We start from the raw sequence: 53315 nt of genomic DNA, 5'->3' as shown, positions 1-53315 counted from the left end.
CCCTCGGGCGTCTTCGCGCGGCCCTCGGCATGGGCGTACATGATCGCGAGCGCATGGGCCTCGATCGCGGTCGCGCCGTAGAGCGCCCATTGCTCCATGAGCGCGTTTTCGCGCGCGTCCGCGGGCGCGAGCGGCCCGCCGGCCTTGCGGGCGATGTAGAGGTTCATCGCGAGCGATTCCGAGAGGACGAAATCGCCGTCCTTCAGGACCGGAACCGCGCCAGCCGGGCTGATCGAGAGGAAACCCGGCGAGAGCGTGTTGAAGGGCGCGTCCTCCGCCTCGGGGTCGGGCAGCCGGTAGCCCTGGATCACCGGGACGTGCTCGAACTCCATGTCGAGCTCCTCCAGAAGCCAGAAGTTGCGCGAGGCGCGGCTGCGATAGACGCCGTAGATTGTCAGCATGGTTCCCTCCGCGATCGGTATCCCCCTATCGCTAACGCGAAGCGCGCGCGCGCGGTAGTCCCTTCCACAGCGGCGCCAAAGCCCGAACGGCGACTGATGCAGGCCGAATTTGATGCGAATCAAGGTCGGCGCACCGTTTTTCGGGCAGAATCCGGCCACCGGACATGGAGGAGGATAGAGCTATGGCAGATCGGTCTTCGGACGCGACGGAGTTGGCGGTGGAGACCGTGGATGAGGTGACGCCGGAAGTCACCGAGGCGGCCCTGGAGGCGGTGCTGCCCGGCCCGAAACCCGACGCTACGGAGGATGCCGGTGCCGCGCTCCCCGACGTGAAGCCGAACGGCGCGGAGGGTCCCGTAACCCGGCGCGGGCCGAGGATCTTCCCTGTCGTGGATGCCGATGCGATCCGCCAGGCCTTCGAGAGTGGCCGCTACCCCTATTCCCGCAGGATGGCCCGCAAGACCTACGAGGCCGAGAAGGCGCGGCTTCAGGCCGAACTGCTCAAGGTGCAGAAATGGGCGCAGGAAACCGGGCAGAAATTCGTGATCCTGTTCGAGGGCCGCGACGCGGCCGGCAAGGGCGGTACGATCAAGCGCTTCATGGAGCATCTCAATCCCCGCTTCGCACGGGTCGTGGCCCTCAACAAGCCCTCGGACAACGAGAAGGGCCAGTGGTTCTTCCAGCGTTACGTCGAGCATCTGCCGACCGCCGGCGAAATGGTCTTCTACGACCGCTCCTGGTACAACCGCGCCGGGGTCGAGCGGGTGATGGGGTTCTGCTCCCCGACCGAATATCTCGAATTCATGCGGCAGGCGCCGGAACTTGAGCGGATGCTCGTGCGCTCGGGGATCCGGCTCTACAAGTACTGGTTCTCGGTCACCCGGACCGAACAGCGCAACCGCTTCAAGAGCCGCGAGACCGATCCCCTGAAGCGCTGGAAGCTGTCGCCGATCGACATGGCGTCCTTGGGCAAATGGGACGACTATACCGAGGCGAAGGAGGCGATGTTCTTCTACACCGACACCGCCGACGCGCCCTGGACGATCGTGAAGTCGAACGACAAGAAACGGGCGCGGCTGAACTGCATGCGCCATTTCCTCGCCTCGCTCGATTATCCCGACAAGGATCCCGAAGTGGCCCAAGTGCCCGACCCGCTCATCGTCGGCCGCGCAAGCCATGTCGTGCGCGGTTCCGAGCACATTCTCGGCGCCGCGCTGCATCCGGACCTGCGCCGGACCGCGAACACGGCTGACCAGTCGTTGGGCGCGCCGCCGGACGCCTGAGGCACCGTCCCCGGCCGGGGCATGCCAGGGCCGCATGGCCGCTTTGACCGGGCTTGCGGAAAGTGGGTATTCCCATTTCCGGCCAGATGTCCCATCTTTATTCTGCGTTGCAGCATTGCATGCGCAGAAACGGATGTGACCGATGCCCGGACCCGCGTCATCCGGCCTTGTCCTGACCGTCAAACCGCCAGGTGATCCGGACTGGCGCGAGCGGCTTGCCGTTCATCTCCTGCGACTCGACCAGGAATCCCGGCTCCACAGGTTTCTCGCATGGTCGTCGGACGCGGCCGTGGCGCGGTATGCCGCGACTACCGGCCCCACGGTCATCGTCGACGCCGCCCGCGGCCACCAGCTTTGCGGCATCGCCGAGGTCCATATCCGCGCGGGCCGTCGGCCGGTTGCCGAGATCGCGCTCTCGGTCGAGGAGGAGAACCGCCGGGCCGGCATCGGGGCGGCGCTCTTTGAGAAGGCACTGAGGGAAAGCCGGCTGCGCGGGGTCTGGGAAATCTGGATCGTTTATCTCAAGACCAACGAGGCGATCCGCAGGATTTCCGAACGCGCCGGTTTCCGGCGGATTCCGGACCACGATCCGAGTGCTGTTCAGGCGCTTGTCGGCCGCCCCCCGGTTCCCGATGAGTTGTGCCTGCCGGGCGCGCCCGCGCGGATCTGACGGGGCGGGGCTGGACCTCGCCCGGCCGCGGGCGTAAGGCTCGCGGATGACTGGGCGGGGAACATTCGGCGCGCATGGGCGGGCGCTTATCGCGTTGGGGCTGCCGCTCGTCGGCTCGAACCTCGCGCAGATGGCGCTTCACGTCACCGACACGGTGATGATGGGCTGGTACGGCGTGACCGAGCTTGCCGCCGTCGTCCTCGGCGCGTCGTCCTTCTTCATCCTGTTCATCCTCGGCGCGGGTTTCGCGCAAGCGGTGATGCCGATGGTGGCGGCGGCGCTCGGGCGCGGCGACGAGACCCAGGTGCGCCGCGACACACGGATGGGGCTGTGGCTCTCGGCGCTCTTCGGCATCGCGGTCCTGCCGGTCATGTGGTGGTCGGGGCCGATCCTCAGGGCGCTGGGCCAGAACGACACCGTGGCGGCGCTGGCGCAGGATTACCTCCGGATCGCCGGCCTCGGCATGATCCCGGCGCTGCTCGTCGCCGCTCTGAGAAGCTTCCTGTCGGCGCTCGAACGGGCCGGAATCGTGCTCTGGGCGACGGTTGCGGGCGTGGTGCTCAACGCGGGCCTCAACTGGATGTTTATCTTCGGCAACTGGGGCGCGCCCGAACTCGGCATCCGCGGCGCGGCCATAGCCTCGGTGGGAACACAGACGCTCACGCTGGTGGTGATGGGCGTCTATGCGGCGGCCCATCCGGCAACGCGCCGGTTCCAGCTTTTGCAAAGGTTCTGGCGGCCCGACTGGCCGGCCTTCGTTCAGGTCTACCGGCTCGGCTGGCCGATCGGGCTGACCGGGCTCTTCGAGGGCGGGCTCTTCGTCGCGGCCTCGCTTATGATGGGCTGGATCGGCACGATGGAACTGGCCGCCCACGGGATCGCGCAGGAGATCGCGGCGGTCACCTTCATGGTCCATCTCGGCCTCTCGAACGCGGCGACGGTGCGTGCCGGGCGGGCGCTTGGTCGGGACGACGGGCCGGGGCTGAGGGACGGCGCGCTGGCCGCGATCGCGATGTCGCTGGTCTTTGCGTCGCTGGTGGTCGTGCTGTTCCTGGCGCTGCCGGAGCCGCTGATCCGGGCTTTCCTTGATCCCTCTGAGCCGCAGGCCGGGGCGATCGTCGCCTATGCCACGGCGCTTCTGGCGGTTGCCGCGCTCTTCCAGCTGGCGGACGCCGCGCAGGTCATGGCGCTCGGCCTTCTGCGCGGGGTGCAGGACACGCGGGTGCCGATGCTGATAGCCTCGGTCAGCTATTGGCTGATCGGCATTCCGGCGAGCTACGTTCTGGCCTTCCCGCTGGGGCTCGGCGGGGTCGGGCTCTGGCTCGGGCTTGTCGTCGGGCTCGCGGTCGCGGCGGCGCTCCTGATGGCGCGGTTCTGGCGCCGCTGGGGCGGCCGCCCGACGGCGGCCGCCTGACGGAGACGCCCTCAGCCGTCGTTTCGCGCCGGCCGCGCCTCGGCCTGCGCCAGCCGGTCCGACTTCTTGCGCACGAGGACCGAGCGCAGGTCGTGCATCGCGAGCAGGAGCGCGTCCGTCACCGCGTCGAGCTGGTCGGCGCTCGCCTTCGACTGCGCCCATTGCGCGGTGAGGTTGAGATGGTCGATCGCGCGGTGGATGTCGTCGATGTCGCGCCGGGCGAGAAGCTCCTGGCGCGACGCAAGCCAGTCGCGGATCGCCGCCATGTCGGTCTCGGAGAGCTTGCGATCGCCCTGCGGCTTGATCTCGCCGTTCTTGACGTTGACGACGGCGATCTGCTCCATCTCGATCCGCCGCTGGCGGTTTTCCTTGTCGACCCGGAACACCGCCGCGCCGTTGTCCTTGATGCGGAAGTAGAGGTCCGGCAGAACGCCCGGCATATCGGTTCCTCAGCGCAAGCCGGCGCAGAACGCCTGAATCCGGCGGCAGGCCTCTTCGAGCGCCGCGTCGGAGGTAGCGTAGCTGACGCGGAAGTTGGGCGAAAGACCGAAGGCCGCGCCGAAGACCACGGCGACGCCGGTTTCCTCCAGCAGTGCCGTGGCGAAGGCCTCGTCGTCGGTGATCGCGGCCCCTCCGGCCGAGGTCTTGCCGATGCAGCCCGAGATGTCGGGATAGACGTAGAAGGCGCCCTCGGGGCGCGGGCAGGTGACGCCCTTGGCCTGGTTCAGCATCGACACGACGAGATCGCGGCGGCGCTGGAAGGTGGTCTTGTTCTCGGCGAGGAAGTCCTGCGGCCCGTTCAGCGCCTCGACCGCGGCATATTGCGCGACCGAGCAGGGGTTCGAGGTCGATTGCGACTGGATCGTGCACATCGCCTTGATGAGTTCCACCGGTCCGGCCGCGTAGCCGATCCGCCAGCCGGTCATCGCATAGGCCTTCGAGACGCCGTTGCAGGTGAGCGTGCGGGCGTAGAGGCCCGGCTCGACCTCGGCCGGGGTGACGAAGCGGAAGTCGTCGAAGACGAGGTGTTCGTACATGTCGTCCGACATCACCCAGACATGGGGATGGCGCATCAGAACGTCGGTCAGGGCCTTGAGTTCGCTCTGCGAATAGCCCGCGCCGGTCGGGTTCGACGGCGAGTTGAAGATGAACCACTTGGTCCTGGGCGTGATCGCCGCTTCGAGTTTCTCGGGCGTGAGCTTGAAATTGCTCTCGATCCCGGCGGTCACCGTCACCGGCGTGCCGCCGGCGAGGAGAACCATGTCGGGATAGGAGACCCAGTAGGGCGCGGGGATGATCACCTCGTCGCCGGGATTGAGAGTGGCCACGAGCGCGTTGTAGAGCACCTGCTTGCCGCCGGTGCCGACCGTCACCTGCGCCGGCGTGTAGTCCAACCCGTTCTCGCGCTTGAACTTGGCGCAGATCGCCGCCTTCAGTTCGGGGATGCCGTCGACCGCGGTGTACTTGGTCTTGCCCTCGTCGATCGCCCGCTTGGCGGCGGCCTTGATGTTCTCGGGCGTGTCGAAATCGGGCTCCCCCGCACCGAGGCCGATCACGTCGCGTCCCTCGGCCTTCAGATCGCGCGCCTTGTTCGTCACCGCGATGGTGGGCGACGGTTTGACGCGGGCCAGGGTGTCGGAAATGAACGGCATGGGGGGACTCCGGTTTGTAATTGCCGGCTGCATGTCATAGATTGCGGCTCCGTTCACCACAAGCGACTTTAGAAGGACAGGCGATGACCACCGACACGCTCGAGAAATCCGCAGACGCCAACGGGAAATGGTTCAGCAACGACGCCGCCACCTTCGGCGACCGTCTTGCCGCCGCGCGCGAGGCCTCCGGCCTCAGCCAGGCCGACCTCGCCCAGCGGCTGGGCGTGAAGACCCGTGTCATCGAACACTGGGAGGCCGATGCCAAGGAGCCGCGCGCCAACCGGCTGCAGATGCTCGCCGGCATGCTCGGCGTGTCGCTGATGTGGCTCCTAACCGGCGAAGGCGACGGCGTCGAGGCGCCGGGAGAGGCGGAGACCGAGGCCGCCCAGGTCAAGGGCGTGCTGGCGGAGATCCGCGAGCTTCGTGCCGCGATGAGCGCCATGACCGGGCGGCTTGGTCGGCTTGAGAAGAAGCTGCGCCAGGGCGCGGCCGGAAAGGCCGCGTGAGCGAGACGCCCGAAGCCCGCCTGAAGCGCATGGCGATGCGCTCCTGGCGGCGTGGCACCAAGGAGATGGACCTGGTCCTCGGCCCCTATGCCGATGCCCATCTCGCGGCGATGCCCGACGGGCGACTGGCGCTCTACGACGCGCTCTTGGCCGAGAACGACCAGGACATCTACCCCTGGATCACCGGCGCCGCCCCGGCGCCGGAGCGGTTCGCGGGGCTGATCGCCGAGATCGCTGCCTTCGCCCGCGGTCCGCGGGTGCGGGGGTGAGGCGGGCCGTGAAGCCTTAACTGAAATTTTGCCGTTTCCGCTCAATCTGCCGCCAAGCGCAGACAACGGCGGAGATCAAGATGACGCTTCACGCGACGGTTGAAGATCGGCCCCGTCAGGGGCCGACCGCGGATTACCTGGAGACCCTCGGTCTCATCGAACGGCTGCACCGGCTGCTGCTCGACGTGATCAAGGACGAGTTCGAGCGCCTCGGCATCCTGGAGGTCAACGCGGTGCAGGCGCTCTTGCTGTTCAACATCGGTGAGCACGAGGTGACGGCGGGCGAGCTGAAGAGCCGCGGCTATTACCAGGGCTCGAATGTCAGCTACAACCTGAAGAAGCTGGTCGAGGCCGGCTACATGCACCACGAACGCTGCGAGATCGACCGCCGCTCGGTGCGGGTGCGCCTCACGGACAAGGGGCAGGCCGTGCGCGACGCGGTGGCCGGCCTCTTCGCGCGCCATGCGGAGCTGCTGGAGGCGCGCAGCGTGATGGGCATCAGGAGCGCCGAGGAGGTGAATGCGCTGCTGCGGCGGGTGGAGCGGTTCTGGATCGATCAGATCCGCTACATCTACTGACAGGGGCTTGGCCGGCGCTTGCGTCTGGTTGACGGGAGCCGTTGTGGCAGGTCGACGGCCGGGCTGCCCCGTCGGCGGGGTGTGGCGAGCGCTGGGCGCGGGCCTGCCGCGCGCCATGTGCCTGACGGTGAGCCGGTTCCGGGTTGCCGCCCCGTCGCCGCTTTCAACCTGAAAGCCGCGCCGTGCGCCGTCAGCCGAAGCGCCGCGGGCTTCGACCAGAGCGCCGCGCCGTCTGTCGTCGGTCGAGGCGCCGCCGGCCTTGACCAGAGTGCCACGCCGTCCGCCGTCCGTCGAACCGCTGCCTGCCGTCCGTCGAATCGCTGCCGGTCTCGGCTATAACGCGGTGCTGCCGGCCGTCATCGGCTTCGGGCGGAGCGCCGGGCGGCGTCGGCGGCGCCGATCCTGAGGCCCGAGAGTTCCTTCACGAGCTTGCGCTCCATCGCGGCCTGGAAGTCGTCGAAGCCGAGCGCGGTCTCGACGAAGGCATCCGGGCCGCGGATCACCTCCGTGGCGAACCAGGAGGTGAGCTCGGCAATGCCGGGCTCGCCGCCCTCGTCGGAATGGACCCCGATCACCAGCGCGTTGACGGTCGCCGGCGGCATCCGCTCCGGCAGGCGCAGGTCGCGCGGCTGCATCCCGGAATTGTTGAGCCCGTCGCCGGTCAGGTCGAGCACCGCCCGCCAGCAGTCCGGGCGCTGGGCGAGCAGGCGGTCGCCATAGGCCAGCGCCGCGCCGACGCCGGTGGCGGGGGAGCGCGGGACGCGGTTCGTCGCCGCGATCGTCGCCGCGACGGACTCCAGCGTGGCGGCATCGCGGATCTCGGTCCAGGGCAGGATCAACCGCTGGTCGGCGCTGCCCGACCAGTCGTAGACCGCAAGCGCGACCGGGGTTTCGGGGGCCTCGAGCAGAAGTGCCCGCACCGGCGCGGCACGGAGCGCGGCGGCGAGGCCGCGGACCTGGAGCAGGAATTCCCGCGCGTCGACCGAGCCCGAGACGTCGAGGCCGATCGCCAGCGCCTGGCGACATCCCGCCTCGGCCGCGGGCGGCGGGCTGCAGAGAAGGGCGAGGGCGAGCGCGCGGATCACCGGTCAGCCTCCGGCGTCCGGTCGCGGGTGGCCGAGCGTCATGGCGATCTCTGGCGCGCCAAGCTCGCGTTCGAGCTTGCGCCGCATCGCCGGCTCGAAGTCGTGAAAGTCGTCCGCGGCCTCGACGAAGGCACCGGGGCCATGCAGCACCTCGTCGCGGTAATACGCCACGATGTCGGGTTCGGCGCCGAGGATGGCGAGGCCGTTGACGGTGACGCCGTCGAACGGAAACTCGCGATAGGCGGTTCGGGGCGGGTAGCTGTGGTTGTTCCTGCCGTCGCCCGAGATGTCGAGCGTCTGGCGCGCGCAGTCCGGCGCGCGGCGCAGGAGGATCGAGCCGAAGCCGAGCGCCTGGCCGAGTGCCGTGGGATAAATCGTGTCGCCGTAGGGGGCGGTGACGATCCTGTCGGCGGCCCGCACGAGATCCGCGCGGGTCCGGGCCGGCGTCCAGTCGACGAGAACCCGCTCGGGGCGCCTCGCGCTCCATTCGTAGACGGCGATCGCCACCCAGTAGTCGCCGGAGGCGAAGAACAGGCGCTCGACCGAGGGCGAGAGCAGCGCCCGCGCCAGTCCCTCGCGCTGAAGCCGGTATTCGCCGGCGTCGATCGAGGCGGAAATGTCGAGGCCGAGCGCGAGGCCGAGCCGGCAGCCCGCGTCTGCCGGGACGGACGATCCGGCCAGCGCGAGCGCCGCGGCGATCGTTGCCTGTGCCTTCATCGCGGTCCTCCTTTCACGGCCATCCATGACGCGCGTTCATGGCGCTCCGGACCCGGCCATGCCGATCACCGGGCCCTCGAGTTCGCGCAGGAGCTTGAGCCGCATCGCACGTTCGAAGTCGGCGAAGTCATTCGCTTCGATCACGAAAGCGCCCGGCCCCCGGATCAGGTCGCGCCGATAGTAGTTCGCCATCTCGCGGTCGCTGCCGCCGATGGCGAGCCCGTTCACGGTGATCTGCTCGAACGGAAAGGCGTCGTAGGCGTTGTCCGGGGGGAAGCCCTCGTTGTTGCGGCCGTCGCCGGAGACGTCGATCTTCCGGCTGTCGCACTCCGGACCCTCGCGGAACAGGCCGGAGGCGAAGCCGAGCGCGTAGCCGAGCGCGGTCGGCATGTCGTTGCGGCCGCGCTCGCTGGTGCCGATGGCCGTTGCTGCCGCCGCGAGATCGCCGGGCGTCTCGATCAGCCGCCAATCCAGCAACATGTCCTGCTGGTAGCGCCCGCTCCATTCGAAGGCGGCGAGCGCCACCGGCCGTCCGGGAAAGGCGAGAAAGGCCGCCTCGATCTCGGGTAAGCGCAGTACCCGCGCCAGGCCCTGGCGCTGCAGCCCGTCCTCGATCATGTCGACCGATGCCGAGACATCGAGCGCGAGCACGAGCGCGAGCCGGCAGCCCGCCTCGGCGGGCGCGGCGGCCAGCGCGGCCAGCGCGGCCAGCGCGAAAAGGACCGCCGCCCTCACCAATGTCCGCTGTTGCCCATGCTCGCCCAGGGCTCCTCGGGCGGCAGGGCCTTTCCGGCCTGTAAAAGCTCGATCGAGACGTTGTCGGGAGAGCGCACGAAGGCCATGTGCCCGTCGCGTGGCGGCCGGTTAATCGTCACCCCGTTGGCCTGCAGATGGGCGCAGAGCGCGTAGATGTCGTCGGTCTCGTAGGCGAGATGGCCGAAATGCCGGCTGTCGGAGGGCAGCCCCTCGTCGCCGTCCCAGTTCCAGGTCAGTTCCACCGGGCAGTCGGGCTGGCCGGGCGGCGCCATGAACACAAGCGTGAAACGCCCGCCCTCGTTGTCCCAGCGTCGGGTCTCTTCGAGCCCGAGCAGTCGGTAGAATGCCATCGATGCCTCCAAATCCTTCACCCGCACCATTGTATGGAGATATTTCAATGCCATGGACCCCTCCCGGACTGTTGTTCCAACAGCCTAGCAGCGCCCCCGTTGCTGGCCAAGCGCCGCGCGCGGCGGGCGGGGTGTGGCGTGTTTTTCGGCTGGCGCCTCTATCGTGGTTACGTCCTGATTGGACCATAGATATAGTGGTCACGATTCGAATGCGGAGGAGAGCGCCATGACCCTGACCCCCGAACAGCAGGCCGAGATCGACGAGGCCCGCGCCACCCAGCGTCCGACCCTGCGGGCCGTCGCTCCGGGCATGGAGCAGCATCTCTACATGGCTCATCACGTCCTCGACCACGGCCATGTCCGGGTCATCGACTACATGGGCGACGACAGCGCGATCACCCAGGCCGCGCGGGTGAGCTACGGCAAGGGCACCAAGCATGTCACGAACGACGAGGGGCTGATCCGCTATCTGATGCGGCACTGGCACTCTACCCCGTTCGAAATGTGCGAGGTCAAGTTCCACGTCAAGCTGCCGGTCTTCGTCGCCCGCCAGTGGATCCGCCACCGCACCGCCAACGTGAACGAGTATTCGGCGCGCTACTCGATCCTCGACCGCGAGTTCTATATCCCCGCGCCGGAGCATCTTGCCGCGCAGTCCACGGTGAACAATCAGGGCCGCGGAGAGCTACTGGAGGGCGAGGAGGCGCGGCGCGTCCTTGACCTTTTGCGCGAGGACGCGATGCGCAGCTACGACCATTACGAGGCGATGCTGAGCCAGGACGGCCAGAAGGGCCTCGCGCGCGAGCTGGCGCGGATGAACCTGCCGGCCAACGTCTATACCCAGTGGTACTGGAAGACCGACCTGCACAACCTCTTCCACTTCCTCCGGCTCAGGGCGGACGCGCACGCGCAATACGAGATCCGCGCTTATGCCGAAGTGATGTGCGGCATCGTCAAGGACTGGGTGCCCCTGGCCTATGGCGCGTTCCGCGACTACCGGATGGGGGGCGCCAATCTCTCGGCGAAGGGGGTCGAGGTTCTGAAACGCCGGCTCCGGGGCGAGACGGTGACGCAGGGCGACTCCGGCATGTCCGCAGGGGAATGGCGCGAATTCGAGGCGATCTGGGGGTAAGGCGCGGTCGCGCCTTCGCCCCGCGGCATCAGCATTGGAACGATCCGCGGACGGCGCCGGTCTCGAATGACCGATCGCGACCGGGAAGAAGGCGCGGGCGCTTGCCGCTCACTCCGCCAGCGCGGACTCCGCGGCGGGTTCAGCCTCCAGCGGACCGTCCGGCCATTGGACCGAGACGACGAAGGCCGCCGGTCCGGCAGTGGCGGCCAGCTTTGCCAGCGTCGGCGGCGTGTCGAAGATCAGATCCTCGACCGCGCGTCCGTCATGCGTGACACGGACCCTGATGAGGCGCACGCTCATTCTGCCGCCAGCATCAGGCGGATGCGCTCCCTCAGAGGTTTCCGGCGCATCGAGATCGACACGATATAGGCGCCCCCCCCGACACGGGCGCTGATCTCGCCGATGCTTGGTGTGACGTCGAAGAACTCCTCGCGCATCGTGGTGCCGTCGGTGGTCACGGTCACGCAGCAGCGCGAGATCGAGTTGAGCGCCCGGCGCCGCCCGGCGCGAGCGCTTTCGTTGAGCCTTCGGCCTGCCTCGGTCGACAGCCTGTCGATCAGTTGATTGCTTACGGTCATCTGCCCCCCTTGCACAGCACCTTTATGGTGGTGCCGCGTCGATGCTCGTGGTTTTCAGCCTCAGGAACTCGCACTCCGCACACAGTGCCTTTTCTGCTAAATCTTTACCAAATGTTGCGCAATAGAGACACATCTTTCCAGATATGGGATGCCGGACTCTTGCCGACGATGCTCGGAAATCCGCCGATCGGGCGAGATGACGGAGCGGAATGAGGCGGATATTCGCTGATGGCTTGCCCCGGAGCGCCAGCCTGGACTAACCGAGACCCGAGACCGAGCGAATCCGGGAGGCCCGCACAGATGATCCTTTATGGAATTGCCAGCTGCGACAGCTGCCGCAAGGCGCGGCGGGCGCTCGAATCAGCCGGCCATGCAGTCGTGTTCCATGACATCCGCGCCGAGCCGCTGAGTCCGGCGGAACGGGAACGGTTCGTCGCGGCCTTCGGAGACCGCCTGGTCAACCGCGCCTCGACGACCTGGCGGGCGCTCGACGAGGCAACGCGCGCGGCTCAGGCGGCAGAGCTCATCGCGGCGCATCCGACCGTCATGAAGCGGCCGGTCATCGACGACGGCGCGACGCTGTACCTTGGCTGGGACAAGGACGCGCAGGCCGCGCTTCTTGCGTGAAAACGGCCCGCGTGGCGCGGGCCGCAGGTGTCACGGATGCCGTCTTTTCAGAGCAGCTTCAGGTCTGCCGCCGAAGCACGACCGTCGCGGCCCGCCTGCATCTCGTAGGCAACTTTCTGATTGTCCGCGAGGGTCTTCAGGCCCGCGCGCTCAACGGCGGAGATATGGACGAACACGTCCTTGCCGCCATCATCCGGGGCGATGAACCCGAACCCCTTGGTAGTATTGAACCATTTAACGGTGCCAGTGGCCATCCGTTCCTCCTCAGTCATTGTTCCCGGGCGCCATTGCCCAAGGCCGTGCAGCCAGGTCTTTCAAATCTTCCGGCTGCCCCGTGACGAGGGAGCGGTAGGAAAGTCTGCGGTCACGCCGAGGAAATGATGAGGTATTTCCACCAAAAATCAAGGCATTTGAGGAAGGTGCGGCTTCAACGGCGGTTGCGGGCCAGCAGGCGGTCGAGCGACAGCGGGCCGGCACCCATCAGGACCAATGGCAGGAGCAGTATGATCCAGAGCGCCCGCTGGTCGAGAATGAGCGCGTCCGGGGTCGCGTCGAACCAGCGGCCGAGATCGTCGCCGCCGACGCCGTGGCCGAGGATGTCGGTGAGGCTCTGGACGATGACGAAGCCGATCATTCCGAGGCTGGCGAGCCGAGTGAGGAGGCCGAGAACGATCAGGAGCGGCAGGAGCAGTTCGGCCCAGGTCCCGGCGAGCGTGACCGCCCAGTGAAAGGCGCCGAGCTGCGAGAAGTCGTAGCCCGCGGCCTCGACCGCCTTGGGAAAGATCTGGATATAGGCGCCGTCAGAGGGACTGAAGAGGCCGGCGAGCCCGTCGCCGAACTTGGTGCGGGCGGAGTTCCAATAATAGACGAGCAGGACGCCCGCGAAGACGAATCGCGCGAGCGTCGGCAGCATGGCCGGGGCAAGGCGGGACAGGGCGTTCGCGGTGCGGTCATAGGCTGCGATCATGCTGGCTCTCCTGTACCGATGGATACGATCGCCGATCCGCCGATCAGAAGGCCGAGCGTTGAGGTGAGGTCGAATTCACCGGCGGCGTCGAGCGCTTCGCCCACGCTCCGGCCCGCAATCAGCGCCTCGACGAAGGGGGCGGCGCCCGCGGGCAGGAGAAGCGGCTCGGGATCGAAATTGGGCCGGAGGATCACCACGTCCTCGGGCGTGGCCTGTTTCGGCGCGGCGCCGTCGCGGGCATTGGCGGCCCAGATTGCATGGATCGGCCAGCGCGAGCGGAGGGCCCGGACGGCCGGGGCGAGGCGGAGCCGGGCCGCGACGAAATCGTCCGGAGACAGTACCTGAAGCGCCTCGGCCGCGACCGGGGCGGCGTCGGCGGCGTGGTAGGACTGGCGGAGCGCGAGTTCGAGCCGGGCGATGTCGGGCAGGTAACCGAGATGGGCGACCGGCGGGAAGGTCTCGAGGAAGGCGGGCATCGCCGCGCCGTAGAACATCATCAGCGGCGAGGCCGGCGGATGGGCGCGCAGATGTTCGCGCGCCATCGCGGTGAAGAATTCCTCGCCGACGAGCTTGCGGATGACCGGGAAGGCCTGGCGCAGCGCCTCGGTCAGCGAGACGGTGACGTTGTTGCGGTATACGTCGAAGCGGCGCCCGGCGGGACGGCCGGCGGGGCCGGTGACGCCCTCCGGCGTGGGCCGGTCGGGATCCAGGAGGGCGGCGCGAAATTCCGATTGGCTCATGCCGGCACCCCGTCGAGGATGCGCGCGGCGCGGGCGGCTTCTTCGGCGAGCACCGGCCAGTCGGGGACGTCGTTGTCCCATTCGATCAGCGTCGGCTTCGCGCCACCCCTGGCGAGGGTCCGGGCATAGAGCTGCCAGACCGGGTCGACGACCTCGGAGCCATGCGCGTCGATGAGAAGCGGCGCACCGGCGTCGTCGGCATCCTCGTCATGGCCGCCGAGATGGATCTCGCCCACGAGGTCATGGGGAAAGCGGTCGATGTAGTCGCCGGGGTCGGTCTGCCGGTTGGTGCAGGAAACATAGACGTTGTTCACGTCGAGCAGCAGGCCGCAGCCCGTGCGCTTCGCGATCTCGGTCAGAAAGTCGATCTCGTCGAGATTGGTCTCGGTGAAATTCACATAGACCGAGGGGTTTTCGAGGAGCATCCGGCGGCCGACGTGATCCTGCACCTCGTCGATATGGGCGCAGACGCGGGCGAGCGTGGCCTCGGTATAGGGCAGCGGCAGGAGGTCGTTGAGGAATTCGGCGCCGTGGGTAGACCAGGCGAGATGTTCGGAGAAGCTCGCCGGGGCGAGCCAGCCGCAGAGCTGCTTCAGACGGGCGAGGTGGTCACGGTCGAGGGCGCCCTCGCCGCCGATCGAGAGGCCGACGCCGTGGACGGAAATCGGGAAGCGCTCGGCGAGGTGGCGGAGCTGCGCCAGGGGACGTCCACCGTCGCCCATGTAGTTTTCTGCATGGATTTCGAGCCATTCGACCGGGGTCGGGTTGGCGAGAATGTTGGAAAAGTGCTGGGGCTTGTAACCGACGCCGGGCCGGGCCGGAAGCCTGCGCTTGGCGGTTTGATCTAGCATGCCGTCCCCCGTTGGTCAGGACGGCATCCCCGGCCGGGCCGGGGATGCCGATCAGGATCGTCAGCCTTGCGGCAGGTCGCGGTCAAGCGCCTCGAGCGAGCCCATGCGGCCGTCGGGCAGTTCCATCGTGGCGCAGGTGCCGGCCGGGACGAGTTTCCAGGAGTTGCCCTGGTAGTCGACCTTCGAGGTGCCGGCGCAGGTCGTGCCCGGACCCGCGGCGCAGTCGTTCTGACCGGCGAGCGCCACGCCGAAACACTTCTCCTTGGCTTCCTGGGCCGCGGCCGGGGTGGCCATGTGCCCGGCGAGAGCGGCGGCGAGGCTGCCGGCGACGGCGAGGGTCTTCACGGAATGAGACATGGTTGTATCCCTTGTTGCGGTTGCTTGGATCGTCGTGTCGACAGGAGGGACCGTAGCCGCAGCTTCGGTCACAGACCACTCACGAAGGCGTGGCCCACAGGTGCGTGAAAAGCTGAAACATCAAGGCGCCCGGCCGGTTCGGCCGGAGCGCAGGCCCCGCCATTGTGGGCGGAGCCTGTCATAGGGCTTTTATTTCCGGGCGGGGCCATCGGGCGGCGTCGCGTCGCCGGCGAGGGCCGAGACGGCCTCGGCGAGGCTGGCGGTTTCGGTCCGGGTCTCGCCGAGACGGCGCATTGAAACAGTCCGCTCGGCGACTTCCTTCATGCCGACGGCGAGGATCACGGGAACCTTGCCGACCGAATGCTCGCGGACCTTGTAGTTGATCTTCTCGTTGCGGGTGTCGGCCTCGGCCCGAAGCCCGGCATCGCGGAGCGCAGCCACGACCTCGTGGACGTAGTCGTCGGCATCCGAGACGATCGAGGCGACGACGACCTGCCGGGGCGCGAGCCAGAACGGCAGCTTGCCGGCGTAGTTCTCGATCAGGATGCCGAGGAACCGCTCGAACGAGCCGAGGATCGCGCGGTGGAGCATGACCGGGCGATGCTTGGCGCCGTCCTCGCCGACATATTCCGCGCCGAGACGGACCGGCAGGTTGAAATCGGCCTGGAAGGTGCCGCACTGCCATTCCCGCCCGATCGCGTCGGTGAGCTTGAAGTCGAGCTTCGGCCCGTAGAAGGCGCCCTCGCCGGGATCGATGACATAGTCGTTGCGGACCTTCCGGACCGCGCTTTCTAGCGCCGCCTCGGCCTTGTCCCAGATCTCGTCACTGCCCACGCGGACCTCGGGCCTTGTCGAGAGCTTGATGTCGAACTTGGTGAAGCCGAGATCGGCGTAGACCGAGGACAGAAGGTCGATGAAGCCCGCGCATTCGGCCTCGATCTGGTCCTCGGTACAGAAGATGTGAGCGTCGTCCTGGACGAAGCCGCGCACCCGCATGAGGCCGTGCATCGAGCCCGAGCTCTCGTAGCGGTGGCAGGAGCCGAACTCGGCGAGGCGGAGCGGCAGGTCACGATAGGACTTGAGGCCCTGGTTGTAGACCTGGACGTGGCAGGGGCAGTTCATCGGCTTCAGCGCATTGATGCGCTTTTCCTTGGCGCCCTCCTCGTCGACCTCGACGATGAACATGTTCTCGCGGTAGGCCTCCCAGTGGCCCGAGCGTTCCCAGAGAACGCGGTCCACGACCTGCGGGGTCTTGATCTCCTTGTAGCCGGCGCGGTTGAGGCGGCGGCGCATGTAGTCCTGCAGCGCCGAGTAGACGGTCCAGCCGTTCGGGTGCCAGAACACCATGCCCGGCGCCTCTTCCTGCATGTGGAAGAGCTCCATCTCGCGCCCGAGCTTGCGGTGGTCGCGCTTGGCGGCCTCCTCGAGCATCGTCAGATGGGCCTTGAGGTCGTCGCGGTTCTTGAAGCCGACGCCGTAGATGCGCTGGAGCTGCTTCTTGGTGTGATCGCCGCGCCAGTAGGCGCCGGCGACGCTCATCAGCTTGAACGCGTCGGCCGGGAGCTGGCCGGTATGCTGGAGATGGGGGCCGCGGCAAAGGTCCTGCCAGTGGCCGTGCCAGTACATGCGCAGCGGCTCGTCGCCGGGGATCGCCTCGATCAGCTCGACCTTGAAGGGTTCGTTCTTGGCGACGTAGTGGGCGATGGCGCGGCTGCGCTCCCAGACCTCGGTCTTCACCGGGTCGCGTTCGGCGATGATGGCGCGCATTTCCTTCTCGATGGCGCCGAGATCCTCGGGCGTGAACGGCTCCTCGCGGTCGAAGTCGTAGTACCAGCCGTTCTCGACCACCGGGCCGATCGTGACCTTCACCTCGGGCCAGAGCTTCTGCACGGCGCGGGCCATGACATGGGCGAAGTCGTGGCGGATGAGTTCGAGCGCCTGGACGTCGTCCTTCATCGTGTGGATGGCGATCTGGCTGTCGGCCTCGATCGGCCACTGGAGATCCCAGTGCCGGCCGTCGACGCTTGCGGAGATCGCCGCCTTGGCGAGCGAGGGGGCGATCGACTGCGCCACTTCGGCGGCGGTCACGCCCTTCGCGTAATCGCGCTTGTTGCCATCGGGGAATGTCAGGGAAATCTGGGTCATCGGCCCATGCTCCTCGTCGGTTTGGCGCCCACGGAACGCCCGGTTGCGGGTTATGTGGCGCCTCTATTCCCAATCGGGGCGTGGAAGTCAACGGCCGGGGGTTCCACCCCCGGACCCCCGGGGGTATTTGAGGCAATGAAGAAGGAGGGGGTGTCCATGAGCGAGTTTCTGACGACACCGGAGGGGCGGAGGATCGCCTATGACCGGATCGGGGGCAGGGCGCCGGGCGTGGTGTTCCTCGGCGGGTTCAAGTCCGACAAGGAGGGCACCAAGGCGCTGGCGCTCGAGGCCTGGGCGAAGGCGGCGGGGCGGGCGTTTCTCCGGCTCGACTATTCCGGGCACGGGCAATCGTCGGGCGATTTCCTCGACGGCGCGATCGGCGACTGGTTCGAGGACGCGCGCGCGGCGATAACCGCCCTGACCGAGGGGCCGCAGGTGCTGGTCGGCTCGTCGATGGGGGGCTGGATCGCGCTTCTGATGGCGCGGGAGATGCCAGAGAAGGTCGCCGGCCTCGTGACAATCGCGGCGGCGCCGGACTTCACCGAGGACGGGATGTGGGGCGCGTTCAGCGAGGATCAGCGTCGCGAGCTGATGGAGACGGGCCGGGTCGCGCTGCCCTCGGACTATTCCGACGAGCCTTACATCATCACGAAGCGGCTGATCGAGGAGGGGCGCGGCCGGCTGGTGCTGCGGCGCCCGCTCGATCTGCCGTTCCCGGTCCGGATGTTGCAGGGGACGGAGGATGCCGACGTGCCGTTGGCGGTGGCGGTGCGGCTCGTCGAGCATGTGACGGGGCCGGATATCCGGCTTGTCGTGGTGAAGGGGGCGGACCACCGGTTCTCGACGCCCGACTGCCTGAAGCTGATCGAGCTGTCGGTTATGAAGGTGCTCGCGCGGCTGGAAGGCGGCGCCGGTTAGGCGCCGCCGGAAGGGTCAGACGGCGCGGATCTCCGCCTTGCCGGTGCGGCGCCGGCTCGGCAGGCCGGAGTTCTCGTCGAAGAAGTCGAGCACCAGCGGGCGGATGTTGTTGCGCCAGGACTTGCCGGCGAAGATGCCGTAATGGCCGGCGCCGGGTTCGATATGGAAGGCCTTCTTCGCATCGGGCAGGCCGGTACAGAGATCGAGCGCCGCGCGGCACTGGCCGGGGGCGGAGATGTCGTCCTCCTCGCCCTCGATCGTGTGGACCGCGACATCGGTGATTCGGCCGATGTCGACGCGCTGGCCGGCGACCGTGAAGATGTTCTGGGCGATCTCCCGCTTCTTGAAGACCCGCTCGACGGTGGAGAGATAGAACTCCGCCGTCATGTCCATGACCGAGAGATATTCGTCGTAGAAGCGGTTGTGGGCGTCGCGTTCCTTCGCCTCGCCCTTGGCGGCGCGCAGGATTTGGTCCGAGAAGGCCTTCGTGTGGCGGTCGAGATTCATCGAGATGAAGGAGGCGAGCTGCAGCAGGCCCGGATAGACCAGCCGCCCGGCGCCGGCATATTTGAAGCCGACGCGCTGGATCGCGAGGTGCTCGAGCTGGCCCATCGTCAGGCGGCGGCCGAAGTCGGTGACCTCGGTCGGGGCGGCGTCGGGGTCGATCGGGCCGCCGATCAGGGTGAGCGTGCGGGGCTGCGCCTTGGGCTCGGCCTCGGCGAGGTAGGCGGTCGCGGCAAGCGCGATCGGTGCCGGCTGGCAGACCGCGACGACATGGGTGTCTGGGCCGAGATGTCGCATGAAATCAACGAGGTAGAGGGTGTAGTCCTCGATGTCGAACTTGCCGGCGGAGACCGGGATGTCGCGCGCGTTGGTCCAGTCGGTGACGAAGACGTCGCAATCGGGCAGGAGGCTGAGAACGGTCGAGCGCAGGAGGGTCGCGTAGTGGCCCGACATCGGCGCCACGAGGAGCACGCGGCGCGGCATCGGGTCGCGGCCCATGACCTTGAACTGGATGAGGTCGCCGAAGGGACGGGAGACGACGGTATTGACCTCGACGAGATGGTCGCGGTCGTCGCTGCCGACCACGGTGCGGATGCCCCAGTCAGGCTTGATGACCATGCGCGCGAAGCTGCGCTCGGTGACGCGGCCCCAGGCGGAGAGCACTTTGAACATCGGATGCGGCACGAGCCCCCAGATCGGGTAGGAGGACATCGCTCGCGCGGAAGCGCCCAGCCACTCATTGGTGTTCCTGGTGCTTTCCATCAGGTCGTAAGAAAACATTCCCTTCATCGCGTCTCCTGTCCCGGTCATGCTGGCGATAACGCCGCTTTTCCTGCGCGCGCAGCAACGCTATGCTGCAGTGCAACAGAGTAGGGAGGAAAGGTTGACATGACAACTGAACTTGAGACCGCCCCTGAAAATCTTGAAAAACTCAGTGCAAATCTGGCACGGGTCGAGGAGCTGACGCAGCGCCTCATCCAGGCGATGGCGCAAAAGCGGATGCCCAATCCGGCGGTCGAGGCGCCCGGTCACAACCTTTTCGCCCATGCGGTGACGGCCTACTGGAAAGAGGCGCTGGAAAACCCCGGCAAGCTGATCGAGCAGCAGGCGTCGCTCTGGGGCAAGACGCTGAAGCACTATATAGACGCGCAAGCTGCGCTCGCCACCGGCAAGTTCACCGCGCCCGAGGATGCCGGGCCGACCGACCGGCGCTTCGCCAACCCGCTGTGGAAGACCCATCCCTATTTCAATTTCGTCAAGCAGCAGTATTTCCGCAACGTCGCGGCGATGGAGCAGGCGCTGGCGAATATCGACGATCTGGAGCCGCATGAGCGCAAGCGCGTCGAGCATTTCGCGCGCCAGATGATGGACATGATGGCGCCGACGAATTTTCTCGGCACCAATCCCGACGCGCTCGAACGCGCGGTGGAGACCGAGGGCGAGAGCCTGGTCAAGGGGCTCGAGAACCTCGTGCGCGATATCGAGGCGAACAAGGGCGATCTTCTGGTCCGGCTCGCCGACCCCGAGGCCTTCACGCTCGGCGAGAATGTCGCCGCGACCGAAGGCGCGGTGGTCTACCGCAACCGTATGATGGAGCTCATCCAGTACAAGGCGACGACCGAGACGGTCCACGCGACGCCGGTGGTGATCTTCCCACCCTGGATCAACAAGTTCTACATCATGGATCTCAAGCCCTCGAATTCGCTGATCAAGTATATCGTCGATCAGGGCTACACGCTCTTTGTCGTGAGCTGGAAGAACCCCGACACGAGTTATGCCGATGTCGGTCTCGACCAGTATGTCGAGGAGGGCTTCATCGCCGCGATCGAGGAAGCCAAGAAGATCACCGGCGAGAATCAGGTCAACGCGGTCGGCTACTGCATCGCCGGCACCACGCTGACCATGACCCAGGCGGTGCTCGCCAAGCGCGGCGACAAGTCGGTGAAGTCGGCCACCTTCTTCACGACGCTCACGGACTTCTCCGATCCGGGCGAGGTTTCGGTCTTCCTCGACGACGATTTCATCGACGGCATCGAGGGGCAGGTCGCAAAGGACGGCTATCTCGACAAGTATTTCATGTCGCGGACCTTCTCGTTCCTGCGCTCGAACGACCTCGTCTATGCGCCGGCGATCCGCAACTACATGATGGGTGAGGCGCCGCCCGCCTTCGACTTGCTCTACTGGAACGGCGACGGCACCAACCTGCCGGCGCGGATGGCGGTGGAGTACCTGCGCTGGATCTGTCAGCAGAATCAACTCGCCGACGGGACGATCAAGATCTGCGGCGAGAAGATCGGGCTCGCCGACGTCAAGATCCCGCTCTTTGCTGTCGCCTGCGAGACCGATCACATCGCGCCCTGGAAGGGGTCGTTCAACGGGATTCGCCAGTACGGGTCGAAGGATAAGACCTTCGTCGTCTCGCAGTCGGGCCATATCGCCGGGATCATCAACCCGCCCACCAAGGAAAAGTACGGCCACTACACCAACGAGGCAGAGATGGGCGAGGCCGACGCGTGGCTGAAAACGGCGACATTCCACAAGGGCAGCTGGTGGCCGCGCTGGGAAGGGTGGCTGAAGACGCGGTCGGGCAAGATGATCCCGGCACGCGATCTGGGCGATTCGAAGCATCCTGTTCTGGCTCCGGCCCCCGGAGCCTACGTGGCCGAGATCCCAACTGTCTGAAAGAAGGCCGTAAAAACTTTTTTTCTGCGCTGCAGCAAAAAATCTTGAAATGCTGCAACGCAGAACGTATCTTCCTTGCATAAGCAGAACGGGCATCCGCCCATGCCAGGAGATACTCAGATGCAGAAGACCCAGGACTTCACCAAAGTCATGCAGGACATGGCTTCGTCGCTTCCCTTCGACGCGAAAGCGTTCCAGGACACGTTCAAGACCTCGGCCGTGCTCGGTGAGAAAGTGACGAAAGTCGCGCTCGAAGCCGCCGAGAAGTCGAACGAGATCTCGTCCAAGTGGACCAAGGACACGCTCGCCAAGGTTGGCGCGCTCGCGAAGGTCAAGGACGAGCCGACCGACTATTCCAAAGCGATGACCGATTTCGCGTCCGCTGCTGCCGAGATGGCCGCCGAGAACCTCGCCGCCTTCGCCGAAGTCGCGAAGAAGGCCCAGATGGAAACCGTCGAGCTGATGCTCGCCGCCGGCAAGGACTTCTCCGAGGACGCGACCGCTGCGGTGAAAAAGGCCCAGGCCGAAGTCACGACCGCCGCGAAGAAGGCCGCGACTGCCGCGACCGCGAAGTAAGTCACGAGTGCGAGATTAACGGTCTCCTTACTCCTCCCTGTCGGTGAGACCGAAACTGGGCGGGCCTCGTGCCCGCCCTTTTCTTTTTCGCTCTTTTTGTTGTGTTTTCTGCTGCGCGGCCTAATCTCGCTGCAACGCCAAAAAAGACTATCTCGGGAGGATGGCCGATGGCCGACGACGCGAAGCCGCTGCTGATCAAACGCTATGCCAGCCGGCGGCTCTACAATACGGAGACGAGCGACTATGTGACGCTCGAAGACATCGCCGCCTTCATCCGCGAGGGGCGCGAGGTACAGATCGTCGATCTGAAATCCGGCTACGATCTGACGCGGCAGTATCTGCTGCAGATCATCGCCGAGCACGAAAGTCGCGGCGAGAGTGTGCTGCCGATCGAGGTGCTGACCGATCTCGTGCGCAGCTACACGACGAGCGCGCAGAGCGTGGTGCCGCAGTTTCTTGCTGCCTCGTTCGAGATGCTCCGTGAGGGCCAGTCGAAGATGCTGGAGAACCTCTCGACCTTTCCGAACCCGATGGCGTCGATGCCGGGCTTCGAGGCGCTGCAGCGTCAGCAGCAGGCCTTCCTGCGCTCGATGATGGGCGGCTTCACGCCCCCGGGCGAGACGGAGGCCAAGGGCGGCGCCTCGGACAAGCCGAAGCCCAAGGCGAAGGGCAAGGACGACGAAGACCTCGAGGCGATCAAGAAGCAGCTTTCGGAGCTGCAGGCGAAGCTCTCCAAGCTCTGACCTCGCGCCGGAAAAGGCCTCCGGCGGGGGTATTTCAGCAATGAAGAAGGATCAGGCGCGCCTGACCTCGTCGACCGCGGCGAGGAGGCCGTCGGCGATCACGTCCAGTTCGGCGCGGGTGAGCCGCGTCGGAAGGCGCACGTCGCAGGCCCGCATCAGCATCGCGCGGGTCTTCGGCAGCTCGGGCGGCGTGCCGAGGAACTGCCAGTTCCAGAAGGCGCGGGCATTGTCCTGCGAGAGCCCGAAGACCTGGACCGAGACGCCGCGGTGCAGGGCGGCGTCCTGAAAGGCGCGGGCCTCGTCATCACTGTCGAAGCCCCTCAAGTTGAACTGCAGCGAATCCGGCGCGCGTTCTTCCTGCGGAAGGGCGGGCGGCACCTCGATCCAGGGCGAGGTTTCGAGGCGCTCCGCGACGTGGTCGTGATTGGCGCGGCCGGCGGCGACGCGGGAGGCGATCTCGGGGATCTGCGGCCGGATCACCGCGGCCGAGAGGTTCTGCATCCGCATGTTGTACAAGGGCAGCCGGTTCTGCCAGCGCATGAAGCCGGTCTGCAGGCCGGGGTGCTTTTTCCAGTTGTGCTCGTAAGCGCCCGACATGATCACCGCACGGGCGGCAAGCTCGGGGTCGTCGGTGATGAACATGCCGCCTTCACCGGCATTGACGAGCTTGTAGGACTGGAACGAGAAGCAGCCGATCCGGCCGATCGTGCCGATCTTGCGGCCGGCCCAGAGCGTGCCGAGCGAATGGGCGGCATCCTCCACCACCGGCAGGCCGCGGGCCTCGGCCTCGATCATGATCGCGTCCATGTCGGAGGTGTGGCCGCGCATGTGGCTGATGAGCACCGCGTCGGCGCCGTCGAGCTTCAAGCGAAAGTCGTCGAGGTCGATGCGGAGGTCGCGGCCGACCTCGACAAGGACCGGCTCGCAGTCGGCATGGACGACGGCGGAGGGCACGGCGGCGAAGGTGAAGGCGGGGATCAGCACCCGCGCGCCGCGCGGCAGGTCGAGCGCCTTCAGCGCGAGGAAGAGTGCCGCCGAGCAGGAGGAGACGGCTAGCGCGTAGCGCACCCCCATATGGGCGGCGAACTCGGCCTCGAGGAGCGCCACTGCCGCGCCTTCGGGCGCTGTGTAGCGGAAGAGGTCGCCACTCGCGAGCAGCCGCTCGATCTCGGCCCGGGCGGCCTCGGGGATCGGTTCGGCCTGGTGGACATCAGGGGCTCGGGTCGGCTGGGTTGCCAGGGTGGCGGTGGACATGGTTCACCTTTTTGAAATCGCCGGTTTCAAAAATCCATATCTGTCCGCCGCGGAAAAGGCCACAGGCCGCCCGGGGGCGGCCTGCAAAAAATCGCCGAGCGCGGCGGTCAGACGTTGAGCAGCAGGTGCTCGCGTTCCCAGGGGCTGATGACCTGCAGGAACTCCTTGTACTCGTTGCGCTTCACCGCCTCGTAGATGTCGCAGAACTCCGGCGTCAACACGTCGCGCAGGGGCGCGCAGTCGGAGAAGAGGTCGAGCGCGTCGCCGAGATTGGTCGGCAGCTCGTCGGAGTCGATATAGGCGTTGCCGGTGACCTCGGGCCGCGGCAGCTTCTTTTCCATCAGCCCGAGATAGCCGCAGACCAGCGTCGCGGCGATGCCGAGATAGGGGTTGCAGTCCATCCCCGGCAGCCGGTTCTCGATCCGCCGCGCGGCGGGTTCCGAGATCGGCACCCGGAGCCCGGTGGTGCGGTTGTCGCGGCCCCATTCGAGGTTGATCGGCGCCGCGAAGTCCGGGACGTAGCGGCGGTAGGAGTTCACATAGGGCGCCATCAGCGCGACCACCGCGGGCAGGTAGTTCTGCATCCCGGCGATGAAGTGGAGGAAGGCCTGGGTTTCGCCGCCCTTGGCATCGGAGAAGATGCTCTTGCCGGTCTTGAAATCGACGACCGAGGAATGGATGTGCATCGCGCTGCCCGGTTCGCCCTCGATCGGCTTGGCCATGAAGGTGGCGAAACAGTCGTGGCGCAGCGCCGCCTCGCGCAGGAGCCGCTTGAAGAAGAAGACCTCGTCGGCGAGGTTGACCGGATCGCCGTGGGAAAGGTTGAGCTCGACCTGGCCGGCGCCGCCTTCCTGGACGATGCCGTCGATCTCGAAGCCCTGGGCCTCGGCGAAGTCGTAGATGTCGTCGATGACCTTGCCATACTCGTCGACGGCAGACATCGAATAGGCCTGCTTGGCGGCGGCGCGCCGGCCCGAGCGGCCCATCGGCGGGATCACCGGCATGTTCGGGTCGATGTTGCGGGCGACGAGGAAGAACTCCATCTCGGGCGCGACGATCGGCTTCCAGCCCTGGGCCCGGTAAAGCTCCACCACCCGCTTGAGGACGTTGCGGGGCGCCATCGGCACCGGGTTGCCCTCCTGGTCGTTGACGTCATGGATCACCTGGATGGTGATGTCGGCCGTCCACGGCACCGCCGTCGCGGTCGAGAAGTCCGGGGTCAGGACCATGTCGGGCTCGGTGAACTCGCTCGCGTCCGGCATGTCGGCATAGTCGCCGGTGATGGTCTGGGCGAAGATCGAGTTGGGCAGATGGAAGTACTTCTGCTTGCCGAACTTCGAGGCCGGCATCGCCTTGCCCTTGGCCACGCCCGCGAGATCGGAGACGAGGCATTCGACCTCGTCCAGCCGGCGGCCGGCGATGTATTCCTGGGCGGCTTCGGGAAGCTTCTGGGTCCAGTCGGACATGAATCACACTGTTGCTTTATTTCGGTTCTGCTTGAAGAAATCCGCGATCCGGTCGGCGATCGCGGCGGAGGAATTGGCGCCGTCGAAACGGGCGCGCGCCGCCTCCATCAGCGCGTCGGGCACGAGGCCCTTCCCTCGATGCGTCATCAGCCCGTCGATGAACGCATCGCCGTATTCGGGATGGGCCTGAACGGTGTAGGCGCGGTCGTCGTAGAGGAGCGCGGCATGTTCGCAGAATGGGCTGGAGCCCACGGTCTCGGCCGCGGCCGGTTTCTCGACGACCTGATCCTGGTGCCAGGCGTTGAGCGTCACCGTCTCGCCCCCAAAGTCGTAGTCGGTCGGGCCGACGGACCAGCCGCCCTTGAACTTCTCCACGCGACCGCCCATCGCCTGGGCGATGATCTGGTGGCCGAAGCAGATGCCGACGACGGGCACCCGTTCGGCATAGGCCTTGCGGATGAACTCCTCCAGCGGCTTGATGAACGGATGGTCCTCGTAGGCGCCGTGGCGCGAGCCGGTGATGAGCCAGCCGTCGCAGTCATGGACGCTCTCGGGAAACTCCATCCCCTCGACATGGTAGGAGGAGAAGTCGAGCCCGCGCCCCGCCAGAAGCCGGACGAACATGTCGGGATAGTCGCCCATCTTGTCCTTCAGGACATCTGGGGCCTGGCCGGTCTGGAGGATGCCGATACGCATGGGTGTCTCTTGGTCGGAAAGTCAGGGAAGGGTGCGCCGCGCCGCCCGCCATTGCAAGCGGCGCGGAAGCCGCGTCAGACGGTGTCGAGATAGATCTCGGTCTTCTCCTCGGGCGTCAGTTCTGCCATGTAGCGCAGCTCCTGCCGCTTGGTCATCACGAGGTTGCGGATGAGCTCCTTGGGGAAGATCTTCGCGACGATCTCGCTCTGCTCGAAGGTGTCGATCGCCTCCTCCCAGGTCTCGCAAAGCAGCGGCAGTTCGAGTGCATAGGCATTGCCGGTGATCGGCGGCGGCGGGGTCATCTTTTCCTCGATGCCGATGAGGGCGGCCCCAAGGATGCCGGCGAGCATGAGGTAGGGGTTCACGTCGCCGCCTGCGACCCGATGCTCGATCCGCCGCGCCGCCGGGTTGCCCGAGGGGATGCGGATCGCCGAGGTGCGGTTCTCGTAGGCCCAGCAGACGCCGTTCGGGGCATGGGCCTCGGGGATCAGCCGCTCGTAGCTGTTGTCATGCGGCGCGAAGAGCAGCGTGCAGTCGCGCATCGCGGCGAGGCAGCCGGCGACGGCGTGCTTCAGCATCTCGGAGCCTTCCGGCCCGCCGTTGTCGAAGACGTTCTCGCCGTCCTTGTCGATCACCGAGAAATGAGTGTGGAGCCCGTTGCCGGAATATTCCGGGTAGGGCTTGGCCATGAAGCTCGCGGCGAAACCGTGGTGGCGGGCCATGCCCTTGAGGAGCATCTTGAACAGCCAGGCATCATCGGCGGCGCGCAGGGCGTCGTCGCAATGCATCAGGTTGATCTCGAACTGGCCGAGCCCGGATTCCGAGATCGCGGTATCGGCCGGAATGTCCATCGCCTCGCAGGCGTCGTAGAGATCGGTGAAGAACGTGTCGAACATGTCGAGCGCGCGGATCGACATGATCTCGGCCGCCTTGCGGCGCTTGCCAGAGCGCGGGCTCGGCGGCACCTGGAGCGTCTTGCCCGAGTCGTCGATCAGGAAGAATTCGAGCTCCATCGCGCAGACCGGCGTGAGCCCCAGCGCCTTGTAGCGCTTGACGATGCGGGACAGCGCGTGGCGCGGGTCGCCCTCATAGGGACGCCCGTTCTCGCGGAACATCCAGATCGGCAGGATCGCCGAGGGGCTGTCGAGCCAGGGCATCGGCATGAAGCCGCGCTCGGTCGGCTTCAGCACGCCGTCGACATCGCCGGAGTCGAACACCAGCGGGCTGTCCTCGATGTCCTCGCCCCAGATGTCGAGGTTCAGGACCGACATCGGGTAACGGGTGCCGTTCTCGACGACCGTATCGGCGAAGCGGACCGGGACGCGCTTGCCGCGCGGCTGTCCGTTAAGATCCGCGGCCGCCACACGAATCGTGCGCACCTCGGGGTGTTTTCTGAGCCAGTTCTTCATCTTCCGCACCTGATTGGCCTGGCGCGCGTTCCGAAACCGCCTCGGGCCGGATCGGGAACGATCCGGCAGGCAGCATCGGCCCATGCCCTTGGGCCTTCGCTGTTGTGATCAAATTTTGCGGGTGGCGCGGCATGCGCCGACAAGTGCCCGGAATCAGGCGTTCAGACCGCCCGAATAATTTGATCAAATATGTGATACTACCGGATCAACTGTGGACGCAAGCGAATTCTGCTGCGGGTGTCCTGCGGCAGGTGACGGTTGAGCCGGGCATTCACCCGCCCGAAGAGCCAGATCACCGTGAGCGTGAGCAGGATGAAGTAGAAGGCGAGGATCGGGTAGGGGATGAACGGGTTGAAGGTCTTGTCGGCGAAATAGCTCGCATAATAGAGCGCATCGCCCTTCTGCTTCAGGGTCGGGAAGCCCGAGAAGAAGACCAGCGTCGTGGCGTGGAAGAGGAAGATCGCTTCGTTCGTATAGGCCGGCCAGCCGAGGCGCAGCATCGTCGGCCAGATCACCCGGCGGAAGCGCGGCCAGCCCGACATGCCATAGGCGTCGGCGGCCTCGATGTCGCCCTTCGGGATGGATTGCAGCGCGCCGTAGAAGATCTCGGCCGAATAGGCGGCGGTGTTCAGGAAGAGGACAACCAGCGCCCCGAGTGCCGCGGCCGTCAGCGGCGCCAGCACCGGGTAGGAGCCCTTGAGGCTCAGGAACAGGAAGTAGGCAAAGAAGAACTGGATGAAGAGAGGCGAGCCGCGGAACAAGAAGACGAACCACTCCGCGGGCTTGCGGATCAGGGGATTGCGCGCGGTCTTGCCGAGCGCGACCGCGGTTGCCAGCACAAAGCCCGACAGAAGCGCCAGCGTACCGAAGTAGATGTTCCAGATCATGCCCGAGCCGATCAGCGTGAACTGCTGGCAGAGCGTGAAGTCGGAGCGCGGCAGGAGCCGCTCGCCAATGCCGAGGCTTCTCAGGCCGTAATCGGCGATCGTTTCCCAGCAACTCATGCCGCTGCCTTTCGCTGTGCTTCGCCACCCATCGTGGCCTGGCCCTTGGTGAGGCGCTTCATGATCTTGTCGAGCACGATTTCGGACACCCGCGTGAAGCCGAGGTAGAAGATCAGCAGCGCGAGGAAGTACCACATCCGCCAGTCGGGATGGGGATAATCGGTGAACTGCGTCGTCTTCGACCCGCCGAGTTCGCGCGCCCAGTAGACGATGTCCTCGACGCCAAGGAGGAACAGGAGCGGTGTCGCCTTGATCAGCACCATCCAGAGATTCGAGAGGCCAGGCAGCGCGTAGACCCACATCTGCGGCACCATGATGCGCCAGAAGCTCTGGCGGTGTGTCATCCCGTAGGCCTCGGCGGTCTCGATCTGCGCCCGCGGCACCGCCTGCATCGCGCCGTAGAGCACGTTCGCGGCAAAGGCGCCGAAGACGATCGAGAAGGTCAGGACGGCGAGGAAGAAGCCGTAGGTCTCGTGCACCCATTGCGGTGCGGTGCCGAGGGGCAACTTCGCCGCGGTGCAGACCACGAAATCGTTGCCCTGCCAGATTTCCTGGTCCCAGTCGGGGCACTTGATCTTGTGGCGGACAAGTTCGAACGCCTGGTCGAGCGCGATCACGAAGAACAGGAAGAAGGCGATGTCCGGAACGCCGCGCACCACCGAGATATAGGCCTTGCCGAACCAGCGGAGCGGCAGGAAGCGGCTGCGCGCCGCCGAGGCGCCGCCGAAGCCGAAGATCAGTGCCACGGGGGCGGTGATCGCCAGAAGCAGCAGGACCGTGCCGACGGCCCAGTACATCGACAGGTGCTTGCCCGTGGTCAGGTAGCAGAGAAGCCAGCTGAGGCCTTCGAGCGTGCTCGGATCGGTGCAGGAATTGAACATGGGATCAGGACGGGCGGGGCCCGGAAGCCCCGCCCTCTCGCATCAGAAGACCACGGCTTCTTCGCCGAACCACTTCTTGATCATCTCGTTCAGCGTGCCGTCATCCTTCATCGACTGCACCGCTGCGTCGAGCTTGCCCTTCAGTTCGGCATCGGATTCGCGCACGCCGATGCCGATGCCGTTGCCGAGCTGGACGTCGTCGCCGACGAAGGTCAGTTCGCCGCCCGATTCCGCGACGGTCGGCGCAAGGAAGTCCTTGTCGGCGAGCACCGCGTCGGCCTCGCCATTGCGGACCGCGGCAATGGTCTCGTCCGGGGTCGGGAATTCGAGGAGCGTGGCGCCGGTCTCGGCGACATGGCTCGCCTGAAGCGTCGCCGCCTGGGCCGCGATCACGCCGGAGAGGTCGGCATCCGCCGAGAGGCCGACATAGGCGGACGCCGCCGGCGGGATGTAGTTCTGGGTGAAGTCGATGACCGCGTCACGCTCGTCGGTGATCGACATGCCAGCGATGATCGTGTCGTAGTTGCCCGAGACGAGGTTCGGGATGATCGAATCCCAGTCGTTCGTGACCCACTCGCAGGTCAGTTCGGCGCGCGCGCAGAGCTCGTCGCCAAGCTCGCGCTCGAACCCGTCCACTTCGCCGGCGTCGTTGATGAAGTTGTACGGAGGATAGGCGCCCTCGGTGCCCATGCGCACGGTCTGGGCCGTGGCGAGCCCCGCGGTCAGCGCCAGAACGGCAGCGGAAAGGACAAGTTTCTTCATCTGGTTACTCCCGGTCTTGATCTGATTCGAGCTGCTTTGATGTCAGGCCGCAACGGTCGCGCTCAGGAACCCTTGCAGGCGTTCGGTTTTGGGGTTGCCGAAGAGTTCGGCCGGAGGGCCTTCCTCCTCGATCCGGCCCTGGTGCAGGAAGACGACGTGGTCCGACACATCGGCGGCAAGGCGCATGTCATGGGTGACGATGATCATGGTGCGGTGCTCCTCGGCCAAGGCCTTGATCACCTTCACCACTTCCTGCTGCAATTCGGGGTCGAGCGCAGAGGTCGGCTCGTCGAAGAGAAGGGCGGTCGGCTCCATGCAGAGCCCGCGCGCGATCGCGGCGCGCTGCTGCTGGCCGCCGGAAAGCTGTGCCGGATAGGCGTCGCACTTGTCGCCGATGCCAACCTTCTCGAGATATTTGCGAGCCGAGGCCTCGACCTCGGCGCGGTCGCGCTTGAGCACGGTCAGCGGCGCCTCCATGACGTTCTGCAGAATCGTCATATGGGACCAGAGGTTGAACTGCTGGAACACCATCGACAGGTTGGTGCGGATGCGTATGACCTGCGCCCGGTCGGCCGGATGGCGGCCGAGCCCTTCGCCCTTCCACTTGACGTTCTCGCCCTTGAAGATGACCTCGCCCTGCTGGCTGTCCTCCAGGAGGTTGCAGCAGCGCAGGAGCGTCGATTTGCCCGATCCGGACGAGCCGATGAGCGACACGACCCCGCCGCGCATAGCCTTGAGCGAGACGCCTTTCAGGACTTCGAGCTGGCCATAAGCCTTGTGCAGGTCACGGATTTCGATGACCGGAGTGTCTTTTTCTGTCACGTTGCATTCTCCCCGGCGCAGAGTAGGGCGGATAATTCGCCGCTTTACAATGCGCTTTTTGTCCGGCTGGACGGGAAAATTCCGGCAAAAAGCTCAGTTGACCGGCACATCTTGCGATGGCGGGGCGGGCGTGGGAACCGCGAGGTACGCCTCCGGGGGGATCGCCGCGAGGCCGGCGAGCCCGAGGGCGGCGCGGTCCGCTGGGGCGAGGGCGGCGAGCGCGGCGGCGACCGCGCGGGCGACGGCGGCGGCGTCGCGGCCCTTCGCGGTGATCAGCGGCAGGCCGGGGGTCGGCGCGGTATGGGTTATCACGCGCAGTTTCGCGGCGAGCTTCGGCATGTGCGCCTGGATCAGCCGCCAGGTGACGGCGTCGATCGCGGCGATGTCGGCGCGGCCCTCGGCGACCGCGCGGGCGCTGTCGCGATGGGCGCCGGTGTGGCGGGTGTGGCTGAACTTCAGCCCCAGGGACGCGACGTGGTTTTGCGGCGCGGCCCAGCCGGACTGGCTGTCCTGGCCATTGAAGGCCAGTGTTCTGTCAATGAAATCAATGACGTCACCCGGCTCGTCGGCGCGGGTGACGAGTTCCGAGTAGTAGTAGCCGGACGGCGCGTCGGGCAGTGCGTAATCGAGCGTTGCGACCAGCGCGACATGGCCGTGGAGACGGGTCCGGTAGGGCATGCCGCAGGTCTGGCCGAGCACCAGTGCAGGGCTTTCCCAGATCGTCCAGAGGCTGCCGTTGCGGGTCAGGGCTTCTGGGGCCTCGATACCCTCCTCGGCCAGGGCCGCGCGGACCAGTTGCCACAGGCGGTCGTGTTCGGCCGCGACATGCGGCCAGTCGTACATCGCGAGGCTGGCGATCATTTCCGTTTTTTCTCAACAGTTTGGCGGGCGATGGCGCGGTCGCGGTCATTGATTCCGAGCAGATCGGCGGTGACCCGGATCATCGCATCCTCGCGCGGGTCGCGGTCGTCGTCGGCGAGCGCCACGGACCAGAGTGCCTCCATCAGGCTCATCCGGTCCTCGTGCGGCACGGCGTCCTTCAGCGCGCGGGTGAAGCGCACCGTGTCGGGCGCCTCGGCCTCCAGCACCTCGGCCTCGGCGCGGAGCTTGCCCGCCTCGAAGGGCGAGAGGCCGTAGCGGGTCGCGAGGACGCGGTCGATGCGGGCGCGCTCGGGGTCGGTGTAGGACTCGTCGGCGCGGGCGAGCCGCACCAGGAGCGCGGCAAGCGCCAGCCGCGCCTCGGGGGCGGGCAGGGGCTCGGGCTCAGGGCCGAGCAGCGAGGAAAGAAGGCGTCCGAACATGGAGGCCATATAGGCGGAAAATCCGGCGTCTGCAAAGTGTATGGCACGCGTCGGGCAGGCGTCGGCGCCCCGGGCGAGCTTGGGCCGGGTGGCGGCGGGCCGGATCGAATCGGATCGCGGCGGGGGATGCGGCTCCGCCACCGCGGAGCGCGTCGGCTGATGGACGATTCGCGTCGGGAGGCCGGATTGGATGCCGTTACGTCAACGCTAGATGCGGCGCCGGTTCGGGAAACCCGCGAGGGTTGCATTCGATTTGTCGCAAACAAGCCATAGCGGCATCTTGCCGCTTGCGACGGGGCACGCTCGGTGACACCATGAGGTCATGGCCGGCTCAGTCGGCCCTGTGCGCCCAATGGGCCTGTCGACCGTAGACGGTGGCCGCGTTTTCCTCGCAACGATTGGGAAGAGTCTCGCACATGGCAGAGGCAGAATGTCCTTGTGGTCGCGCCGGACGATCCGGGCGCCACGCCACGCCGCAGCGGCTCCCGTTTCAGGGCAGGAGGGCCGCAGATGGCGCCGATGCTTGATGTCGTGAGCCCCAACATCTTTCCGACCGGCATGGCGCTCCGCACCACCGACGGGACCCGCCGCAGCCTGCTGTCGCGTTTCGTGGTCTGCCCGCTCTGCCTCGTGATCCTCGGCCTCGACCACGCCGTCGAAGCGGGTTGGCGCCTTCGCGCGGGCCTCGGGCGGCTTGCTGGCGCCGGTTCGAAGACGCGCTCCGGAAAATGAGAGTCTGAACAGGAGAACGAACGAGACTGGTGCTCGGGGCCGGGACGGGGGCGGCAATTCAGATGACCTATCTCGGGATCGTGTTGGCCGGCTTGAGCCTGGACCGTACAATCCGTCTGGCAAGACTTGTCGTGATGCGCTGCGCTCTTGCCTGATCTGTCCCGTGACAAATCGGGCCGCGCCTGCCTGCCCCCGGCAGGCGCGTTACCGCGCCCGCCCAGGCAGACGCGACCCGATTATCCAACCGGCGGCTCCGGCTGCACGCTCCTTGCCCTCAGGCTCGCGCCTCCGGGCAACCGTCCCGCGCGGTCTGCCACTGGCAGACCGCTTCTGCGAGCCGGAGCGCCAAAGTCCCGTCGTCCTCAGTCACAGATATGAATAGTTTCGGGACGTGGCCCGGTAATCTGTGAGCAGGCAACGATCCGCCGCCCCGTCACACCAGCCGCTCGACCTCCTTCGCCGCCCGCACGAAATCGGCGAAGAGGGGGTGCGGGGCGAAGGGTTTCGACTTGAGCTCGGGGTGGAACTGGACGCCGATGAACCAGGGATGGTCCTGCCACTCGACGATCTCGGGGAGCTTGCCGTCCGGGCTCATGCCCGAGAAGACCAGCCCGCAGGCCTCGAGCTTCTCGCGGTACTTCACGTCCACCTCGTAACGGTGACGGTGGCGCTCCTCGATCGTCGCGGCGCCGTAGACATGGGCGACTTTCGAACCTTCCTTGAGATTGGCGGTATAGGCGCCGAGCCGCATCGTGCCGCCCTTGTCGTCATCGACCTTGCGGGCGACCATGTGGTTGCCCTGCACCCATTCCTTGAGGTGGTAGACGACCGGCTCGAACCGTTTCTCGCCCTTCTCGTGGTCGAACTCCTCGGAGCCCGCGCGGGTGAGGCCGGCCTTGTTCCGCGCCGCCTCGATCACCGCCATCTGCATGCCGAGGCAGATGCCGAGATAGGGGATGTTCTTTTCCCGCGCGAACTGCGCGGCCTTGATCTTTCCTTCCGTGCCGCGCTCGCCGAAGCCGCCGGGGACGAGGATCGCGTGGAAGCGTTCGAGGTAAGGAGCGGGGTCCTCGCGCTCGAAGATCTCGGCGTCGATCCATTCGGACTTCACGCGCACCCGGTTGGCCATGCCGCCGTGGGTCAGCGCCTCGGCGATGGATTTGTAGGCGTCCTCGAGCTGGGTGTACTTGCCGACGATGGCGACGCGGACCTCGCCCTCGGCATTGGTCAGCCGGTCCATCACGTCTTCCCAGCGCCCGAGGTTGGGCCGTGGCGCAGGCGCAATGCCGAAGGCGTCGAGCACCGCCTGGTCGAGCCCCTCGCGGTGATAGGCGAGCGGCGCCTCGTAGATCGTCTTGAGGTCATAGGCGGGGATCACCGCTTCCTCGCGGACGTTGCAGAAGAGCGCGATCTTGGCGCGCTCTTTCTCCGGGATCGGGTGTTCGGAGCGGCAGACCAGCACGTCGGGCGCGAGGCCGATCGACTGGAGTTCCTTGACCGAGTGCTGGGTCGGCTTGGTCTTCAGCTCGCCGCTCGCCGCGAGGTAGGGCAGGAGCGTGAGATGCATCAGGATCGACTGGCCGCGGGGCCGCTCGTGGATGAACTGGCGGATCGCCTCGAAGAAGGGCAGACCCTCGATGTCGCCCACGGTGCCGCCGATCTCGCAGAGCATGAAATCGACCTCGTCCTCGCCGATATGGAGGAACTCCTTGATCTCGTTGGTGACGTGGGGGATCACCTGGATGGTCTTGCCGAGGTAGTCGCCGCGGCGCTCTTTCTCCAGCACGTTGGAATAGATCCGGCCTGAGGAGATGGAATCGGTCTTGCGGGCATGGACCCCGGTGAAGCGTTCGTAATGGCCGAGGTCGAGGTCGGTCTCGGCGCCGTCGTCGGTGACGAAGACCTCGCCATGCTCGAAGGGCGACATCGTGCCGGGATCGACGTTGAGATAGGGGTCGAGCTTTCTCAGCCGCACCGAATAGCCGCGGGCCTGCAGGAGCGCGCCGAGCGCTGCCGAGGCCAGTCCCTTGCCGAGCGAGGAGACCACACCGCCGGTGATGAATACATAACGCGCCATGCTGCGGAATCTCCCGTGATTGCCTCAAGTCGCTTGGGTTTGCCGTGTCATCTCAGGACACGGCATCACGGGAGTCGACGCATAACAGATTCGCGCGCCGCCCGCAACCGGACCGCAAGGTGTTGTGGTAAGGATCGTGTCTCAGGTCAAATCGTTGTGGTGCGGTGTCATTCCGCCGGAGGCGGTGCCGCGGGGGCGTCATCGCTCGACGGCGGCAGCAGGTTGCCTTCGGGCACCACCGGCGCGGTGGCGTCCGCCGGAACCTCGGCCGGAGCCTCTGCGCCGGCCTGGTCGAGCACCGAGGTGCCCGTGGCGTTCTGGGCCGCGAGGATCGTCAGCGTGATCGAGGTGGCGATGAACCCGATGGCGAGGAGCCAGGTCACCTTTGTCAGCGCGTTGGCCGCGCCGCGGGCCGACATCGAGCCGCCGCCGGAGAGAAGCCCGCCGCCCTCGGAGCGCTGCAGGAGCACCACTCCGATCATCAGGAGCGCGAGAATCAGATGGACGGTGAGGACGACGTTTTCCATGAACCGCTTGGCCTTCGTATTTCGCTGACGCGCCTATCTAGGCCCATGGCGAGGGGGCCGCAACCCCTCAGTCGCCGACATCGTCCATGTCGGATTGTCCGCTGATGCGGCGGCGCACATGACTCCAGCTCAGACCGATGCCGAGAACGACCGACAGGGCGAGAATCCCGAGCCAGGCGTTGAACGAGGGATCGTCGAGCCGGAGGAGCCCCTGGTCGATCAGAACCCAGACCAGAGCGGCCACGACGGCGGCGACGAGCGCCATGCCGAGGCCGCCGATCGAGCGCAGGGTGGCGCGCAGGTAGATCACGTAGCCGATGAGAAGCAAGAGGCCGGCGAGCACGACCAGTGGCATCTGCTCGGAAAAGGACTGCCGAGCCCAGTGCGCGAAGCTCCAGCCGGTCGGGTTGTAGGTCGCGGACAGAAGCCCGAACGCGGCGAGCCAGCGCGCGAGAAATCCCATGTGACGCCTCCGTTTTACGCAGGGCTATACGTCACGGTTCGGTCTGTCCAGCGGGGTGGGCGCGCGTCCGCTTCGGTTTTCGGAGATGCCGGACATGTGTGCGGCGCAGGTCCGGCACCCCGGGGGAGGACCGCGGGCGCGGCAGACCCCCCGCAGCGTCCCGCGCGAGGGCCCTGGTTCGCGGAGCGGGTCGCCCGGACCGCTTTGTCCGGACTCTCGGCGGGACTGCGTGTCAGACCCAGAACTGGTCCCAGTTGTGGAGGTCGAAGAAGTGTTCCTTGCCGGACATGATCTTCCCGTCGGCGACCTCGAAGGTGATGCAGCACATCGTGTCGAGCGTCTTGCCGTTGCGCTGTCCGGTATTGCGGTGCACGCCGACCACCTGACCGTTTCCGTTGGCGGTGACGTAGAGCAGTTCCGCCCTGAACGTACCCTGGGTTTCGCCGAGGTAGGTGCCGTACTGCTCGTAAACGGCCTCGCGCCCGTCGCGGATGCCCGCGATCGGCGACTGGCCGGGCGTCTGCCATGTGAGCTTCTCGGACGAAAGCGTCGAGAACAGGTCGAGATCGCCGGTGTTGAAAGCGTGATAGGCCTTGCGGACGATGTCGGCGGCGGCTTCTGCGGTCATCTTTGTCTCCTGGGATGCATGTGACTTTAAGGCGAATAGTGCGGTCGAGCCGCCAGCCGCGCCGAGGACCGCAGCCGAGTTCAGCAGGTTGCGCCGGGACGGCGACCAGCGGCGTTCGCGGGGTGGAAAGTCGAATATCTTCATCATTTCGTCTCCTTCCGGCGGGGCGTGACTGCCCGACAGTCAGAAGGATGACGGCTTTCAGGCCGCCTCACATGAGGGGAACTCCTCAGGCGGCGGCGATTTCTTCCGCGACCAGGCCGCGCTCCAGCGCATAGAGCGCGGCACCGGCGCGCGTAGAGACGCCGATTTTCGCGTAGAGGTTCTGGATATGGTTTTCCGCCGTCTTGGGCGCGATTCCGAGGATGGCGGCGGCTTCCTTCGCCGTCAGGCCGGAGGCGATCTGGCGCAGCACCTCGATTTCACGGGGCGTGAGGCCGTCAATGCCTGGCTTGGCCGCGCGTCGCGAAACCTGGCCCGCGGCGGTCAGGACGGCCTCGGTTCCCTCGGCGCAGAGCTTGCCCGACCGGACCAGGCTGCGCAGCTTCTCGGCGGCGGCCTCTGCGGTCACGCCGGGGCGATGGGGCCGGTCCTCGATCGCGGTGCAATAGGTTTCGGCCGCGGCGAGGATACGGGCGGCGGGCGAGAGGTCCGGTGCCTTGGCGTAGCGGTGATAGCCGGTGCCATCCAGACGTTCGTGATGGCGCAGGACAAGGCCCGCGATGGCCCGTCCGTCGGCGCCGAGGCAGGCAAGCGCCCTTTCCCCGTGATAAGGGTGCAATTGCGCGCTGTCGGTTTCCCGCGGCGAAAGCGGCGTCGCCTTCAGCCAGGTCGAAACCGGCACCGACAACTCGCCGATGTCATGGACATAGGCGGCCCAACGGATGGCGCGGATGTCGTCGTCCGGCAGACCCATGCAGTGGCCCGCCGCATCGCCGAGCCTGGCGACGGCGCGGGAATGGCCGAAGGTGAAGGGCATCCGCATGTCGATCATGTCCGCGATGGCGGTGAACGCCTCTTCGCAGGCGGCCGCATCGAGATAGGCGTGGGGTTCCGGTTCGAGGGCCAGGATCGCCTCGCGCGTGGCCGCGCCGGCTGTTCCTCGCATGAAGCCGGATGCGTCGGCGAGGAAGAGGTCGGCGAGCGCGGCCTCATAGGGGCCGTCCCGCCGCGACCGGATTTCCTCGACCATCCTGTCGGGTCCTTGCGCCTCGTTCAGGGCAACGGCGTCCTGCGCCAGCGTGACAATGCGGACGGGCAGCCTGACATTCTGGCCGGAAAGCCCGTTCGGCAGGCCCTTGCCGTCCCAGCGTTCGTATAACTGGCCGAGATTGCCGCGCATGTCCTCGGTCAATCCGAGGCGCTGGCCGATGCGCTGGGCGACCTCGCAATGTCCAGCGAGGATCGGAACGCTGATGCCGATGGCGTCGGCCAGCCCCTGCTGGATCGCGGACTTCAGCCGGTCGGGCGGCAGGTCCGAGAAATGCCGATTGAAGGCGTTGACGAAGGTCTGCCCCAGGGCCGCATGGTTGCCGAGGTCGGTGATCGCGAGGTCCTGCCGGAGCGCGATCTCATCACCGAACGCCGAGGCGAGGAGGTGCGTGTCGGCGTTGCAGCCGATATAGCGCAGGATCGCGTGGTGATAGACTTGGCGGCAGAGCTCGGTGCCAAGGTCCATCGCACCGGCGACGCGCATCGCGACGATGCAGGAGCGAAGCGCGAAGTCCCGCGACTGGCCGGTGGCAAGGTCGGTCGCATAGGCGAGCACCATCATCAGGTCGGCGCGTCGGACGGATACCTCGGTGCTCATCGGTTGCGATCCATCGCTCGGACTATCTGCCCGCACCATCATCCTAGCCCAAGAGCGGCGGTCTGCGGAATTGTTTAGTGGCGTCGAGGGTTTCGCCGCCTCCGGGCGTCAAGCGGCCAAGAATCCGGTTTCGCCCGCCTCTCCGCCCCGCTATACCGTGCCGGGTTTGGCGTCAGAGGAGTGAGACGGATGGCCAATGTCGTGGTGGTCGGGGCCCAGTGGGGCGACGAGGGCAAGGGCAAGATCGTCGACTGGCTCTCCGAGCGCGCCGATGTGATCGCGCGCTTCCAGGGCGGCCACAATGCCGGCCATACGCTGGTCATCGACGGCAAGGTCTACAAGCTGAACGCGCTCCCTTCGGGCGTCGTGCGCGGCGGCAAGCTCTCGGTCATCGGCAACGGCGTGGTGCTCGACCCCTGGCATCTGGTGAAGGAAATCGCGGCGATCCGCGAGCAGGGGGTGGAGATCAGCCCCGAGACGCTGATGGTCGCCGAGAACACGCCCCTGATCCTGCCGTTCCACGGCGAGCTGGACCGGGCGCGGGAAAGCCAGGTCTCGGTCGCCAAGATCGGCACCACCGGGCGCGGCATCGGGCCGGCCTACGAGGACAAGGTCGGCCGCCGGGTGATCCGGGTCGCCGATCTGGCCGATGACGCGACGCTGGAACTGCGCGTGGACCGCGCGCTCGTCCATCACAACGCGCTGCGCGCCGGTCTCGGGCTCGAGCCCATCGACCGCGACGCGCTCCTCGCCGCTCTGCGCGCCATCGCGCCCGAGATCCTGCCCTATGCGGCGCCGGTCTGGAAGGTGATGAACGAGGCGCGGAAGTCCGGCAAGCGCATCCTCTTCGAAGGGGCGCAGGGCGCGCTTCTCGACATCGACTTCGGCACCTATCCCTTCGTCACCTCGTCGAACGTCATCGCCGGCCAGGCGGCGACCGGGACCGGGATCGGCCCGGGTGCGATCGACTTCGTCCTCGGCATCGTCAAGGCCTACACGACCCGCGTGGGCGAGGGGCCGTTCCCGACCGAGCTGCATGACGGCGACGGCCAGCGCCTCGGCGAGCGGGGCCGCGAATTCGGCACCGTCACGGGCCGCAAGCGCCGCTGCGGCTGGTTCGATGCCTGCCTCGTGCGCCAGACCTGCGCGACCTCGGGCGTCAAGGGCATCGCGCTGACAAAGCTCGACGTGCTCGACGGGTTCGAGACGCTGAAGATCTGCACGGGCTACGAGGTCGATGGCGAGAGGCTGGACTACCTGCCGATGGCCGCCGACAAGCAGGCGCGCTGCACACCGATCTACGAGGAAATGCCGGGCTGGCAGGAATCGACGGAAGGCGCCCGGAGCTGGGCCGACCTGCCCGCCAACGCGATCAAGTACGTCCGCCGGGTCGAAGAGCTGATCGACTGCCCGGTGGCGCTTCTGTCGACGAGCCCCGAGCGCGACGACACGATCCTCGTCACCGATCCGTTTGCCGACTGATGCTGTCCTACCGCACCCGCCGGCGCCTCGCGCTCCTGATCCTGCTGATCGGGCTGCCGGTCTATATCGTCGTCGCGGTGAGCCTTATCAACATGCTCGACGCGGCGTTCGGGCGGCAGCCGTTCTGGGTCGAGATGCTGATCTACATCGGGCTCGGTTTTCTCTGGATGCTGCCGTTCCGCTTCGTCTTCCGCGGCATCGGCAAGGCTGATCCGGAGGCCGGAAACGAAACGGAGCGGTGAGAACCGCTCCGTTTTTCTGATCGCTTCGGTCTGATACGCCTCAGCGCGTCGCGTGGCGCGCCTCGGACATGAAGCGCGAGGCCTCGGTGATTGCGAACTGACCGCGGCGCACCTTCTGGATCTTGCCCTGCCGCAAGAGCATCCCGAACGAGCGCAGACCGTCCTCGCGGCTGTAGTCGGATTCGTCGGAGAAGTTGGCGATCTTGCGCAGGATCTGCGGGCGCGAGAAATGCGGCTGGCCCTCGACCGTGGCGGTATAGGCCGCGGCGGCCTCGAGAAGCTCGACGAGGCTGGTCGCGCCGAGGCGCTCGGCGAAGTCGGCAAAGTTCCGCGCGTCCTCGGGCGAGATCGCGACATCGGCCTCGGCCTCGGCCTCAAACTCGGCCTCGTCGGGGTCGTGCTGACCGGCGCTGACGCGGCGCGGGCGGACGAGATCCTCGTCGGCCGGCTCGGGCTCGGCGTCAATGCGCAGCGCGGAGACCAGGACCAGCGGCGCGGGGCGCGGCTTCGCCGCGGTCGCCGGGGTGGCCGGGGTGGCCGCGACATCCTCTATCTCGGTCGCCGGCAGGCGCGGGCGCACCGCCTTCGACAGATCGTCGCGGTAACGGTCGAGATCGGTCCGGGTGTCGACCGGCGCAGGGCCCTGGTCGTCGCCGGATTTCAGTTTGCGGTCGGCGACCGTGGCGACGACGGCGGCCTTGAGCTGGGTGATCGCCGAGAAGCGGCGGCGGCTCTCGACACCTTCGAGCTTCGATCTCGCGACCTCCATCAGCCGTTCGACCGAGGCTTCGTCGTCGCTCGACCGGCCTTCGAAAAGCGCGCGGCCGGCAATGGACTGGCGGCGCGGCGCGCCATGCGGGGGCTCGGCCGGCCAGCGCCCGGACGGGGCTTCGGTGGCGCCTATCGCGGCGCTGATGCCGGCGAGCAGCTGGGAGTCTTCGTCTTGCTCGGCCGCGTCGACGGCGTCGTCCTGCGGCTCGTCGGTCGCGACCGCGCTCGCGTCGTCGTGGAGCGCGGCGAAGATCGCCGACCGTTGGTCGTCGTCGCGGGTTTCTGTGGTCTCGTCGGAGGCGGCAGCCTCGGCGACGCGGCCGGTCTGGGGCATCGCCGGGATGGCCTGCGGGGATGTCCCGTCATTCTCGGCCGCCGCGCGGTGGATCTTGATCACACGGGCGCGGGCGCGCTCGAAGTAGCTCGGCTTGTCGTCTTCCGAGGCGGCGGAGTCGCTGGCTGGGCCTGCTTCGGCGGCGGGGGAGGCTTCCATCGGCTCGGAGAGGTCGTCGCCGAGGTCGATGTCGAAACCGAAATCGTCGCCGGGCATGGGCGCCGCGGATTCGATTTCCGCTTCGGGTTCGTTGCCGCCGGCGGCGGCGGAGGCCGGCTGGGCGGTCGCGACGACCGCGCGGATGCGCTGCAGCTTCGCGGCGACGCCATCATCGGCCGGCGCGGCTTCGGGCTCGGTCGCAGCCGGTGCAGTGGCCGCCTGGCCGGGCGACGCGTCTTGTGGGCGCAGCACGACACCATTCGCGCTGATCTTCGCGTCGACCCGGCGCCTGATCTCGCGCTCTGCGATCTGGTGCAGCATTTCGGCATCGGGGGTCGGCGGCTCGGCGCCGAAATAGCGGTCGTCCGCGGCGAGGTCGCGGAAATACTCGGCGATTGCCTTCATGGTCGAGAACGGCTCGTCGAAGCCCTCCAGCGTGCAGGAGAACGTGCCGTACGAGACCGTGAGGATCTTACTTGCACCGGCCATGGGATACTCGCTTTCTGACTTCGCCTGTCTGCGCAGGCTGGAAACAATCTCGTGCCTTTGCGTGGACAAATGCAGGCAAAAAGAAGGATTCTTTCTGGCGGCGATTGTGTTCTCGCGCCTTGCTCGCCATCAATACTGCCATGTTCAGGGGCATTGTCCAATCATCACGACCCGTTACGCTTCTTGGCGCAGGAGAGGTATCGCATCGCTGCGTGGCCGAGGCGCTTTCGAGGGCGCCCTTCCTTGTAGCCGCCGATGGTGGCGCGAATGTGGCCATCGCGGCGGGGCATGTGCCCGAGGCGGTCATAGGCGATCTCGATTCCGTGAGCCCGGCGGCGCGGGCGGCGATTCCGGCCGAGCGGATCTGGCGCATCGACGAGCAGGAGACGACCGATTTCGAGAAATGCCTGAGCCGCATCGAGGCGCCCTATATCCTCGGGCTCGGCTTCACCGGGGCGCGGCTCGATCATGCGCTCGCCGTCTGGTCGGCGCTGGTGCGCCATCCGGCGCGGCGCTGCCTGATTCTCGGCTCCGAGGATGTCGTCTTCGTCGCCCCGCGGCGGATCACGCTCGACCTCGCGGCGGGGACGCGGGTGTCGCTTTACCCGATGGGCCGGGTGGCGGGGCGGTCGGAGGGGCTTTTCTGGCCTATCGAGGGCGAGGATTTCGCGCCGGACGGGCGGATCGGCACCTCGAACCGGGCGCTGGGGCCGGTGACGCTGGAGTTCGACGCCGCGAAGATGCTCGTGATGCTGCCGCGCGCCTGCCTCGGCGCGGCTATCGCAGCTCTGGCGCCGGCGGGTCGAGCGTGAGGCGGGCAGCGCGGGCGACTTGGCGCTCGCGGTGGATGATGTAGAGGCCTGAGCCGACGATGACGGCGACGCCGGCCCAGGTCATCGCGTCGGGGAAGTCGCTGAAGAAGAGGTAGCCGAAGAGCGTCGCGGTCACGATCTCGAGGTAGTGGAGCGGCGCCAGCGTGGCGGAGGGCGCGAATTTCAGCGCGTAGGTCATCGCCATGTGGCTGACCGTGGCGGCGAGGCCGACACAGAAACACCAGAGCCAGAAGATGCCCTCGGGCAGGGCGAAGGCGAGCGCGGGCTCGCCTGTCGCGTCGCCGAGGGCGAGGAGCGGCAGGCAGAGGAGCGCGGCGACGACCGCGGTCTGGAACTGCATCGTCACCGGGTGGACGTGGCGCGACAGGTGACGGGTGACGAGCATGTAGAGCGCGAAGGAAATCGCGGTGCCGAGCGGGAAGAGGGCCACCGCGCCGAAGGCCGCGAACGAGGGCTGGATCACCAGCATCGCGCCGGCAAACCCAACCGCCGAGGCGGCAAGGCGGCGGGGCCCGACCTGTTCGGAGAGGACGAGCTTGCCGATCAGGAGGATGATGAAGGGCTCGACGAAGGCGATGGCGAGCGCGTCGGCGATCGGCATGACCTTGACGGCGGCGACGAAGCAGAAGGTCGAGACGATCGACATCGCGGCGCGCAGGGCGGTGAGCCAGAGCGCCCGCCGCGAGAGCCGGAGCGTCAGGCCCATCACGAGGACCACCGGCAGCATCAGCGCGGCCTGGACGATGAAGCGGCCGAGCGTGACCACGCCCACCGGCACTGATTGCGCGGCGAGTTTCGAGGCGACATCGATCAGCGGCGCGAAGATGCAAAAGCCGATCATCAGGGCGACGCCGGGCAGGATACGGTCATCGAGGTTCATGGCCTCCCGCTAGCCTGCGGCGGCGTGCGCGTCCATCCCGAAAGCGACGCGAGGTGTCGGGCCGGCGCGGCGCTCAGGCGGCGCGGGCGAGGCGGCGTTCGCGGGCGATGACGTAGAGCCCGGCGCCGATCGTCAAGACGATGCCGAGGGCCGCGAGCCGGTTCGGCAACTGGTCGAAGACCGCCCAGCCGATCAGCGTGGCGAAGGGGATTTCCAGATATTGCATCGGCGCGAGCGTCGAGGTCGGTGCGAAGCGCAGGGCGCCGGTCATCAGGAGATGGGCGGCGGTGCCGAAAAGGCCGAGCGCCAGGAGGAGCGCCGCGTCGCCCGGCGCGGGCCAGACCGGGGCGAGCGCCGCGAGGCCGGAGCCCTCGGCCAGGAGGAGCGCGGGCAGGAGGAGCGCCGAGCCGAGAAGGCCGCTCGCCGCCTGGAGCGTGATCGCGTCGGTGTCGCGGGCGATCTGGCGGGTGACGAGCATGAAGAGCGCAAAGACGAGGGCCACGAGAAGCGGCAGCAGCGCGGGCGCGCCGACCGCGGCGAAGTTCGGCTGGATCACGAGGAGCGTGCCCGCGAAGCCCACGGCACAGGCGGCGAGCCGGTGGCGGCCCACTTCCTCGCCGAGCACGGCATGGCCGAGCAGCAGCATCAGGAACGGCATCACGAAGGCGATGGCGACCGCGTCGGCGAGCGGCAGGAAGCGCAGCGAGAGGAACATCGCGGCGATCCCGGTGATGTGCAGGAGCGTGCGCAGCCCGGTCAGGAGGGCGGTGCGGCGCTGCATCCTGAGCGTGCCGCCGGTGATGGCGAGGAGCGGCACGAGCACCGCGGCCTGGACCGCGAAGCGGGTGGCGACGAGTTCGAGGAGCGGGATCCGCGGCCCGAGGAGCTTGGCGATGGAATCGCCGATGGGGGCGAGGAGGCAGAAGCCGAGCATCAGGAGGATGCCGAGGAGGGGACGGTCGGGGCGCATCGGGGCGAGACTAGGAGGCGCCGGGCCGCACCGCAATCGCGGATCTCGCCCGCCTAGCCGGAGAGCGGCCCTCGCAGCCAGAGCAAGAGGGCGAGCGCCACCAGCAGGATCGCCCAGAGTGCCGCGTTCCGCCGGCTGGCGCGGCGAGCTTTCTGCTTTTCGAACCACGTGCGCGGCGTGATTCCGCGTGTGACCATCACGATCTGGGCGGCCAGGTTCACGCAGACGACGTTGACGCCGAGAAGAAGTGCCGCCCCGGCCGCGAGATCGGGCCGGGCCGCGCCGAGAAAGAGCCCGATCGCGGCGGTGGGAGGCAGGAGCGCAACCGCGACCATGACGCCGACGAGCGCCGACGATACCCCGGTAACGAGCGACAGCGCCGCCGCCGCGCCCGAGGCGAGCGCGATGGCCATGCCGTCGAAGCCGACATTGCTGCGCGCCATCAGCTCGGACGACGAAATCGGGAGGTGCCAGAACCACCCGACGGCTGTACTGAGCGCCAGGACGAGCGCGATCCCGAGGAGGTTCGCGCCCGCCGCCCGCGCCATCAGCTTGCCGTCGCCGAGCGCGACGCCGACCGCGAAGGCGAGGTTGGGCCCGAGGAGCGGCGCGATCACCATCGCGCCGACGACAACCGCCACGTTGTCGGCGAGCATCCCGAAGACCGCGACGATGGTGGAGAGGATCACGAAGACGATGTAGTCGCGCCCCCATTCGGCGGCGGTCCAGACCTCGTTGTAGATCTCCTCGCGGGTGCGGCCGCCGGGGCCGCTGGGCTTCTCGTCCTCCTTGTCCTCCTCCTCATCGTCGTCATCGGGGAAGGGGATCGTGGTTTCGACGGGCGTCAGCGTGATGCGCCAGTCGCCTGCAGGGCCGAGCGCGGATTGCAGCGCGTCGATGAGATCCTGCCGATGGCCGCGGCCGACCAGCATCTGCACGAGCTTCCGCCCCGGCGCCTGCGCCTCCGCGAAGACGCGCACAGCGATGGCGCCGTGATCCTCGGCGGCCGCGAGAAGCCTCGAGACGGATGCTTCAGGCGCGCTGACATGAATCTGGCGAAGGCTCATGCGTCTTCATAGCCGATGCCGGCCGGGGTCGCCACTTCGCGATCCGAGGCGTGTCCGCTCAGCAGTTCGGGACGTTGACCGCGAGCCCGCCGAGCGAGGTTTCCTTGTATTTCTCGTGCATGTCGTGCCCCGTTTGCCGCATCGTCTCGATCGCCGAGTCCAAGGGCACGAAGTGCTTGCCGTCGCCCCGGAGCGCCAGCGAGGCCGCCGAGACCGCCTTGATCGCGCCGAGGCCGTTCCGCTCGATGCAGGGCACCTGCACCAGCCCCTTCACCGGGTCGCAGGTCATGCCGAGATGGTGCTCGAGCGCGATCTCGGCGGCGTTTTCCACCTGTTCGGGCGTACCGCCCATCACCGCGCAGAGCCCGGCGGCCGACATCGCGGCGGCCGAGCCGACCTCGGCCTGGCAGCCGCATTCGGCGCCCGAGATCGAGGCGTTGTGCTTGCACAGGCCCGCTATTGCGGCGGCGGTGAGGAGGAAGTCGCCGATCCTCGACTGGCTCGCGCCCGGCACATGGTCGAGCCAGTAGCGGATCACCGCCGGCAGGACGCCCGCCGCGCCGTTCGTCGGCGCGGTGACGACCTGACCGCCGGCGGCATTCTCCTCGTTCACCGCCATAGCGTAGACGCTCATCCAGTCGTTGATCGTGTGCGGCGCGGTCAGGTTCAGCCCCTGCTCGGCCTTCAGCGCCTGATGGATGCCCTTGGCGCGGCGGCGTACTTTCAGGCCGCCGGGCAGGATGCCGTCGGTGGCGAGGCCGCGCTCGATGCAGTCGTTCATCACCTGCCAGATCCGCGCCATGCCCTCGTCGAGATCCTTCGCGGAGCGGAAATGCAGCTCGTTGGCGCGCTTCATCTCGGCGATCGACTTGCCGGACTGGGCCGCCATCTCGAGCATCTTCGCGGCGCTCTCGAACGGGTAGGGGCAGCCCGTGGGCTTGGCCGCGGTCTTGTCGGCGTTCATCAGTTCGCCCTCGGTCAGGACGAAGCCGCCGCCGATCGAGTAGTAGGTCTCCTGCAGGATGACGTCGCCCTCGGCATCCGTCGCCATCAGGATCATGCCGTTGGCATGGCCGGGCAGGTTCGGGCCGTAGTCGAAGGCGAGGTCGGTCTCGGGCTGGAACTGCAGCGTCGGCAGGCCCGGCGGCGTGACGGTGCCGGTCTCGGCGATGGCGGCGAGCGTGGCCTCGGCCTTCTCGTGGTCATAGGTGTCGGGCGCGAAGCCCGCGAGGCCGAGGATCGTCGCGCGGTCGGTGGCATGGCCCTTGCCGGTGAAGGCCAGGGAGCCGTGCAGCGAGGCTTTCAGCCCGTGGGCGTGGAAGGGTGAGGCGCGCAAGGCCTCGAGGAAGCGGGCGCCCGCGACCATCGGGCCCATCGTGTGGGACGAGGAGGGGCCGACGCCCACCTTGAACATGTCGAAGACGGAGAGGAACATGGCGGGGCCTTTCAGGTGGCGCTGCCCTCGGGCGGGCAGGCGAGGGAGGGGTTTGAGAATACGGTTTCGCCGAGCCCTTCGGCAAGGGCGGCCTTGCGCGCAGCCGGGCGGGTCTCGAGGCCGAGCGCGAGGGCCTGGAGCGCCGGGTAGGCGGCAAGGTCGAACCAGCCGGTACCGCCCTTTGGGTAGAGCGCGAGCCAGCGCAGGAGGCAGGCGAGGTAGAGCCCGAGGACCGAGGGCTCCTCGGGGCGGAGCCAGGCCGGCCGCCGGGCCGCCAGCGCCTCGGCGATCGCGAGATGGCCGGCGATGCGGGCGCGGGTTGTGGCGGCGAAGGGGGCGATGCAGTCGGCCGCGCCGGCGTGGCTTTCGGGGTAGAAATGCAGCCTGATGTCGGCGTGGAGCGTGTTCGAGGTGAAGAACAGCCATTTCAGGAAGGCGGCGCGGTCGGGAGCGCCGGGCTGCGGTGCCATCGCGCCGTGGCGCTCGCTGAGCCACAGCAGGATCGCGCCGGTCTCGAAGATCGGCCCGTCCGGGGTTTCGAGCGCCGGGATCAGGCCGTTCGGATGCAGCCGGCGATATGCGGGGCCGTCCTGGGCGCGGATGCTGCGGTCGACAAGCCGCGTCTCGAACGTCTGGCCGAGCTCCTCGAGCGCGAGCCGCACGATCAGCGAGGCATTGTCGGGGGCGTAGTGGAGGACATACATCGGCGGGCTCCGGGGCTTCGCGTGGTTATCCGCCGGACCGGCCCGCGCCGCGAGGCGGAAAGCGACCCTTTGCCGCGATTTACGGCGGCTCCGCCAGCGCCGTGGCGGTTGGCGTCAACGCTTCCTTAACAAGGACGGGCGAGACTGGCGGCGATCCTTGCGGAGGAGAGGCGATGATCGGGCGCGTGGTTTTCATCATTCTGGTGCTTTTCGCCGCGGTTGCGGCGGCCAAGGAGCGGCCCGTGGCGGTCGCCGACGGCGCGGCGCTTGTCCGGGTATTGCCGGAGCGGGTCGTCTCCCGTATCCAGGCGCGCAAGGCTGCCTATGCCGAGGACGCGGCCGATCTGATCCTGAGCTTCGGCGTTGGGGGCGGGGTCGGCCCGGACGGGATCGACACCGCGATCCGGGCGACGCGGGCGAAGGTCCGGGCGCGCGAGATGGAGCGGTTCCTTCGCGCCGACCTCGACAATGACGGGCGGATGACGGCGGCGGAGGTCGAGGGGCTGATCGCGCGCTCCTACGAGGGGCGGCGCGGCAAGCTGAAGCTCGCGCAGGAACGGGCCGACCGCGACGGCGACGGTGTAATCTCGGCAGCGGAACTGAAGGCCCATGCCGAGGCGGCGGCGCTCGCTGCGTTGGACGAGCGGGACGCGGCCGAACTCATGGCGCTGATGGCGTTCGATCTCGATCGCGACGGGCGGGTGACGCTCGCCGAGGTCATGGCGGGTGTGGAGGCGGTGGCGGCGCTCGACCTCGCGGTGGTTCGAAAGGCAATCTGATCGGGGCGGGCGTGGTTGTCCTGCCGGAGGCACGGCGCCGCTGCGCGAAGCCCGTGCCGTGGCGCCGCCTTTGCTGATCTGCTGCCGGCGCCACCGAGGGCGTGCCGCAGCGCCACTGCCGCCGGGCTGATGCCGCGGCGTCGGCGCGTGAAGCCGGCGACGTGATGCTGCCGCCGTGTTCGTGCCGCGGCGCCGAAGCCGCAGCTCTGGAGCGACTCCGCCATTGCGCGGAGGCGGTGCGGAGGCACCGTTGCCCCCCTTGCCCCCTTGCCCCCCTTGCGGGCCGTCCCATCGAAGCCGCCGGGCTGGCATCGCGGCGCCGATGCTGCCGAGCCGGCCGTGCCGCGCCTGTCCTGACCCGACGGCGGACGGAACTGCGGTTGCGTCCGAGGGCGTGTGGCGCGGTCGCGGCTCAGGGCCTCTCTGCCACCGTCACGAAATGCGTCAGCGACATGAAGAACCGGCCCTCGGCGGCGAGCGCCTCCTGTTCGGCGGCCCAGGCGGCGATGTCGGCTTCGGGCAGGAGGTCGTTCCCGCGCGCGAAGGCGACCATGAGGATCATCAGCATGCGCGCCAGCCCGTCGGGCCTCAGCACCGTGTCGAGCATCGGGTGCGGGATCGTGCGGATGCCGCCAAAGCCGGCGCGGGCGAGGGGGGCGGGCAGTTTCTCCGGCACGATGCGGTCGGCGAGATGGGCGTCCCAGGCCGCGATCATCCGCGCCATGCGGTCGGGATCGGTGCTGTGCCAGACCAGCGTGTCCCAGTGCATGTCGGCGATCACCAGCCGCCCGCCGGGGCGGAGCACGCGGTGAAGCTCGGCAAGCGGTGCGTCGAAATCGTTCATATATTCAAAGACCTGGACCGAGACCGCCTTGTCGGTGCTTGCATCCTCGAGCGGGAGCGCCTCCGCGCTGCCCTCGAGGATCTCCACGCCGGAGAGGCCGGCGCAGCGCGCCACGGCCGCCGCACGCATCTCCGCGCTCGGATCGACGCCGGTCACGCGGCCGGCGGGGCCGACCGCGCGGGCAAGCTCCTGGGTCAGGAAACCGGGCCCGCAGCCGAGGTCGAGAATGCGTTCGCCGGGCTGCGGGTCGACGGCGTCGAAGCTCGCGCGCCGGCGCCGGGCGATGTCGGCGCCCTCGTAGGCGGTGTCGAGAATACGGGTGGTCTCGGCATCGAATTCAATCATCGCGTCCCCCTTTCGCGCCCCCGATCCTAGCACAACCGGGGCATCGCGCGCGCCGGGGGGCGAGATTTGCCCCTCGCACCGCGCGGCCATCTTTCCTATAACCGGAGCGCTAGTGATACGGAGATGACCATGCCCGCCGACCTTTCCCCCGCCGACAAGGCGAAATACGCCGCCGCGAAACGTGCGGTGGAGTTCATCGAGGATGGCATGCGGGTCGGGCTCGGCACCGGTTCGACGGCGGCCTGGATGGTTCGGCTTCTCGGCAAGCGGGTGCGCCATGAGGGGCTGAAGGTCACCGGCGTGCCGACCTCGTCCCGCACCGCCCAGCAGGCGCGCGAGGAGGGCATTACCGTCGTCACGCTCGATGAGGCGGGCTGGCTCGACCTGACGATCGACGGCACCGACGAGTTCGATCCCGATCTCAACCTGATCAAGGGCGGCGGCGGCGCGCATCTGCAAGAGAAGATCGTCGCCGCGGCCTCCGACCAGATGATCGTGATCGCCGACGCGGCGAAGGACGTGGCGCAGCTCGGCGCCTTCCCGCTGCCGGTCGAGGTGATCCCCTTCGGACTGCAGGCGACCAGGGCTCTGGTCGAGGAGACGCTGGTCCCGCTCGACGTCGCGGGGCGCAAGGTGACGCTCAGGATGAACGGGGACGCGCCCTTCGTCACCGACGAGGGAAACCACATCCTCGATCTGCATCTCGGGCGGATCGGCAATCCGCACCGGCTGTCGCTTGTTCTGAACCAGGTGCCGGGCGTGGTCGAGAACGGGCTCTTCATCGACCTCTGCAGCCGGGTGATCATCGGTCACATCGACGGATCGGCCGAGATCCGCAAGCCGAAGGCGGACACGGCGGATCGCGGGCAGGGCGACGATGGCGAGATCCGGAACATCTTCGCCGATCTCGGCGACTGATGGCGGGCGGCGCGGATATGGCCTTCGACTACGACCTTTTCGTCATCGGCGGCGGCTCGGGCGGTGTGCGCGCGGCGCGGATCGCGAGCGGCGAATATGGCGCGAAGGTGGGGCTGGCCGAGGAATACCGGATGGGCGGGACCTGCGTCATCCGCGGCTGCGTGCCGAAAAAGCTGATGGTCTTTGCCTCGGCCTATGCCGGGGCGATCGCCGATGCGCGGTCGTACGGCTGGGCGGTCGAGGCGGGAGTCTTCGACTGGCCGGCGTTCCGCGCCAAGCTCGACGCCGAGCTCGACCGGCTGGAGGCGGCCTACCGCGCGGGGCTCGCGGGGGCGAATGTCACGGTCCACGACACGCGGGCGACGGTGGTCGATCCCCATACCGTGCGGCTCGCCACGGGTGAGACCTTCACCGCGAAGCATATCCTCGTTGCGACCGGCGGGCGGCCCTTCGTGCCGGAGATTGCCGCCGGGGCCGGGGCGATGACCTCGAACGACATCTTCAGGCTCGACGCGCTGCCGAAATCCGTTCTGATCGTCGGCGGCGGCTTCATCGCCTGCGAGTTTGCCTGCATCCTCAACGGGATGGGCGTCGCGGTGACGCAGTTCTACCGGGGCGAGCAGATCCTGCGCGGCTTCGATGGCGAGGCGCGCGGCCATATCGCCGAGCTGATGAAGGAGAGCGGCGTCAACCTCCATGTCGGCACCGACGTGATCGAGATGAAGCCGGTCGACGGCGGCACCTGGGTCAAGTCCACCGACGGGCGCGAGGCGGTCTACGAGAAGGTCGTCTACGCGACCGGGCGGGTGCCGAACACCGAGGGGCTCGGGCTTGTCGAGGCCGGGGTGAGGCTCGGCCGCAAGGGCGAGGTGGTGGTGGACGAATGGTCGCAAACCGCCGTGCCCTCGATCTTCGCGGTGGGCGACGTGACCGACCGGATCAACCTGACGCCGGTGGCGATCCGCGAGGGCCATGCCTTCGCCGACACGGTCTTCGGCGCGAAGCCCGTGAAACCCGATCACGAGCTGGTGGCGAGTGCTGTCTTCACCCAGCCCGAGTTCGGCACCGTCGGGATGACCGAGGAGGCGGCGCGCGACGAGCGGCCGATCGAGATCTACGCGACCTCGTTCCGGCCGATGCAGTCGGCCTTCGCCGGGCGGCCCGACCGGGTGATGATGAAGCTCGTCGTCTGCGCCGAGACGCGCAAGGTTCTGGGCTGCCATATTGTCGCGCCGGGGGCGGGCGAGATGATCCAGCTTGCCGCCATCGCGATCAAGATGGGCGCGACGAAAGAGGACTTCGACCGCACGGTCGCGGTCCATCCCGTGATGGCCGAAGAACTGGTGACCTTGCGCAAGCCGGTCAGGAAGGCTTGAATTTCCGTCGGGAACAACCAGTTGGGAAACGAGATTGAAATGAAACGAGAGCAGGGGGAAATGAACTGATGGCTGGCAGCGGAGGTCCCTGGGGCGGCGGCGGGTCCGGTGGAGATGACGACGACCGTCCGGGCGGACGCGGCGGGCGGCGGCCGGGCGAAGGCCCGCAGATCCCCGAGATCGAAGAGATCATGAAGAAGGGCACCGAGCAGCTCAAGGTGCTGATGGGCGGGCGCGGCGGCGGGCCGCGCGGGCCGGGCGGCGGCGGACGGCCGACGGGGCCGCTTTTCACGCGCGGCACGCTCGGGATCGCGGCGCTCGCGGCGGTGGGTCTCTGGGCCTTCGCCTCGTTCTACACGGTGAAGCCCGAAGAGCAGTCGGTCGAGCTCTTTCTCGGCAAGTTCTCGGCCGTCGGCGATCCGGGCCTGAACTTCGCGCCCTGGCCGCTCGTCACCGCGAACGTGATCGCGGTCACGCCGGAACGCACCGAGGATATCGGCGTCGGACGCGGCGGAACCGGTGACAGCGGGCTGATGCTCACGGGTGACGAGAACATCGTCGACATCGACTTCCAGGTGGTCTGGAACATCAACGATCCGCAGGCCTATCTGTTCAACCTGCGCGACCCGGAACTGACGATCAACGCCGTGGCCGAGTCCGCGATGCGCGAGATCATCGCCCAGTCGCAACTCGCGCCGATCCTCAACCGCGACCGCGGAATCATCGCCGAGCGGCTGAAGGAGCTGATCCAGTCCACGCTCGACAGCTACGATTCGGGGCTGAACGTGGTTCGGGTGAACTTCGACCGCGCCGACCCGCCGCGCGAGGTGATCGACGCCTTCAAGAACGTTCAGTCGGCCGAGCAGCAGCGTGACCGGCTCCAGAAGGAAGCCGACGCCTATGCCAACACGGTGCTCGCCGGCGCGCGCGGCCAGGCGGCGCAGCTTCTCGAAGAGGCCGAGGGCTACCGCGCCCAGGTGGTGAACCAGGCCGAGGGCGAGGCGAGCCGCTTCAGCGCGGTTTTGGCCGAATACAGCAAGGCGCCCGAGGTGACGCGAAAGCGGCTTTACCTCGAGACGCTCGAAGAGGTGCTGGGCCGCGTCGACAAGGTGATCATCGACGAGACCCAGGGCGGGCAGGGCGTGGTGCCCTACCTGCCGTTGAACGAACTCAGACGCGGCGCAACGGCGCCCGCCAGCGAGGGGACGAACTGATGAACCGCGCAACGCTTCTTCTGCCGATCCTCGTCCTCGCCATCGCGGGTGCCCTGTCGGCGATCTTCATCGTCGACGAGCGGGAAAAGGCGCTGGTTCTCCAGTTCGGCCAGATCAAGGCCGTGCGCGAGGAACCGGGG

General features: G+C 67.4%; 59 protein-coding genes (2 of these 59 cut by a window edge). 21 read left to right on the top strand and 38 right to left on the bottom strand.

From position 1 onward, the window contains the following. Positions 1-401: the 5' portion of a glutathione S-transferase family protein gene (locus R5H32_RS14225; RefSeq protein ID WP_318339343.1), read on the bottom strand. Its footprint begins 259 nt before the window's first position; 401 of the gene's 660 nt are visible here — the first part of the coding sequence; its start codon is at positions 399-401; its stop codon lies off the left edge, out of view. A gap of 182 nt (positions 402-583) precedes the next feature. Here R5H32_RS14225 and ppk2 point away from each other — a divergent pair, with 182 nt between their 5' ends. From ppk2 to R5H32_RS14210, 3 genes are all read left to right on the top strand, one after another. Further along, positions 584-1684, top strand: a complete 1101-nt coding sequence (ppk2, locus tag R5H32_RS14220) for a polyphosphate kinase 2 (protein ID WP_318339342.1) — start codon at positions 584-586, stop codon at positions 1682-1684. A gap of 142 nt (positions 1685-1826) precedes the next feature. Then, positions 1827-2354, top strand: a complete 528-nt coding sequence (locus R5H32_RS14215) for a GNAT family N-acetyltransferase (RefSeq protein ID WP_318339341.1) — start codon at positions 1827-1829, stop codon at positions 2352-2354. 46 nt (positions 2355-2400) lie between these two features. Continuing rightward, positions 2401-3768, top strand: coding sequence for an MATE family efflux transporter (locus R5H32_RS14210; RefSeq protein WP_318339340.1), 1368 nt, complete (start codon positions 2401-2403; stop codon positions 3766-3768). 11 nt (positions 3769-3779) lie between these two features. On the opposite strand, the gene R5H32_RS14205 is transcribed toward R5H32_RS14210, so the two are convergent. Further along, positions 3780-4208 carry a hypothetical protein gene (locus R5H32_RS14205; protein ID WP_318339339.1) on the bottom strand — a complete coding sequence of 143 codons (429 nt, stop codon included), beginning with the start codon at positions 4206-4208 and terminating at the stop codon, positions 3780-3782. 9 nt (positions 4209-4217) lie between these two features. Continuing rightward, entirely contained in the window at positions 4218-5420 is a 1203-nt protein-coding gene (locus R5H32_RS14200) for a pyridoxal phosphate-dependent aminotransferase (RefSeq protein WP_318339338.1), read from the bottom strand. Between the two features lie 83 nt (positions 5421-5503). On the opposite strand from R5H32_RS14200, the gene R5H32_RS14195 reads away from it, so the two are divergent. The 3 genes from R5H32_RS14195 to R5H32_RS14185 all read left to right on the top strand — a co-directional run bounded on the left by R5H32_RS14195 (position 5504) and on the right by R5H32_RS14185 (position 6773). Further along, a complete protein-coding gene (locus R5H32_RS14195) occupies positions 5504-5926 on the top strand; it encodes a helix-turn-helix transcriptional regulator (protein ID WP_318339337.1) in 423 nt (140 codons plus the stop codon). Then, complete coding sequence (locus R5H32_RS14190; protein WP_318339336.1) at positions 5923-6195, top strand: succinate dehydrogenase assembly factor 2; 273 nt, start codon at positions 5923-5925, stop codon at positions 6193-6195. Before R5H32_RS14195 ends, R5H32_RS14190 begins: the two co-directional genes overlap by 4 nt. Positions 6196-6275: 80 nt before the next feature. After that, positions 6276-6773 carry a MarR family winged helix-turn-helix transcriptional regulator gene (locus R5H32_RS14185; RefSeq protein ID WP_318339335.1) on the top strand — a complete coding sequence of 166 codons (498 nt, stop codon included), beginning with the start codon at positions 6276-6278 and terminating at the stop codon, positions 6771-6773. 356 nt (positions 6774-7129) lie between these two features. On the opposite strand, the gene R5H32_RS14180 is transcribed toward R5H32_RS14185, so the two are convergent. The 4 genes from R5H32_RS14180 to R5H32_RS14165 are packed head-to-tail and all read right to left on the bottom strand — an operon-like array spanning position 7130 to position 9735. Then, positions 7130-7858 (bottom strand): DUF1194 domain-containing protein, encoded by a 729-nt coding sequence (locus R5H32_RS14180; protein ID WP_318339334.1) that lies wholly within the window; start codon positions 7856-7858, stop codon positions 7130-7132. A 3-nt stretch (positions 7859-7861) separates the two neighbouring features. After that, positions 7862-8575, bottom strand: coding sequence for a DUF1194 domain-containing protein (locus tag R5H32_RS14175; RefSeq protein ID WP_318339333.1), 714 nt, complete (start codon positions 8573-8575; stop codon positions 7862-7864). A gap of 36 nt (positions 8576-8611) precedes the next feature. Next, positions 8612-9310: a DUF1194 domain-containing protein gene (locus R5H32_RS14170; RefSeq protein ID WP_318339332.1), complete on the bottom strand. Its 699-nt coding sequence runs from the start codon at positions 9308-9310 to the stop codon at positions 8612-8614. Next, positions 9307-9735: a VOC family protein gene (locus tag R5H32_RS14165; RefSeq protein WP_318339331.1), complete on the bottom strand. Its 429-nt coding sequence runs from the start codon at positions 9733-9735 to the stop codon at positions 9307-9309. The genes R5H32_RS14170 and R5H32_RS14165 overlap by 4 nt, the downstream gene beginning before the upstream one ends. Positions 9736-9907: 172 nt before the next feature. On the opposite strand from R5H32_RS14165, the gene thyX reads away from it, so the two are divergent. Further along, positions 9908-10813 carry an FAD-dependent thymidylate synthase gene (gene thyX / locus R5H32_RS14160; protein WP_318339330.1) on the top strand — a complete coding sequence of 302 codons (906 nt, stop codon included), beginning with the start codon at positions 9908-9910 and terminating at the stop codon, positions 10811-10813. 108 nt (positions 10814-10921) lie between these two features. On the opposite strand, the gene R5H32_RS14155 is transcribed toward thyX, so the two are convergent. After that, positions 10922-11113 (bottom strand): hypothetical protein, encoded by a 192-nt coding sequence (locus R5H32_RS14155; protein WP_318339329.1) that lies wholly within the window; start codon positions 11111-11113, stop codon positions 10922-10924. Then, positions 11110-11391, bottom strand: a complete 282-nt coding sequence (locus tag R5H32_RS14150; protein ID WP_318339328.1) for a hypothetical protein — start codon at positions 11389-11391, stop codon at positions 11110-11112. The genes R5H32_RS14155 and R5H32_RS14150 overlap by 4 nt, the downstream gene beginning before the upstream one ends. Before the next feature lie 300 nt (positions 11392-11691). On the opposite strand from R5H32_RS14150, the gene R5H32_RS14145 reads away from it, so the two are divergent. Continuing rightward, positions 11692-12018, top strand: coding sequence for an arsenate reductase family protein (locus tag R5H32_RS14145; RefSeq protein WP_318339327.1), 327 nt, complete (start codon positions 11692-11694; stop codon positions 12016-12018). A 47-nt stretch (positions 12019-12065) separates the two neighbouring features. Here the strand turns inward: R5H32_RS14145 and R5H32_RS14140 are convergent, their stop codons facing one another. From R5H32_RS14140 to thrS, 6 genes are all read right to left on the bottom strand, one after another. Next, positions 12066-12272, bottom strand: coding sequence for a cold-shock protein (locus R5H32_RS14140; protein ID WP_318339326.1), 207 nt, complete (start codon positions 12270-12272; stop codon positions 12066-12068). A gap of 173 nt (positions 12273-12445) precedes the next feature. Continuing rightward, positions 12446-12985, bottom strand: a complete 540-nt coding sequence (locus tag R5H32_RS14135; RefSeq protein WP_318339325.1) for a DoxX family membrane protein — start codon at positions 12983-12985, stop codon at positions 12446-12448. Further along, positions 12982-13725 (bottom strand): DNA-binding domain-containing protein, encoded by a 744-nt coding sequence (locus R5H32_RS14130; protein WP_318339324.1) that lies wholly within the window; start codon positions 13723-13725, stop codon positions 12982-12984. Before R5H32_RS14130 ends, R5H32_RS14135 begins: the two co-directional genes overlap by 4 nt. Beyond that, positions 13722-14576, bottom strand: a complete 855-nt coding sequence (locus R5H32_RS14125) for a DUF692 domain-containing protein (protein WP_318339323.1) — start codon at positions 14574-14576, stop codon at positions 13722-13724. Before R5H32_RS14125 ends, R5H32_RS14130 begins: the two co-directional genes overlap by 4 nt. A 60-nt stretch (positions 14577-14636) precedes the next feature. Beyond that, complete coding sequence (locus tag R5H32_RS14120) at positions 14637-14933, bottom strand: DUF2282 domain-containing protein (protein ID WP_263334336.1); 297 nt, start codon at positions 14931-14933, stop codon at positions 14637-14639. A gap of 189 nt (positions 14934-15122) precedes the next feature. Then, on the bottom strand, positions 15123-17078 hold the full coding sequence (gene thrS / locus R5H32_RS14115) for a threonine--tRNA ligase (protein WP_318339322.1): 1956 nt from the start codon (positions 17076-17078) through the stop codon (positions 15123-15125). Positions 17079-17234: 156 nt separating this feature from the next. Between thrS and R5H32_RS14110 the strand changes: the two genes are divergently transcribed. After that, entirely contained in the window at positions 17235-17996 is a 762-nt protein-coding gene (locus R5H32_RS14110) for an alpha/beta hydrolase (RefSeq protein WP_318339321.1), read from the top strand. Between the two features lie 15 nt (positions 17997-18011). Here R5H32_RS14110 and phaZ read toward each other — a convergent pair whose 3' ends face one another. Continuing rightward, positions 18012-19289, bottom strand: a complete 1278-nt coding sequence (phaZ, locus tag R5H32_RS14105) for a polyhydroxyalkanoate depolymerase (protein WP_318339358.1) — start codon at positions 19287-19289, stop codon at positions 18012-18014. A gap of 99 nt (positions 19290-19388) precedes the next feature. On the opposite strand from phaZ, the gene R5H32_RS14100 reads away from it, so the two are divergent. From R5H32_RS14100 to phaR, 3 genes are all read left to right on the top strand, one after another. After that, the gene (locus tag R5H32_RS14100) at positions 19389-21182 is read left to right on the top strand and encodes a class I poly(R)-hydroxyalkanoic acid synthase (protein ID WP_318339320.1); all 1794 of its coding nucleotides are present in this window, start codon (positions 19389-19391) and stop codon (positions 21180-21182) included. A 120-nt stretch (positions 21183-21302) separates the two neighbouring features. Further along, positions 21303-21758, top strand: coding sequence for a phasin family protein (locus R5H32_RS14095; protein WP_318339319.1), 456 nt, complete (start codon positions 21303-21305; stop codon positions 21756-21758). A gap of 167 nt (positions 21759-21925) precedes the next feature. Further along, on the top strand, positions 21926-22501 hold the full coding sequence (gene phaR, locus R5H32_RS14090; RefSeq protein ID WP_318339318.1) for a polyhydroxyalkanoate synthesis repressor PhaR: 576 nt from the start codon (positions 21926-21928) through the stop codon (positions 22499-22501). Between the two features lie 51 nt (positions 22502-22552). Here the strand turns inward: phaR and R5H32_RS14085 are convergent, their stop codons facing one another. From R5H32_RS14085 to R5H32_RS14040, 10 genes are all read right to left on the bottom strand, one after another. Further along, complete coding sequence (locus tag R5H32_RS14085; RefSeq protein ID WP_318339317.1) at positions 22553-23755, bottom strand: DegT/DnrJ/EryC1/StrS family aminotransferase; 1203 nt, start codon at positions 23753-23755, stop codon at positions 22553-22555. A gap of 107 nt (positions 23756-23862) precedes the next feature. Then, positions 23863-25221, bottom strand: a complete 1359-nt coding sequence (locus tag R5H32_RS14080; protein WP_318339316.1) for a glutamine synthetase family protein — start codon at positions 25219-25221, stop codon at positions 23863-23865. Positions 25222-25224: 3 nt separating this feature from the next. Further along, on the bottom strand, positions 25225-25917 hold the full coding sequence (locus R5H32_RS14075) for a type 1 glutamine amidotransferase (protein ID WP_318339315.1): 693 nt from the start codon (positions 25915-25917) through the stop codon (positions 25225-25227). A 74-nt stretch (positions 25918-25991) separates the two neighbouring features. After that, on the bottom strand, positions 25992-27326 hold the full coding sequence (locus tag R5H32_RS14070) for a glutamine synthetase family protein (RefSeq protein WP_318339314.1): 1335 nt from the start codon (positions 27324-27326) through the stop codon (positions 25992-25994). Positions 27327-27523: 197 nt separating this feature from the next. Beyond that, a complete protein-coding gene (locus tag R5H32_RS14065; RefSeq protein ID WP_318339313.1) occupies positions 27524-28330 on the bottom strand; it encodes an amino acid ABC transporter permease in 807 nt (268 codons plus the stop codon). Next, on the bottom strand, positions 28327-29211 hold the full coding sequence (locus R5H32_RS14060) for an ABC transporter permease (protein WP_318339312.1): 885 nt from the start codon (positions 29209-29211) through the stop codon (positions 28327-28329). The genes R5H32_RS14065 and R5H32_RS14060 overlap by 4 nt, the downstream gene beginning before the upstream one ends. Before the next feature lie 42 nt (positions 29212-29253). Beyond that, on the bottom strand, positions 29254-29973 hold the full coding sequence (locus R5H32_RS14055) for a transporter substrate-binding domain-containing protein (RefSeq protein ID WP_318339311.1): 720 nt from the start codon (positions 29971-29973) through the stop codon (positions 29254-29256). A gap of 42 nt (positions 29974-30015) precedes the next feature. Further along, entirely contained in the window at positions 30016-30795 is a 780-nt protein-coding gene (locus tag R5H32_RS14050; protein ID WP_318339310.1) for an ABC transporter ATP-binding protein, read from the bottom strand. Positions 30796-30888: 93 nt separating this feature from the next. Then, on the bottom strand, positions 30889-31656 hold the full coding sequence (locus tag R5H32_RS14045; RefSeq protein ID WP_318339309.1) for a phosphate/phosphite/phosphonate ABC transporter substrate-binding protein: 768 nt from the start codon (positions 31654-31656) through the stop codon (positions 30889-30891). After that, on the bottom strand, positions 31653-32096 hold the full coding sequence (locus R5H32_RS14040; RefSeq protein WP_318339308.1) for a TerB family tellurite resistance protein: 444 nt from the start codon (positions 32094-32096) through the stop codon (positions 31653-31655). The genes R5H32_RS14045 and R5H32_RS14040 overlap by 4 nt, the downstream gene beginning before the upstream one ends. A 510-nt stretch (positions 32097-32606) precedes the next feature. Between R5H32_RS14040 and R5H32_RS14035 the strand changes: the two genes are divergently transcribed. Beyond that, a complete protein-coding gene (locus R5H32_RS14035) occupies positions 32607-32828 on the top strand; it encodes a hypothetical protein (RefSeq protein WP_318339307.1) in 222 nt (73 codons plus the stop codon). Positions 32829-33261: 433 nt separating this feature from the next. Here the strand turns inward: R5H32_RS14035 and R5H32_RS14030 are convergent, their stop codons facing one another. From R5H32_RS14030 to R5H32_RS14010, 5 genes are all read right to left on the bottom strand, one after another. Beyond that, positions 33262-34905: a CTP synthase gene (locus tag R5H32_RS14030; protein ID WP_318339306.1), complete on the bottom strand. Its 1644-nt coding sequence runs from the start codon at positions 34903-34905 to the stop codon at positions 33262-33264. 167 nt (positions 34906-35072) lie between these two features. Continuing rightward, entirely contained in the window at positions 35073-35432 is a 360-nt protein-coding gene (gene secG / locus R5H32_RS14025) for a preprotein translocase subunit SecG (protein WP_318339305.1), read from the bottom strand. Positions 35433-35499: 67 nt separating this feature from the next. Beyond that, a complete protein-coding gene (locus R5H32_RS14020; RefSeq protein ID WP_318339304.1) occupies positions 35500-35895 on the bottom strand; it encodes a DUF6524 family protein in 396 nt (131 codons plus the stop codon). A gap of 232 nt (positions 35896-36127) precedes the next feature. After that, entirely contained in the window at positions 36128-36523 is a 396-nt protein-coding gene (locus R5H32_RS14015; protein WP_318339303.1) for a nuclear transport factor 2 family protein, read from the bottom strand. Positions 36524-36752: 229 nt separating this feature from the next. After that, positions 36753-38333: an HD domain-containing phosphohydrolase gene (locus R5H32_RS14010; protein WP_318339302.1), complete on the bottom strand. Its 1581-nt coding sequence runs from the start codon at positions 38331-38333 to the stop codon at positions 36753-36755. A 189-nt stretch (positions 38334-38522) separates the two neighbouring features. Between R5H32_RS14010 and R5H32_RS14005 the strand changes: the two genes are divergently transcribed. Continuing rightward, positions 38523-39815 carry an adenylosuccinate synthase gene (locus R5H32_RS14005; protein WP_318339301.1) on the top strand — a complete coding sequence of 431 codons (1293 nt, stop codon included), beginning with the start codon at positions 38523-38525 and terminating at the stop codon, positions 39813-39815. Then, on the top strand, positions 39815-40057 hold the full coding sequence (locus tag R5H32_RS14000; protein ID WP_412099025.1) for a DUF2842 domain-containing protein: 243 nt from the start codon (positions 39815-39817) through the stop codon (positions 40055-40057). The genes R5H32_RS14005 and R5H32_RS14000 overlap by 1 nt, the downstream gene beginning before the upstream one ends. Before the next feature lie 40 nt (positions 40058-40097). On the opposite strand, the gene R5H32_RS13995 is transcribed toward R5H32_RS14000, so the two are convergent. Further along, positions 40098-41810 carry a hypothetical protein gene (locus R5H32_RS13995; protein ID WP_318339300.1) on the bottom strand — a complete coding sequence of 571 codons (1713 nt, stop codon included), beginning with the start codon at positions 41808-41810 and terminating at the stop codon, positions 40098-40100. Between the two features lie 140 nt (positions 41811-41950). On the opposite strand from R5H32_RS13995, the gene R5H32_RS13990 reads away from it, so the two are divergent. Further along, entirely contained in the window at positions 41951-42622 is a 672-nt protein-coding gene (locus tag R5H32_RS13990) for a thiamine diphosphokinase (RefSeq protein ID WP_318339299.1), read from the top strand. On the opposite strand, the gene R5H32_RS13985 is transcribed toward R5H32_RS13990, so the two are convergent. The 5 genes from R5H32_RS13985 to R5H32_RS13965 all read right to left on the bottom strand — a co-directional run bounded on the left by R5H32_RS13985 (position 42588) and on the right by R5H32_RS13965 (position 47699). Continuing rightward, complete coding sequence (locus R5H32_RS13985; RefSeq protein ID WP_318339298.1) at positions 42588-43523, bottom strand: DMT family transporter; 936 nt, start codon at positions 43521-43523, stop codon at positions 42588-42590. The two genes, R5H32_RS13990 and R5H32_RS13985, sit on opposite strands and share 35 nt — an antisense overlap. Positions 43524-43596: 73 nt before the next feature. Continuing rightward, positions 43597-44493 carry a DMT family transporter gene (locus tag R5H32_RS13980; protein ID WP_318339297.1) on the bottom strand — a complete coding sequence of 299 codons (897 nt, stop codon included), beginning with the start codon at positions 44491-44493 and terminating at the stop codon, positions 43597-43599. A gap of 53 nt (positions 44494-44546) precedes the next feature. Next, positions 44547-45560 carry a TIGR00341 family protein gene (locus R5H32_RS13975; protein WP_318339296.1) on the bottom strand — a complete coding sequence of 338 codons (1014 nt, stop codon included), beginning with the start codon at positions 45558-45560 and terminating at the stop codon, positions 44547-44549. Between the two features lie 58 nt (positions 45561-45618). Continuing rightward, complete coding sequence (locus tag R5H32_RS13970; protein WP_318339295.1) at positions 45619-46995, bottom strand: L-serine ammonia-lyase; 1377 nt, start codon at positions 46993-46995, stop codon at positions 45619-45621. Positions 46996-47006: 11 nt separating this feature from the next. After that, on the bottom strand, positions 47007-47699 hold the full coding sequence (locus R5H32_RS13965) for a glutathione S-transferase family protein (RefSeq protein ID WP_318339294.1): 693 nt from the start codon (positions 47697-47699) through the stop codon (positions 47007-47009). A gap of 173 nt (positions 47700-47872) precedes the next feature. Here R5H32_RS13965 and R5H32_RS13960 point away from each other — a divergent pair, with 173 nt between their 5' ends. After that, positions 47873-48478, top strand: a complete 606-nt coding sequence (locus R5H32_RS13960; protein ID WP_318339293.1) for an EF-hand domain-containing protein — start codon at positions 47873-47875, stop codon at positions 48476-48478. Positions 48479-48890: 412 nt separating this feature from the next. Here the strand turns inward: R5H32_RS13960 and R5H32_RS13955 are convergent, their stop codons facing one another. Then, entirely contained in the window at positions 48891-49667 is a 777-nt protein-coding gene (locus tag R5H32_RS13955; protein ID WP_318339292.1) for a methyltransferase domain-containing protein, read from the bottom strand. 129 nt (positions 49668-49796) lie between these two features. On the opposite strand from R5H32_RS13955, the gene rpiA reads away from it, so the two are divergent. The 4 genes from rpiA to R5H32_RS13935 all read left to right on the top strand — a co-directional run. Next, entirely contained in the window at positions 49797-50585 is a 789-nt protein-coding gene (gene rpiA, locus R5H32_RS13950) for a ribose-5-phosphate isomerase RpiA (protein WP_318339291.1), read from the top strand. 17 nt (positions 50586-50602) lie between these two features. Next, a complete protein-coding gene (gene gorA / locus R5H32_RS13945) occupies positions 50603-51961 on the top strand; it encodes a glutathione-disulfide reductase (RefSeq protein ID WP_318339356.1) in 1359 nt (452 codons plus the stop codon). Between the two features lie 68 nt (positions 51962-52029). Continuing rightward, a complete protein-coding gene (gene hflK / locus R5H32_RS13940; RefSeq protein WP_318339290.1) occupies positions 52030-53175 on the top strand; it encodes an FtsH protease activity modulator HflK in 1146 nt (381 codons plus the stop codon). Further along, a protein-coding gene (locus tag R5H32_RS13935) for a protease modulator HflC (RefSeq protein ID WP_318339289.1) crosses the window boundary here: on the top strand, positions 53175-53315 show its 5' portion. Its footprint extends 729 nt past the window's final position; the window shows 141 of its 870 coding nt (coding positions 1-141); its start codon is at positions 53175-53177; its stop codon lies beyond the right edge, outside the window. The genes hflK and R5H32_RS13935 overlap by 1 nt, the downstream gene beginning before the upstream one ends.

It is taken from the genome of Defluviimonas sp. D31, from assembly GCF_033436765.1.
Lineage (GTDB): Bacteria > Pseudomonadota > Alphaproteobacteria > Rhodobacterales > Rhodobacteraceae > Albidovulum.
The sequence above is the reverse complement of the archived record's forward strand: the minus strand, read 5'-3'. Positions and strand labels throughout refer to the sequence as shown.

Bases quoted from the DNA above. Each gene is read 5' to 3' on its own strand.
- R5H32_RS14135 (WP_318339325.1), bottom strand. From the start codon at position 12,985: ATGATCGCAGCCTATGACCGCACCGCGAACGCCCTGTCCCGCCTTGCC.
- R5H32_RS13965 (WP_318339294.1), bottom strand. From the start codon at position 47,699: ATGTATGTCCTCCACTACGCCCCCGACAATGCCTCGCTGATCGTGCGG.
- R5H32_RS14130 (WP_318339324.1), bottom strand. From the start codon at position 13,725: ATGAGCCAATCGGAATTTCGCGCCGCCCTCCTGGATCCCGACCGGCCC.
- phaZ (WP_318339358.1), bottom strand. From the start codon at position 19,289: ATGAAGGGAATGTTTTCTTACGACCTGATGGAAAGCACCAGGAACACC.
- R5H32_RS14040 (WP_318339308.1), bottom strand. From the start codon at position 32,096: ATGTTCGGACGCCTTCTTTCCTCGCTGCTCGGCCCTGAGCCCGAGCCC.
- R5H32_RS14165 (WP_318339331.1), bottom strand. From the start codon at position 9,735: ATGGCATTGAAATATCTCCATACAATGGTGCGGGTGAAGGATTTGGAG.
- gorA (WP_318339356.1), top strand. From the start codon at position 50,603: ATGGCCTTCGACTACGACCTTTTCGTCATCGGCGGCGGCTCGGGCGGT.
- R5H32_RS13980 (WP_318339297.1), bottom strand. From the start codon at position 44,493: ATGCGCCCCGACCGTCCCCTCCTCGGCATCCTCCTGATGCTCGGCTTC.
- R5H32_RS14155 (WP_318339329.1), bottom strand. From the start codon at position 11,113: ATGAGCGTGCGCCTCATCAGGGTCCGTGTCACGCATGACGGACGCGCG.
- R5H32_RS14010 (WP_318339302.1), bottom strand. From the start codon at position 38,333: ATGAGCACCGAGGTATCCGTCCGACGCGCCGACCTGATGATGGTGCTC.
- R5H32_RS13955 (WP_318339292.1), bottom strand. From the start codon at position 49,667: ATGATTGAATTCGATGCCGAGACCACCCGTATTCTCGACACCGCCTAC.
- thrS (WP_318339322.1), bottom strand. From the start codon at position 17,078: ATGACCCAGATTTCCCTGACATTCCCCGATGGCAACAAGCGCGATTAC.
- phaR (WP_318339318.1), top strand. From the start codon at position 21,926: ATGGCCGACGACGCGAAGCCGCTGCTGATCAAACGCTATGCCAGCCGG.
- R5H32_RS14215 (WP_318339341.1), top strand. From the start codon at position 1,827: ATGCCCGGACCCGCGTCATCCGGCCTTGTCCTGACCGTCAAACCGCCA.
- R5H32_RS13990 (WP_318339299.1), top strand. From the start codon at position 41,951: ATGTTCAGGGGCATTGTCCAATCATCACGACCCGTTACGCTTCTTGGC.
- R5H32_RS14085 (WP_318339317.1), bottom strand. From the start codon at position 23,755: ATGTCCACCGCCACCCTGGCAACCCAGCCGACCCGAGCCCCTGATGTC.
- secG (WP_318339305.1), bottom strand. From the start codon at position 35,432: ATGGAAAACGTCGTCCTCACCGTCCATCTGATTCTCGCGCTCCTGATG.
- R5H32_RS14150 (WP_318339328.1), bottom strand. From the start codon at position 11,391: ATGACCGTAAGCAATCAACTGATCGACAGGCTGTCGACCGAGGCAGGC.
- R5H32_RS14100 (WP_318339320.1), top strand. From the start codon at position 19,389: ATGACAACTGAACTTGAGACCGCCCCTGAAAATCTTGAAAAACTCAGT.
- R5H32_RS14045 (WP_318339309.1), bottom strand. From the start codon at position 31,656: ATGATCGCCAGCCTCGCGATGTACGACTGGCCGCATGTCGCGGCCGAA.
- thyX (WP_318339330.1), top strand. From the start codon at position 9,908: ATGACCCTGACCCCCGAACAGCAGGCCGAGATCGACGAGGCCCGCGCC.
- R5H32_RS14065 (WP_318339313.1), bottom strand. From the start codon at position 28,330: ATGAGTTGCTGGGAAACGATCGCCGATTACGGCCTGAGAAGCCTCGGC.
- R5H32_RS14200 (WP_318339338.1), bottom strand. From the start codon at position 5,420: ATGCCGTTCATTTCCGACACCCTGGCCCGCGTCAAACCGTCGCCCACC.
- R5H32_RS14125 (WP_318339323.1), bottom strand. From the start codon at position 14,576: ATGCTAGATCAAACCGCCAAGCGCAGGCTTCCGGCCCGGCCCGGCGTC.
- R5H32_RS14120 (WP_263334336.1), bottom strand. From the start codon at position 14,933: ATGTCTCATTCCGTGAAGACCCTCGCCGTCGCCGGCAGCCTCGCCGCC.
- R5H32_RS14055 (WP_318339311.1), bottom strand. From the start codon at position 29,973: ATGAAGAAACTTGTCCTTTCCGCTGCCGTTCTGGCGCTGACCGCGGGG.
- R5H32_RS13970 (WP_318339295.1), bottom strand. From the start codon at position 46,995: ATGTTCCTCTCCGTCTTCGACATGTTCAAGGTGGGCGTCGGCCCCTCC.
- hflK (WP_318339290.1), top strand. From the start codon at position 52,030: ATGGCTGGCAGCGGAGGTCCCTGGGGCGGCGGCGGGTCCGGTGGAGAT.
- R5H32_RS14145 (WP_318339327.1), top strand. From the start codon at position 11,692: ATGATCCTTTATGGAATTGCCAGCTGCGACAGCTGCCGCAAGGCGCGG.
- R5H32_RS14000 (WP_412099025.1), top strand. From the start codon at position 39,815: ATGCTGTCCTACCGCACCCGCCGGCGCCTCGCGCTCCTGATCCTGCTG.
- R5H32_RS14015 (WP_318339303.1), bottom strand. From the start codon at position 36,523: ATGACCGCAGAAGCCGCCGCCGACATCGTCCGCAAGGCCTATCACGCT.
- R5H32_RS13985 (WP_318339298.1), bottom strand. From the start codon at position 43,523: ATGAACCTCGATGACCGTATCCTGCCCGGCGTCGCCCTGATGATCGGC.
- R5H32_RS14075 (WP_318339315.1), bottom strand. From the start codon at position 25,917: ATGCGTATCGGCATCCTCCAGACCGGCCAGGCCCCAGATGTCCTGAAG.
- R5H32_RS14140 (WP_318339326.1), bottom strand. From the start codon at position 12,272: ATGGCCACTGGCACCGTTAAATGGTTCAATACTACCAAGGGGTTCGGG.
- R5H32_RS13975 (WP_318339296.1), bottom strand. From the start codon at position 45,560: ATGAGCCTTCGCCAGATTCATGTCAGCGCGCCTGAAGCATCCGTCTCG.
- R5H32_RS14080 (WP_318339316.1), bottom strand. From the start codon at position 25,221: ATGTCCGACTGGACCCAGAAGCTTCCCGAAGCCGCCCAGGAATACATC.
- R5H32_RS14175 (WP_318339333.1), bottom strand. From the start codon at position 8,575: ATGAAGGCACAGGCAACGATCGCCGCGGCGCTCGCGCTGGCCGGATCG.
- rpiA (WP_318339291.1), top strand. From the start codon at position 49,797: ATGCCCGCCGACCTTTCCCCCGCCGACAAGGCGAAATACGCCGCCGCG.
- R5H32_RS14070 (WP_318339314.1), bottom strand. From the start codon at position 27,326: ATGAAGAACTGGCTCAGAAAACACCCCGAGGTGCGCACGATTCGTGTG.
- R5H32_RS14210 (WP_318339340.1), top strand. From the start codon at position 2,401: ATGACTGGGCGGGGAACATTCGGCGCGCATGGGCGGGCGCTTATCGCG.
- R5H32_RS14005 (WP_318339301.1), top strand. From the start codon at position 38,523: ATGGCCAATGTCGTGGTGGTCGGGGCCCAGTGGGGCGACGAGGGCAAG.
- R5H32_RS14030 (WP_318339306.1), bottom strand. From the start codon at position 34,905: ATGGCGCGTTATGTATTCATCACCGGCGGTGTGGTCTCCTCGCTCGGC.
- R5H32_RS14060 (WP_318339312.1), bottom strand. From the start codon at position 29,211: ATGTTCAATTCCTGCACCGATCCGAGCACGCTCGAAGGCCTCAGCTGG.
- R5H32_RS14020 (WP_318339304.1), bottom strand. From the start codon at position 35,895: ATGGGATTTCTCGCGCGCTGGCTCGCCGCGTTCGGGCTTCTGTCCGCG.
- R5H32_RS14035 (WP_318339307.1), top strand. From the start codon at position 32,607: ATGGCGCCGATGCTTGATGTCGTGAGCCCCAACATCTTTCCGACCGGC.
- R5H32_RS14205 (WP_318339339.1), bottom strand. From the start codon at position 4,208: ATGCCGGGCGTTCTGCCGGACCTCTACTTCCGCATCAAGGACAACGGC.
- ppk2 (WP_318339342.1), top strand. From the start codon at position 584: ATGGCAGATCGGTCTTCGGACGCGACGGAGTTGGCGGTGGAGACCGTG.
- R5H32_RS14110 (WP_318339321.1), top strand. From the start codon at position 17,235: ATGAGCGAGTTTCTGACGACACCGGAGGGGCGGAGGATCGCCTATGAC.
- R5H32_RS14095 (WP_318339319.1), top strand. From the start codon at position 21,303: ATGCAGAAGACCCAGGACTTCACCAAAGTCATGCAGGACATGGCTTCG.
- R5H32_RS13960 (WP_318339293.1), top strand. From the start codon at position 47,873: ATGATCGGGCGCGTGGTTTTCATCATTCTGGTGCTTTTCGCCGCGGTT.
- R5H32_RS14195 (WP_318339337.1), top strand. From the start codon at position 5,504: ATGACCACCGACACGCTCGAGAAATCCGCAGACGCCAACGGGAAATGG.
- R5H32_RS13995 (WP_318339300.1), bottom strand. From the start codon at position 41,810: ATGGCCGGTGCAAGTAAGATCCTCACGGTCTCGTACGGCACGTTCTCC.
- R5H32_RS14185 (WP_318339335.1), top strand. From the start codon at position 6,276: ATGACGCTTCACGCGACGGTTGAAGATCGGCCCCGTCAGGGGCCGACC.